The organism is uncultured Sunxiuqinia sp., assembly GCF_963974515.1.
Classification (GTDB): Bacteria; Bacteroidota; Bacteroidia; order Bacteroidales; family Prolixibacteraceae; genus Sunxiuqinia.
This window is the reverse complement of record NZ_CAXBDD010000003.1, coordinates 1-57671: the sequence shown is the minus strand read 5'-3', so window position 1 is coordinate 57671 and position 57671 is coordinate 1. Positions and strand designations below refer to the sequence as shown.

General features: G+C 45.3%; 46 protein-coding genes (1 of these 46 running past the window's edge). 17 read left to right on the top strand and 29 right to left on the bottom strand.

The features are described 5' to 3' along the window. Together AAC033_RS01585 and AAC033_RS01580 are read left to right on the top strand one after the other, a co-directional pair. Positions 1-458: the end of a YgiQ family radical SAM protein gene (locus tag AAC033_RS01585; RefSeq protein WP_339734655.1), read on the top strand. The gene continues 1414 nt to the left of window position 1, outside the view; only the last 458 of its 1872 coding nucleotides appear in the window; its start codon lies off the left edge, out of view; the stop codon is at positions 456-458. 24 nt (positions 459-482) lie between these two features. Beyond that, entirely contained in the window at positions 483-1229 is a 747-nt protein-coding gene (locus tag AAC033_RS01580; protein ID WP_339734653.1) for a DUF4197 domain-containing protein, read from the top strand. A 354-nt stretch (positions 1230-1583) separates the two neighbouring features. Here AAC033_RS01580 and AAC033_RS01575 read toward each other — a convergent pair whose 3' ends face one another. Continuing rightward, complete coding sequence (locus AAC033_RS01575; protein ID WP_339734651.1) at positions 1584-2528, bottom strand: TIGR01212 family radical SAM protein; 945 nt, start codon at positions 2526-2528, stop codon at positions 1584-1586. 237 nt (positions 2529-2765) lie between these two features. Here AAC033_RS01575 and AAC033_RS01570 point away from each other — a divergent pair, with 237 nt between their 5' ends. The 8 genes from AAC033_RS01570 (at position 2766) to AAC033_RS01535 (ending at position 13750) form a co-directional block, all read left to right on the top strand. Next, the gene (locus AAC033_RS01570) at positions 2766-4298 is read left to right on the top strand and encodes a DUF4301 family protein (protein WP_339734649.1); all 1533 of its coding nucleotides are present in this window, start codon (positions 2766-2768) and stop codon (positions 4296-4298) included. Between the two features lie 49 nt (positions 4299-4347). Then, positions 4348-5766, top strand: coding sequence for a tetratricopeptide repeat protein (locus tag AAC033_RS01565; RefSeq protein ID WP_339734647.1), 1419 nt, complete (start codon positions 4348-4350; stop codon positions 5764-5766). Positions 5767-5768: 2 nt separating this feature from the next. Beyond that, positions 5769-6527 (top strand): phosphosulfolactate synthase, encoded by a 759-nt coding sequence (locus AAC033_RS01560; RefSeq protein WP_339734645.1) that lies wholly within the window; start codon positions 5769-5771, stop codon positions 6525-6527. A gap of 331 nt (positions 6528-6858) precedes the next feature. Next, positions 6859-9120, top strand: a complete 2262-nt coding sequence (locus AAC033_RS01555; protein ID WP_339734643.1) for an aconitate hydratase — start codon at positions 6859-6861, stop codon at positions 9118-9120. A 20-nt stretch (positions 9121-9140) separates the two neighbouring features. Beyond that, positions 9141-10373 (top strand): isocitrate dehydrogenase (NADP(+)), encoded by a 1233-nt coding sequence (locus AAC033_RS01550; protein WP_339734641.1) that lies wholly within the window; start codon positions 9141-9143, stop codon positions 10371-10373. Between the two features lie 2 nt (positions 10374-10375). After that, entirely contained in the window at positions 10376-11644 is a 1269-nt protein-coding gene (gene icd, locus AAC033_RS01545; RefSeq protein ID WP_339734639.1) for an NADP-dependent isocitrate dehydrogenase, read from the top strand. Positions 11645-11678: 34 nt separating this feature from the next. Beyond that, positions 11679-13001, top strand: coding sequence for a citrate (Si)-synthase (locus AAC033_RS01540; RefSeq protein ID WP_339734637.1), 1323 nt, complete (start codon positions 11679-11681; stop codon positions 12999-13001). A gap of 557 nt (positions 13002-13558) precedes the next feature. Then, on the top strand, positions 13559-13750 hold the full coding sequence (locus tag AAC033_RS01535; protein WP_339734635.1) for a hypothetical protein: 192 nt from the start codon (positions 13559-13561) through the stop codon (positions 13748-13750). Between the two features lie 401 nt (positions 13751-14151). On the opposite strand, the gene AAC033_RS01530 is transcribed toward AAC033_RS01535, so the two are convergent. Further along, positions 14152-14847, bottom strand: a complete 696-nt coding sequence (locus AAC033_RS01530) for a Crp/Fnr family transcriptional regulator (protein ID WP_339734633.1) — start codon at positions 14845-14847, stop codon at positions 14152-14154. Positions 14848-15005: 158 nt separating this feature from the next. Here AAC033_RS01530 and trxA point away from each other — a divergent pair, with 158 nt between their 5' ends. Continuing rightward, positions 15006-15428: a thioredoxin gene (trxA, locus tag AAC033_RS01525; RefSeq protein WP_339734631.1), complete on the top strand. Its 423-nt coding sequence runs from the start codon at positions 15006-15008 to the stop codon at positions 15426-15428. Between the two features lie 130 nt (positions 15429-15558). Further along, positions 15559-17841: an FAD-dependent oxidoreductase gene (locus AAC033_RS01520; RefSeq protein ID WP_339734629.1), complete on the top strand. Its 2283-nt coding sequence runs from the start codon at positions 15559-15561 to the stop codon at positions 17839-17841. A gap of 76 nt (positions 17842-17917) precedes the next feature. Here the strand turns inward: AAC033_RS01520 and AAC033_RS01515 are convergent, their stop codons facing one another. The 16 genes from AAC033_RS01515 to AAC033_RS01440 form a co-directional block, all read right to left on the bottom strand. After that, complete coding sequence (locus AAC033_RS01515; protein ID WP_339734627.1) at positions 17918-21148, bottom strand: ABC transporter permease; 3231 nt, start codon at positions 21146-21148, stop codon at positions 17918-17920. Continuing rightward, positions 21145-21825, bottom strand: a complete 681-nt coding sequence (locus AAC033_RS01510; protein ID WP_339734625.1) for an ABC transporter ATP-binding protein — start codon at positions 21823-21825, stop codon at positions 21145-21147. The genes AAC033_RS01515 and AAC033_RS01510 overlap by 4 nt, the downstream gene beginning before the upstream one ends. A gap of 42 nt (positions 21826-21867) precedes the next feature. Continuing rightward, positions 21868-23172, bottom strand: a complete 1305-nt coding sequence (locus AAC033_RS01505; RefSeq protein ID WP_339734623.1) for a glycosyltransferase family 4 protein — start codon at positions 23170-23172, stop codon at positions 21868-21870. A gap of 36 nt (positions 23173-23208) precedes the next feature. Continuing rightward, the gene (locus AAC033_RS01500; protein ID WP_339734621.1) at positions 23209-24312 is read right to left on the bottom strand and encodes a PQQ-binding-like beta-propeller repeat protein; all 1104 of its coding nucleotides are present in this window, start codon (positions 24310-24312) and stop codon (positions 23209-23211) included. Positions 24313-24418: 106 nt separating this feature from the next. Then, positions 24419-25987 (bottom strand): 2Fe-2S iron-sulfur cluster-binding protein, encoded by a 1569-nt coding sequence (locus tag AAC033_RS01495; protein WP_339734619.1) that lies wholly within the window; start codon positions 25985-25987, stop codon positions 24419-24421. A gap of 246 nt (positions 25988-26233) precedes the next feature. Next, the gene (locus AAC033_RS01490; RefSeq protein ID WP_339734617.1) at positions 26234-28588 is read right to left on the bottom strand and encodes an NAD(P)H-dependent oxidoreductase subunit E; all 2355 of its coding nucleotides are present in this window, start codon (positions 28586-28588) and stop codon (positions 26234-26236) included. A gap of 5 nt (positions 28589-28593) precedes the next feature. After that, positions 28594-30450 carry a PQQ-binding-like beta-propeller repeat protein gene (locus AAC033_RS01485; RefSeq protein WP_339734615.1) on the bottom strand — a complete coding sequence of 619 codons (1857 nt, stop codon included), beginning with the start codon at positions 30448-30450 and terminating at the stop codon, positions 28594-28596. A gap of 13 nt (positions 30451-30463) precedes the next feature. Next, positions 30464-31717, bottom strand: a complete 1254-nt coding sequence (locus AAC033_RS01480) for a 4Fe-4S binding protein (protein ID WP_339734613.1) — start codon at positions 31715-31717, stop codon at positions 30464-30466. 13 nt (positions 31718-31730) lie between these two features. After that, positions 31731-32327 carry a hypothetical protein gene (locus AAC033_RS01475; RefSeq protein WP_339734611.1) on the bottom strand — a complete coding sequence of 199 codons (597 nt, stop codon included), beginning with the start codon at positions 32325-32327 and terminating at the stop codon, positions 31731-31733. 183 nt (positions 32328-32510) lie between these two features. Further along, on the bottom strand, positions 32511-33479 hold the full coding sequence (locus tag AAC033_RS01470; RefSeq protein WP_339734608.1) for a hypothetical protein: 969 nt from the start codon (positions 33477-33479) through the stop codon (positions 32511-32513). 163 nt (positions 33480-33642) lie between these two features. Continuing rightward, a complete protein-coding gene (locus AAC033_RS01465) occupies positions 33643-35064 on the bottom strand; it encodes a PQQ-binding-like beta-propeller repeat protein (protein ID WP_339734606.1) in 1422 nt (473 codons plus the stop codon). Position 35065: 1 nt separating this feature from the next. Continuing rightward, complete coding sequence (locus tag AAC033_RS01460) at positions 35066-36307, bottom strand: PQQ-binding-like beta-propeller repeat protein (protein ID WP_339734604.1); 1242 nt, start codon at positions 36305-36307, stop codon at positions 35066-35068. A gap of 59 nt (positions 36308-36366) precedes the next feature. Next, the gene (locus AAC033_RS01455) at positions 36367-37581 is read right to left on the bottom strand and encodes a PQQ-binding-like beta-propeller repeat protein (RefSeq protein ID WP_339734602.1); all 1215 of its coding nucleotides are present in this window, start codon (positions 37579-37581) and stop codon (positions 36367-36369) included. Positions 37582-38088: 507 nt separating this feature from the next. Further along, positions 38089-39435, bottom strand: a complete 1347-nt coding sequence (locus AAC033_RS01450; RefSeq protein ID WP_339734600.1) for a Gfo/Idh/MocA family oxidoreductase — start codon at positions 39433-39435, stop codon at positions 38089-38091. Positions 39436-39454: 19 nt separating this feature from the next. Next, positions 39455-40306 carry a sugar phosphate isomerase/epimerase family protein gene (locus AAC033_RS01445; RefSeq protein WP_339734598.1) on the bottom strand — a complete coding sequence of 284 codons (852 nt, stop codon included), beginning with the start codon at positions 40304-40306 and terminating at the stop codon, positions 39455-39457. A gap of 3 nt (positions 40307-40309) precedes the next feature. After that, positions 40310-41644 (bottom strand): DUF1080 domain-containing protein, encoded by a 1335-nt coding sequence (locus tag AAC033_RS01440; RefSeq protein ID WP_339734596.1) that lies wholly within the window; start codon positions 41642-41644, stop codon positions 40310-40312. 197 nt (positions 41645-41841) lie between these two features. On the opposite strand from AAC033_RS01440, the gene AAC033_RS01435 reads away from it, so the two are divergent. Then, positions 41842-42951, top strand: a complete 1110-nt coding sequence (locus tag AAC033_RS01435) for a hypothetical protein (protein WP_339734594.1) — start codon at positions 41842-41844, stop codon at positions 42949-42951. A 30-nt stretch (positions 42952-42981) separates the two neighbouring features. Here the strand turns inward: AAC033_RS01435 and AAC033_RS01430 are convergent, their stop codons facing one another. Beyond that, the gene (locus tag AAC033_RS01430; RefSeq protein WP_339734592.1) at positions 42982-43323 is read right to left on the bottom strand and encodes a PadR family transcriptional regulator; all 342 of its coding nucleotides are present in this window, start codon (positions 43321-43323) and stop codon (positions 42982-42984) included. 128 nt (positions 43324-43451) lie between these two features. Between AAC033_RS01430 and AAC033_RS01425 the strand changes: the two genes are divergently transcribed. After that, complete coding sequence (locus AAC033_RS01425) at positions 43452-44792, top strand: sodium:solute symporter family protein (RefSeq protein WP_339734590.1); 1341 nt, start codon at positions 43452-43454, stop codon at positions 44790-44792. Between the two features lie 24 nt (positions 44793-44816). Here the strand turns inward: AAC033_RS01425 and AAC033_RS01420 are convergent, their stop codons facing one another. The 3 genes from AAC033_RS01420 to AAC033_RS01410 form a co-directional block, all read right to left on the bottom strand. Then, a complete protein-coding gene (locus AAC033_RS01420) occupies positions 44817-47306 on the bottom strand; it encodes a Smr/MutS family protein (RefSeq protein ID WP_339734588.1) in 2490 nt (829 codons plus the stop codon). Positions 47307-47372: 66 nt separating this feature from the next. Continuing rightward, on the bottom strand, positions 47373-47762 hold the full coding sequence (locus AAC033_RS01415; protein WP_339734586.1) for a response regulator: 390 nt from the start codon (positions 47760-47762) through the stop codon (positions 47373-47375). Positions 47763-47810: 48 nt separating this feature from the next. Next, complete coding sequence (locus AAC033_RS01410; protein WP_339734584.1) at positions 47811-49475, bottom strand: amino acid carrier protein; 1665 nt, start codon at positions 49473-49475, stop codon at positions 47811-47813. A gap of 204 nt (positions 49476-49679) precedes the next feature. On the opposite strand from AAC033_RS01410, the gene AAC033_RS01405 reads away from it, so the two are divergent. Both AAC033_RS01405 and AAC033_RS01400 read left to right on the top strand, forming a co-directional pair. Then, positions 49680-49928 (top strand): hypothetical protein, encoded by a 249-nt coding sequence (locus AAC033_RS01405; protein ID WP_339734582.1) that lies wholly within the window; start codon positions 49680-49682, stop codon positions 49926-49928. Positions 49929-49933: 5 nt separating this feature from the next. Continuing rightward, positions 49934-50140 carry a PspC domain-containing protein gene (locus tag AAC033_RS01400; RefSeq protein WP_339734580.1) on the top strand — a complete coding sequence of 69 codons (207 nt, stop codon included), beginning with the start codon at positions 49934-49936 and terminating at the stop codon, positions 50138-50140. On the opposite strand, the gene AAC033_RS01395 is transcribed toward AAC033_RS01400, so the two are convergent. The 5 genes from AAC033_RS01395 to AAC033_RS01375 form a co-directional block, all read right to left on the bottom strand. Then, positions 50137-52272, bottom strand: coding sequence for a Tex family protein (locus AAC033_RS01395; RefSeq protein WP_339734578.1), 2136 nt, complete (start codon positions 52270-52272; stop codon positions 50137-50139). The genes AAC033_RS01400 and AAC033_RS01395 overlap by 4 nt on opposite strands. Before the next feature lie 167 nt (positions 52273-52439). Continuing rightward, positions 52440-53525: a septation protein IspZ gene (locus AAC033_RS01390; protein ID WP_339734576.1), complete on the bottom strand. Its 1086-nt coding sequence runs from the start codon at positions 53523-53525 to the stop codon at positions 52440-52442. A gap of 37 nt (positions 53526-53562) precedes the next feature. Then, positions 53563-54084, bottom strand: coding sequence for an FKBP-type peptidyl-prolyl cis-trans isomerase (locus tag AAC033_RS01385; protein WP_339734574.1), 522 nt, complete (start codon positions 54082-54084; stop codon positions 53563-53565). Between the two features lie 17 nt (positions 54085-54101). After that, a complete protein-coding gene (locus AAC033_RS01380; RefSeq protein WP_339734572.1) occupies positions 54102-54611 on the bottom strand; it encodes an FKBP-type peptidyl-prolyl cis-trans isomerase in 510 nt (169 codons plus the stop codon). 5 nt (positions 54612-54616) lie between these two features. Further along, positions 54617-55657, bottom strand: a complete 1041-nt coding sequence (locus AAC033_RS01375) for a bifunctional oligoribonuclease/PAP phosphatase NrnA (RefSeq protein ID WP_339734570.1) — start codon at positions 55655-55657, stop codon at positions 54617-54619. A 116-nt stretch (positions 55658-55773) separates the two neighbouring features. Here AAC033_RS01375 and ndk point away from each other — a divergent pair, with 116 nt between their 5' ends. Next, the gene (ndk, locus tag AAC033_RS01370; RefSeq protein WP_339734568.1) at positions 55774-56193 is read left to right on the top strand and encodes a nucleoside-diphosphate kinase; all 420 of its coding nucleotides are present in this window, start codon (positions 55774-55776) and stop codon (positions 56191-56193) included. Here the strand turns inward: ndk and AAC033_RS01365 are convergent. Together AAC033_RS01365 and AAC033_RS01360 are read right to left on the bottom strand one after the other, a co-directional pair. Further along, positions 56190-56480: a DUF721 domain-containing protein gene (locus tag AAC033_RS01365; RefSeq protein ID WP_339734566.1), complete on the bottom strand. Its 291-nt coding sequence runs from the start codon at positions 56478-56480 to the stop codon at positions 56190-56192. The two genes, ndk and AAC033_RS01365, sit on opposite strands and share 4 nt — an antisense overlap. Further along, on the bottom strand, positions 56477-57586 hold the full coding sequence (locus AAC033_RS01360; RefSeq protein WP_339734564.1) for a DNA replication/repair protein RecF: 1110 nt from the start codon (positions 57584-57586) through the stop codon (positions 56477-56479). The genes AAC033_RS01365 and AAC033_RS01360 overlap by 4 nt, the downstream gene beginning before the upstream one ends. Positions 57587-57671 lie beyond the last annotated feature (85 nt).

Below are 57671 nucleotides of genomic sequence, written 5' to 3'. Positions count from 1 at the left end.
CAGGGCGCTTAAAAGTAGCCCCAGAGCATACCTCTGACGATGTATTAAAAGTCATGCGTAAGCCTTCTTTTAGTCATTTTTACAAGCTCAATAAAGTGTTCAACGAAATCAACAAGGAGGAAGGGCTAAACCAACAACTGGTGCCTTATTTCATTTCGAGCCACCCAGGCTGCCGGAACACCGACATGGCCAACCTGGCTGCCGAAACCAAACAGCTGGATTTTAAGCTGGAACAAGTACAGGATTTTACGCCAACACCCATGACGTTGGCAACGGTCATTTACTACACCGGTTACCATCCCTATACGATGGAGAAAATTTACACAGCTAAATCGAAGAAGGAAAAACTATCACAACGCAAATTCTTTTTCTGGTATAAAAAGGAGTACAAACAGCAAATCCGGCAAGAATTAATTAAATTGAACCGCAAAGATTTATTAAAAAAGATTCTGGATTAGTCATTGCCAATTAGATCATACAATATGAATACAAAATTTAGGTTCCTCGGGTTGTTTTTCCTGCTCGTCGGTTGTGCAGAAATGCAGCAAATTGCCAAAACTATTTACGATGAGCAACAACCGCTATCCCAAAGCGAGATTATTGCCGGTCTGAAACAGGCCCTGGTTGTTGGCACCGACAGTTCAGTGGCCGAACTTTCGGGATTGAATGGCTATTTGAAAGATGAAGCCGTAAAGATTTTGCTTCCACCTGAAGCAGACATCATCACCAAGAATTTGAGCAAACTGCCGGGTGGACAGGATTTGGTTGATAAGGTCATTGCCAGCATCAACCATGCCGCGTCGGATGCCGCCAAAGAAGCAGCTCCAATCCTGGTCAATAGTATCAAAACGATGAGTATTCAGGATGCAGCTGGTATTTTAACCGGAGGTAATTATGCCGCTACGGATTATTTGCGGCGAACAAATTACGATGACCTGCTTGCCCTTTACCAACCCAAAATTGAAGGTTCACTCGACAAGAAGATTGTGGGCAATTACTCCGCGCAACAATCTTGGGACGAAATGACTGGCAAATGGAACCAGGTAGCCGGCTCGTTTGTGGGCCAGTTGGCCGACTTGGAGGCCGTAGAAACGGATCTGAGCACATACCTGACCAAGCGGGCTTTGGATGGTCTATTCCTGAAAATTGGCGAAACTGAAAAGAACATCCGCGAAGACCCGGCAGCTCGGGTGACCGACCTATTAAAACGGGTATTTGCAAGGCAGTAAGAAGTATTTCGAGGAAAATTCGACTTCTACTTTCGCAAAAGTGATCATTAGTTTTCCATTATTTCAATCTGATTTCGGCACATAAACAAAACCTTTGAAAAAAACACCCCGTTTTTTGGCAAACTTCAATCTACGTCTAACAAATAAACACCCAAGACCTACAAATGTAAAACTACTTTTACCGGAAGCAGTATTTGTGTTGACTAATAACCAATCACTTTTAAATCTCAAACAAATACTTTTGAAAAAACAAGAATGGCTTTTACATTATAAAAACCAAAGGTTACAGAAGAAGAAACAATTGCTTTTTTTTTGAGAAATTCAACATCTAAAACTCGAAATTGGAATTTGAAGCTACTCAAATAGCCTTCCCTGCCAGGTATTTCTTTCAGCCAATCGCTTTTCAAGCTTTGCCACAAACTCAAAATTTTTCAAGCCCCATCGGGGAGCGATCAACAGCGCATATGGCGCCTGACTCACAAAGCGTTCGATAATAATTCTAGGGCTTAGCAGCTCCAGGTAATCAACGACCAGATCGAGGTATTCTTCGGCCGTAAACAAATGAAAATCTTCTGGCCGCTGGTTAAATTCGATAGCCATTCGTGTTCCTTTGTGAATCTGAAGCTGGTGTAATTTCAGATTTTCAACCGGCAATTTCGATATCGTCCGGGCTTGGCTCAATAGGTCTTCCCTTGTTTCGCCCGGAAGCCCCAGAATTAAATGCGCACAAGAATGAATTCTCCGCCTGGCCGTTTCCTCCATTGCCCATTTGGCCTCTGCAAACTGATGTCCCCGGTTGATTCGCATCAAAGTTTCATTTTTGACCGATTCAACCCCATATTCAATCATCACATAATAAATCTTTGAAAGTTGAGCCAGATAATCTAGAATCTCCGCATTCACGCAGTCAGGCCTGGTTCCCAAAACGAGCCCAATAACTTTCGGATGCTTCAAAGCTTCCTCGTACCGCTCTTTCAGAATGGCTATATCAGCATAAGTATTTGAATAGGCTTGAAAATAAGCCAAAAAACGCATCGTCTGATATTTCTTCGAGTAAAAATCAATGCCCTGCTGAATCTGCTCAGAAATACTTTTTTCCAACCGGCAATAATCCGGTTTGAACGTTTGATTATTGCAATACGAGCAGCCATTCAGCGCTTTTGTCCCATCTCGGTTAGGGCAAGTAAATCCAGCGTCAACCGACACTTTCTGCACCCGTCCGCTGAACTTTCCTCTGAAATAAGTCGAAAAATCATTATAGCGATTTGCATGTCCCCATGGGTAAACCTGTTCCCTCATAAGCCAAAATATTGAGCAAAATAAGTCATTTCTGCCTGAAAAACACAAATTGGGCAGGAAATGCAATATCAACTTCATCTTTGATCTACGAAGCAATTCTTCTATTCGTCTGAAAATGAAAAATTAATCTTAAACTTGCTAACAAATGTTGAAAACTTTAGAACTCTCGGGGCTTTCAGGCGTTCCAATTCTAAGTGCTATTAGTTAATTTTAACGTAATTCAAAAATCATCCTACTATGTTTAGTGCCGAAGATTTGGTTTTCATCGAAGAAAGAGGGAGTGACCTGAACACCGTAAAAGAACAAGTCAAAAACTTTGAAAATGGATTTCCATTCCTGGAAATTATCCAAGCAGCTACTTTGGGAAAGGGAATCATCCAACTGGATGAACTACATGTCGATGAGTTTATTCACTTTTTTGAACATCAACTTGCAAAAGGAATTTCCTTGTTGAAGTTTGTCCCGGCATCGGGTGCTGCCAGTCGGATGTTTAAAAGCTTATACTCAGCAATCGATCAGCTTGAAAACGGAACACCGGAAGCCGAAGTCCTGCAAGACCAAGAGGTAAAAACGTTTTTTGACCGGCTTAAAGACTTTGCCTTTTACAATGACCTAAAAAAAACAGCTGGCAACCCGCTTGATCAGTTGTCGAAACTGGAAATACTAAAGCTGGTGTTAACTGAGTCGGGACTGAACTACGGGAACCTGCCCAAAGGCCTGCTACAGTTTCATCAATACCAGGAAAAATCGAGAACACCTTTTCAAGAACATGCTGTTGAAGGTGCGCTTTACGCAAAAGACAAAAACGGCAAGGTAAAGATCCATTTTACGGTTTCTCCCGAACATCAGGAGGCATTTCAAAGTCATTTAAAAGAGATACAGGAGGTTTACGAACGTGAGTTTGATGTCAGCTATGAAATCACATTCAGCCAGCAAAAACCAGCCACAGACACCATTGCGGTGGACCTGCAAAACGAGCCTTTCCGAAATGACGATAACAGCCTGCTTTTTCGCCCCGGCGGACATGGCGCTTTGCTCGACAACCTGAACGATCTGGATGCAGACCTGATCTTCATTAAAAACATTGATAATGTAGTGCCCGATTATTTGAAAGATGAAACCGTAAAATACAAAAAGGCGCTGGCCGGGCTGTTGCTCAACTACCAGAAACGAATTTTCAGCTACCAGCAAATTTTGGATGAGCGCCACTATACCGCTTTGGACAGCAAATTCTATTCTGAAGCTTCAAGTTTTCTCGAAAACGTACTCAATGTAAAGCCGCCTGAAAACCAATATTATTCCGAAAAGGAGGAGTTATATCACTACCTTAAACTGAAGTTTAACCGCCCCATTCGGGTCTGTGGCATAGTGAAAAATGAAGGTGAACCCGGCGGAGGTCCATTCTGGGCAAAAAATGCCGATGGCTCCATTTCCCTGCAGATTGTAGAAAGCGTGCAAGTAGACCTATCGGACGAACAACAGGCGAACATCATTCAGAAGGCCACTCACTTTAATCCTGTTGACCTAATGTGTGGAACAAAAAACTATAAAGGAGAAAGCTACAATCTTTTAAAATACAGAGATCCGAAAACAGGATTCATATCATATAAATCGAAAGACGGAAAAGAATTAAAGGCCCAGGAATTACCGGGCTTATGGAATGGCGCCATGGCTGATTGGAACACGCTGTTTGTGGAAGTTCCAATACTGACTTTCAATCCGGTAAAAGCGGTCAACGACTTATTACGAAAAGAGCACCAGCCGGATTAAGTAATTCTAAAAAGTATTATTAAATTTGCAGTTGCAATTTTTTGATTCTATGGAAGAAGACTCAAGGGACTTTTACGACAGCGAGGAGATAGGGGAAGCCGTCAAACGCTTCGAAAAAATGATGAATGCCAACCAAGTTGACTATTTTGATGTTTTTGAAGTAGAAGGCATTGTGGATTATTTTCTGGATGAAGGACAAATAAGCATGGCTAATTTAGCCATCGACAACGGAATGAAACTTCATCCCACATCCATAGCACTGCAAATTAAGAAAGCACAACTTCTTTTGGTCGACGAAAAAGTTGAAGAAACGCTTGAAATCATTCGCGTAGTCGAGCAAATTGAAGACAGTAACTCGGATGTCTACCTGATTAAAGGCTCAGCACTCATCATGCTTGAGCAAATTGATGCAGCCATTTTGGCTTATGAACAAGCCATTTTTCACAATTACGATGAAGAAGACGAGTTGCTCTACAACATCGGTCTCACGTTAGGTCAAGCCGGTGAAATTAAAAAGGCTATTTCGTTTTTGGAACGAGCCTACGATGCCAACCCGGAAAACGAACAAGTATTGTACGAACTCGCCTATTATTGCGACAAGGATAACCTGGATGAGAAAAGCATTCTGTATTACAACAAATACCTCGACATCGACCCGTTTAATCCATCAGTTTGGTACAACTTAGGCATTACTTTCAACAGGATTGGGCAGCACGATAAAGCGGTTGAGGCTTACGACTTTTCGATTGCACTGAATGGTGAGTTTGAACAGGCACTTTTCAATAAAGCCAACGCTCTGTCGAACAACAACCAGCACGAAGAAGCCATCGAATGTTATCTCGAATACCTGGAAATCGATAAGGAGAATGACGATGCCTACTGCTATTTAGGGGAGTGTTATTTGAACCTGGATCGGTACAATGAAGCTTTGGTCAACTATCGCAAAGCCATTCGCCTCAATAAAAACAATGCTACAGCCTGGTATGGTTCAGGCTTGGTTATGTGGATCGAAAACAACCTGACAGAAAGCCAATCGTTGATTAAAAAAGCCCTCAAATTGGATGATGCCAATCCTGACTTTTGGCTCATGTATGGGAAAATCAATCATGAACTTGGCCTTTACGATCAGGCGGAGTCAGCATTTGAAATGGCGACAACATTGGATCCCGACAACCGTGAAAGCTGGATTTCGTATGCTGAAATGCAATACGAACAAGGCCTGCTTCAGCAATCGATCGACATCCTGAAAAAAGCACACAAGATTATCGCTGACGACTCGAACATCAATTACAGGCTAACCGCTTATTTGCTTGAAAATAACGAAGAACGTTCGGCCACCGATTACTTTGAAATCGCACTGAAAGCTGATTTCAACAGTTACCGCGATCTTTTTGATTACTACCCCAAAGCACAACAAAACGAATCCATCAAACAACTCATAAAAGAATACCAATCAACCAAATTTTAACCATGAATTTCAACTTACCGTTTATTCCTGGACGCCCTGAAAAACCACGCTCATCAGGTCTGACAATGGTTATGGACAAAGGACTAAGCCTGCGACAGGCAGAAGATTTATGTGAAGTAGCGGCAGAGTACACGGATTTTGTCAAGCTTGGATTTGGCACCGGCCTTCTGACTCCCCGATTAAAAGATAAAATCAGCCTTTACAAGTCTGCCGGCGTCAGACCTTACTTTGGCGGTACACTTTTCGAAGCATTCGTGGCCCGGAACATGTTCGACGACTACCGTAAATTTATCACCGACAGCGGCGTTGAAACAGCCGAAGTGTCCGATGGTGTCCTTCCGATTGAGCACGATAAAAAATGCCAGTACATCGCTGACCTGGCAAAGGATTTTGAGATTTTCTCAGAAGTTGGAACCAAACTTCGGGGAAAAGAAATCAGTAATTCCGAATGGGTATCATGGATGAAAAGTGAACTGGAAGCGGGTGCCTGGAAAGTCATTGCCGAAGCCCGCGAAAGTGGCAACATGGGCATCTACCAGGAAGACGGATCAGCCAACAGCCAACTGATCATGGATATCAAAAAAGAAATCAACACAGAACATATCTTATGGGAAGCCCCGCTAAAAAGCCAGCAGGTGTGGTTTATCAAATTACTGGGAGCTAACGTCAATTTGGGCAATATTTCCGAAACGGAGGTCATTCCGCTCGAAACTCTCCGAAGAGGACTTCGTGGCGACACCTTGCTTAGTTTTCTTCCCTAAGCCAAAACATGGAATCAAACCATAGTTAACCACCAGACCAAACTGGTGGTTTTTTTATTTCTAAAAATCAACCAATTAAGCATCTCCTCAAATAGAGACTTCAGCTCCTTTCTTTCCAAGAGAACATATTTTCAGAAAATGATTCCAGCCAGATCGCTTCTTTTTATCTATTCTAAATAAAGAATACTGTTTTAAAATATGTAAATAGATACATATCTTATCACGGATTTTTTGATATCTTAAGCCCTTCAAGGGAAACCTTTAGCGGCTGTTTTTGTTAAGGAAGATGAGAATATTGAACCCGAAATACAATCGATTAAAAAACCACAATATGTTTGATTTAGATTTAATAAAGAAAACCTACGAGAATTTTGGCCCTCGTATAGACAAGGCCAGAGAAGTATTAAAGAAACCGCTTACCCTGTCTGAAAAAATTTTGTACACCCACCTGTTTGAACCTGAAAAAGTCACGGAATTTAAACGAGGGGGTGACTATGTGGATTTTGCGCCCGACCGGGTTGCCATGCAGGATGCCACCGCTCAAATGGCCTTGCTCCAGTTTATGAATTCAGGAAGAAGCAGAACTGCAGTCCCTTCAACCGTGCATTGCGACCACTTAATTCAGGCCAGTGTTGGCGGACGTACCGACTTGAAATTCGCGTTGGAAAGCAACAAAGAAGTTTTTGATTTCTTGGAGTCGGTTTCAAACAAGTATGGCATTGGCTTTTGGAAGCCGGGAGCTGGTATTATTCATCAGGTCGTTTTGGAAAACTACGCTTTCCCTGGCGGAATGATGATTGGAACTGACTCGCACACTGTGAATGCCGGCGGGCTGGGGATGGTTGCCATTGGCGTAGGTGGTGCCGACGCTGTTGACGTGATGGCCGGTATGGCTTGGGAACTAAAATTCCCTAAACTGATTGGTGTGAAACTAACCGGAAAACTTAGTGGCTGGACCGCTCCTAAAGATATTATCCTGAAAGTAGCTGGTATTTTAACGGTAAAAGGAGGCACAGGTGCCATTATTGAATATTTTGGAGAAGGCGCCGAATCACTTTCGGCAACCGGAAAAGGAACCATTTGCAACATGGGAGCCGAAGTTGGAGCAACAACGTCAACTTTCGGTTACGATGAGTCAATGGAGCGCTACTTGCGGGCAACTGAACGCTCAGAAGTAGCAGATCTGGCCAACGGAATCAAAGAGCATCTGACAGCTGACCAAGAAGTGTATGCCAATCCTGAAAAGTATTTTGATCAATTGATTGAAATTGATCTGGATAAACTGGAGCCTCATTTAAACGGGCCATTCACACCAGACCTGGCAACACCGATTTCACAGGTTGCCGCAGCGGCAAAGAAAAACGGATGGCCGACCAAAATTGAAGTTGGTTTAATTGGTTCGTGTACCAATTCATCATACGAAGATATTTCGCGGGCTGCTTCACTTGCTCAGCAAGCAGTAGATAAAAATTTGAAAACAAAGTCAGAATTTACTATTACTCCAGGCTCAGAGCAAGTTCGATACACCATTGAGCGCGATGGTTTTATCGACATTTTTAATAAAATTGGGGCGAGTGTATTCGCCAACGCCTGTGGCCCTTGTATTGGACAATGGAATCGGCCGGGAGCCGAAAAAGGCGAGAAAAATACCATTGTACACTCCTTTAACCGGAACTTCTCGAAACGTGCCGACGGAAATCCCAACACGCACGCTTTTGTAGCATCGCCCGAGTTGGTTACCGCCCTTGCCATTGCCGGCGACATCACTTTCAACCCAATGACCGACAAATTAGTGAACGAAGATGGGCAGAAAGTTGTTTTAGATCCACCAACAGGACAAGAGCTGCCCGACAAAGGATTTGCGGTTGAAGATGCCGGCTACCAAGCCCCTGCCGCTGATGGTTCATCGGTTAGTATTATTGTAGCACCGGATTCTGGTCGTCTGCAGCTGCTTTCGGCATTTGCCCCATGGGATGGAAAAAATCTGAATGGCGCCCGTTTGCTGATTAAAGCAGCCGGAAAATGCACCACTGACCATATTTCGATGGCGGGCCCCTGGTTGCGCTTCCGCGGACATCTTGACAATATTTCCAACAACATGCTTATCGGAGCTGTCAATGCCTTTAATAATGAAACCAACAAGGTCAAAAATCAGTTGAACGGCAGTTACGATGAAGTTCCTAAAGTACAGCGCGCTTACAAAGCAGCCAATATCCCAACAGTAGTCGTGGGCGATCACAACTACGGCGAAGGTTCATCGCGTGAGCATGCCGCCATGGAGCCCCGTCATTTGGGAGTCAAAGCAGTCATTGTTAAGTCATTTGCGCGAATCCACGAAACCAACCTGAAGAAGCAGGGCATGCTGGCCCTCACGTTTTTGGACGAAACAGACTACGATAAAATTCAGGAAGATGACAAATTCAATTTTATTGATTTATCAGAATTCGGACCGGCAAAACCATTGCATGTCGAGTTGGTACATGCCGATGGAACCAGGGAGATTATCCAATTGAATCATACTTACAATGCACAGCAAATTGAATGGTATAAAGCCGGCTCAGCATTAAATTTAATTAAACAACAAAATAACTAATCAAAAATTAGACACCCGAAATGGAAAAAATTAAAGTAGTAAATCCAGTTGTTGAACTGGACGGAGATGAAATGACCCGGGTTATTTGGTCATTTATTAAAGAAAAACTCATTTTCCCTTACCTCGATCTGGACATCAAGTATTATGACTTGGGAATGGAAAAACGTGACGAAACAGATGATCAGATCACCGTTGATGCTGCTCATGCCATCAAAAAGTATGGCGTGGGAATCAAATGCGCGACTATTACCCCAGATGAGTTAAGGGTAACTGAATTCAAGTTGAAAAATATGTGGCGCTCACCTAATGGAACAATCCGAAACATCTTGGGTGGAACAGTATTCCGCGAACCCATCATCATTAATAATATTCCGCGATTGGTGCCGGGATGGAAAAAACCGATTTGTATAGGGCGTCATGCTTTTGGTGACCAATACCGTGCAACCGATTTCCTAACCAAAGGAAAGGGGAAACTGACCATTACCTTTACCCCTGAAGATGGCAGCGAAGTGCAATCGTTTGATGTCTTTGATTTTGAAGGCGACGGTGTAGCCATGGCCATGTACAACACCGACGAATCCATCATCGGTTTTGCCCGCGCGTGTATGAACCAGGCGCTCAGCAAAGGCTGGCCACTCTACCTTTCAACAAAAAATACCATCTTGAAAAAATACGATGGACGCTTTAAAGATCTTTTTGAGGAAGTCTTCAATAATGAATTTAAAGAAAAATTTGAAGCCGCCGGAATTACCTACGAACACCGCTTAATTGACGATATGGTAGCTGCTGCCATGAAATGGGAAGGCGGATATGTTTGGGCGTGTAAAAATTACGATGGCGATGTGCAGTCGGACACGGTTGCACAAGGATTTGGCTCGTTAGGATTAATGACTTCAACCTTGATCACTCCAGACGGTAAAACCATGGAAGCAGAAGCTGCTCACGGAACAGTTACGCGCCACTTCCGCCAGCACCAACAGGGAAATCCCACATCAACCAACCCAATTGCCTCCATTTTTGCATGGACAAGGGGATTGGCTTTCAGAGGAAAACTGGATGACAACCAAGCCTTGATTGATTTCGCCAACACACTGGAGCAAGTTTGTATTGAAACTATTGAAAGTGGAAAAATGACTAAGGATTTGGCCCTGATTATTCACGAAAAGGATCTGAAACAAGAGCACTATTTGTCAACAGAGGAATTCCTAAATGCAATTGATACCAACCTGAAAAGCAGACTAACAGCGAACTAACTATGGGAGAAAAAATCAAACTCGAAAGTGGGATCCTAAAAATACCCGACCAACCCATCATCCCCTATATTGTGGGTGATGGAATTGGCAAGGATATTACAAAACCGTCCCAAAGAGTTTTAGACGCTGCTGTTGAAAAAGCCTATGGATCATCCCGGAAACTGATTTGGAAAGAAGTTTTGGCAGGTGAAAAAGCCTTTAAGACTACCGGTCAATATCTCCCTGACGAGACTATCGATAGCTTTAAGGATTACCTGGTTGGAATTAAGGGGCCGCTCGAGACGCCTGTAGGAGGAGGAATTCGTTCGCTCAACGTGGCTTTGCGTCAAACACTCGATTTGTATGTATGCCTGAGGCCGGTGCGATGGTTTAAGGGAGTTCCGTCTCCCATTCGTTACCCATCAATGGTTGATATGCATATCTTTCGGGAAAACACGGAAGATATTTATGCTGGAATTGAATTTATGACCGGCGAGGAAAAGACGAACAAGTTTCGGGATTTTCTGATTCATGAAATGGGTGTGACTTCAGAGATCCGATTTCCGGAAAGCTCCTCTTTTGGCGTAAAACCTATCTCGAGAGAAGGCTCTGAAAGGCTTGTAAGAGCTGCTATTCATTATGCTATTAATCGGGATCTGCCCTCAGTAACACTTGTACACAAAGGGAACATTATGAAGTTTACTGAAGGTGCTTTCAAGAACTGGAGCTATGATTTAGCGGAATCAGAATTTACCGATCAGGTGTTCACCTGGCGCCAGTATCAGCAAATTGAGCTGGAAAAAGGGCAGCTGGATGCACAAAAAGCGCTTGAACAAGCAAAGAAATCAGGAAAAGTGATTGTGCAGGATGTGATTACCGATGCCTTTCTTCAAGACAGTTTACTGCATCCATACAATCATTCTGTTATTGCAACCATGAATTTGAATGGTGATTATATTTCCGACCAGTTGGCAGCAATGGTAGGTGGAATTGGAATATCGCCCGGGGCTAATATCAATTACCAGAGTGGCTATGCCATTTTTGAGGCTACCCATGGCACAGCGCCAACCATTGCTGGCACTGGAAAAGCCAACCCGAGCTCACTTATTCTTTCGGGAGTCATGATGCTTGAGTACCTTGGGTGGAATGAAGCAGCCGAACATGTTTTCGATGCCATGGAGCATACCTTTGCCAAACGTCGGGTGACATCAGACCTGCATGCAATGATGGAAAGTTCAACCCTGTTGTCTACCACTGAGTTTGCTGATGAAATAATCCGGAATATTCACTAAATTGAAAAAAAAATCAAACTAAAATACTTTAAAAATGGAATACATTAAAAATCGGTTTTACCAAAAAGCAAGCAAGTGCGTTAACGAATACCAACGGCTTAAAAATGAACATGGTGATAAAGTAATTGCCAACGTAACCATAGGACAGGTAATGACAGGGATGAAAGGTGTGCCAAGTTTAATTACTGACACTTCGAAGCTGGATCCAACAACAGGAATTCGGTTTCGTGGATATACCATTCCTGAACTTCGTGAGAAACTGCCTCGACTGAATCCCGATGGGGAGCCACTTCCCGAAGGACTTTTTTACCTGATGTTGATCGGAGAAATTCCGGAGCGTGACGATGTGTTAAACCTCAGCAAAGACTGGGCAACACGGGCTTATGTGCCGCAACATGTGTTTGACGTAATTGATGCCATTCCAAAGAATGCCCGCCCAATGACTCAGTTCAGTGCGGCTATTCTCAGCATGGCTACAGATTCAATTTTTCAGAAGGCATACCGTACCGGAGTTCACAAGAAGCACTACTGGGACACGACTTACGAGGATGTGATGAATCTGATTGCACGTTTGCCAAGAATCGCAGCGTACATCTATCGCCGCCAGTTCTATAACGACCATCATATTGAACCGGATCCACGTCTGGATTGGGCTGGCAATCTAGCTCACATGATGGGACACGACAGCGAAGAAGTGAAGCGTTTGCTTCGCTTGTATATGGTGATCCATTCCGATCATGAAGGTGGAAACGTTTCGGCTCATGCCACACACCTGGTTGGTTCTGCGCTTAGCAACCCTTATTACGCCTATGCTGCAGGTATGCTTGGATTAGCCGGTCCACTTCATGGCTACGCCAATCAAGAAGTCATCAATTGGATTTTCGCCATGCTTCAGGAGTTGGATACCGAAACTCCATCGGAAGACGAAATTATTGCCTATACCAAACGTACACTAGCTGAAGGCCGCGTTATTCCGGGGTATGGACACGCCGTTTTGCGTCAAACTGATCCAAGGTTTACAGCACAACAGGAATTTGCCAAAAAATATGTGAAAGACGATAAACTAATCAATATCGTTAATACGCTTTCCCGAGTGGTACCGCCAATTTTGGAAGAAACCGGAAAGGTGAAAAACCCCTGGCCAAACGTAGATGCCTATTCAGGTTCTTTGCTTTACCACTATGGCATCAAAGAGCATTCCTTCTACACGGTCATGTTCGGAGTATCAAGAGCACTTGGCGTATTGGCAAGTCTGGTTATGGACCGCCTCTACGGATTACCTATTGAGCGCCCATCATCATATCCACTCAAATGGTATCATGAACAAGCCGGCGACAAAAATATTCCGGGATGTTAATCCATTCAGTGTCATAAGACTTAAAATGCTCCCTGTTCGGGAGCATTTTTTTTGTCCCACAGTACAGCTCATGTTAATTTCAATCTTGCATCAGGCACCAAAATTGTTCATAACCAACGCGACAGCGTATTGAAAACCTTCCGGTAAGTTAAGCGGCATAAACCCTATAGAACTTATCAACAATTGTTAATATCTCCGGTTAACAGCAGGTTGATTTAAAACCCTCAAAATAATTGACTTATATTGGTTTTTCAATGTACATTTGATACTATCAGGTGAGCGATAAAAGACTGCTCCGGAAATATGGAGGCGACAAAAGCTCTTAGCTGAGCCAGCGTCAAATCATCCAAACCCTCGGGTTTGCGCACCAAAGGAGCCGAAGTTTAAGCAACCAAAGACTCGTTCTTTACAAGCTTGATTAAAACGAAAACGATTTGCTTCGGCAGATGAAGTAGTTTTAAGATTGATGGCTATTTTCAGAAAAGGAATTCGTTCCGGACTGATAATAAGAGATCGTTGGAACTCCGGTTCATTAAACATCGAAATTTGAGCGAAGGATGATCGCAAGACCAGAATTCCTCAAAAGCTGTCAAAAACTTCGTCCGGGAAAACAACCTTCGGGTCTGTTGAGCGGACAGCTGGATGGCGATGCTGTAACAGGCACTGCCGGAAAGCCATGGGCTGAAAACAAGAATCCTCGATTCAATGATCAGCCGGTCAAAATAACAGTAGCCTGGCGTGAAAGATGATTTCGGTCGTCAAGTAACGGATGGGAACTATTCATACCGAGTGGTTCCCATTATTGTTTTTAGTCCCTACCCTATCCAAAAATTTCGCATCAACTCAATTTATTATGGAGAGTCATCGACTAGCTTTGTTGTTTTTCCGAAAAAATGAAAAAATTAACCGACGGAATTGAGCATGACAGCCGAAAGACAGGCCTGACTCTGCATGATTTGTAAATGATTTAACACCCCGGGTACCCCAGCAAAGTGTTTTGGAGGTGGTTACCCTTCTTTTTAAGCCTGCCAGGCTTTTGCGGCTAAGGGAGATCAATTATGATATTCTTAAGCATTTCAAAACAAGTCAGATATCAATCGTTGAACTCCGAAGGATTCCTTTTCAATACAAAAAATTTGAAGTGCCAATTTTACCCCCGCAGACTAATCTCATGCAGCTTATCAAAGTCAAGCACAATCACATCTTTGTCTTTCAATTGAATCAATCCGTCTTTTTCAAAGGATTTCAGCAACTTAACTGCACTCTCGGTCGAGATTCCGGCAAAATCTGCGATATCTTTACGCGACAGCAAGTAAAAAATTTTGGGATTCGCTGCTTTAAAGCCGTTCAGGTATAGCAAGGTAGCGGCCAGGCGGCCATTCATTTGTTTATATAGCACGTTTCGGATGGTTGAAAACAATCCTGTGCTCTGCTCACAATATCGCTGAATAAAATTGAAACCGAACAAGCCATTCTGCCGTACCACTTGGCCTATAGCTTCCTTTTCTATGAGAAAAGCCATACAATCAGTAAGCGCCACGGTAGAATAATCGAAAGTGCTTTTTGAAAATGCTGATGACAAGCCAACAAAATCGCCCTGCTGAAAAATTTTCAGGTTGTAAAGCTTATTGTTGTCGCCTTCCAGGTACTGTTTGACCAGGCCATCAATCAAAAACAATACGTACGACGCAAAAGCACCTTGTTTGGTCAGGTTGTCGCCTTTTCGAAAATGAACTTGTGTTTTGGCCGACCGGACCAGTTCCACTTCATCTGGTCCAAGTGTCTGAAAACATGGCGCTTTAATGTCGCAAATAAAATTATCGTCAGTTTCCAAAATTGTCTTCATGAGCTTACTTCGTTGCGTTGCACGGCGAAGTTAGGAATAAATCAATAAAAAAGTTGTTCTATTTCAATCCGAAAGTTGCAAAGACAGCGTCAACGATACTTGCCTGCTGCTTTCAGTCAGAATACTTTTGCATCGAACTTAATTTTAGAAAACACAAAATGGTAAAAATAATCCTCATCGTAATTGTAGTTCTGATCATCGGGTTTCTCATTCTGGCAAAAATTGCCCGCGCTAAAATGAAAAATACTCCTTTGGTAGATGATCATCAAAACATTCTCACGCTGACTGACAATAACTTTCACCTGAAGACAAAAAACAAACTGGTGTTGGTTGATTTTTGGGCTAGCTGGTGCGGCCCCTGCCGGATCATGGCGCCAATTTTAAATGATGTTTCAGCCGGTTTAACAGGTGATAATTATGTAGGAAAGGTGGACATCGAAAAATTTCAGGGTCTCGCTCAAAAATTCAAAGTTCAAAGCATTCCCACCCTCATCCTGTTCAAGAATGGGAAGGAAATCAACCGCTTTGTCGGTATCAAAAGCAAAGATTTTTTATTGAAAGAAATGGCTAAGGCCGGATAAAATGTAAGTCTTTACTTTTTATCCTAAATCAAAGCTCACAGATTTGGTTTAGCCTATTCTTAATCGCTTTGATCAAAAGACTCCAAATACAATATTGAATAACGTGTCATAAAAAAAATACAAGAAGATTATGGAAAAGATCATCATTATAGGGGGAGTTGCAGCCGGAGCAACCGCTGCTGCAAAAGCTCGCCGAATATCTCCTACAGCTGAAATTATTATGCTCGAAGCAGGCCCTGATATTTCATTCGCCAACTGTGGTTTACCGTATTACATTGGAGGCGATATCGTTAGCCGCTCAAAACTGATTCTACAAAGTCCTGAAAGTTTCAAGGAGCAGTATGAGGTTGAAGTTCATACCAATACCCTGGTAACTGCCATCGACCGCCAAGCCCACCAGGTAGAAACAACCAATGCCATCAATGGTGAAGTGAGAACGTTCGAATACACCAAACTTATTCTTGCACAAGGCGGAAAGCCGATCAATCCAACACTTCCTGGCGCTGATCTCGACCATGTTTTCACACTGTGGACACTCGAAGATATGGATAAAATATCCAACCATTTGGAAGAAAAAAAACCGCGAAGCGCAGTTGTTGTTGGCGGCGGATTCATCGGTCTTGAAATGGTGGAAGCGCTGGTAAAACGAGGGCTGAAGGTGAATGTGGTTGAAATGATGCCCCACGTCATGGGCCTGATGGAGGCCGAAACTGCCGGGTTTATTGAAAACGAATTGCTGGCTTATGGTGTGGGTGTGCACACCAGCGCCGGAGTCACTGAAATCAAAAGTAATTCGGTGAAGCTCAACAATGGAAAGCGGCTCGAAGCCGATATGGTTTTGCTGTCGATTGGCGTTCGCCCTACCCTGCAGCTGGCGATCGATACCGGGCTTGAATTGGGCGAAGCAGGTGGCTTAATGGTGAATGCTGAACTTCAAACCTCCGACCCGGATATTTACGCTGCCGGCGATATGGTAGAAATTGAGCATCGCGTAAGTGGTAAAAAAGTACGAATTCCGTTGGCCGGGCCAGCCAATCGCCAGGGACGAATCGCTGCAGAGAATGCTTTGGGTGGGCACCATCAATACAAAGGGGCCATCGGAACATCTGTTGTGCGCGTATTTGAGGCCGTGGCAGGAACCACGGGGCTCTCATTGAAACAGGCCCGCGCCGCCAAAATTGATGCCGATGCCGTTGTCGTTCACAAAGAACATCACACCTCGTATTATCCCGGAGCCGAAACAGTGACCACCTTGTTGGTTTATGATCGAAAAACAGGCGTGGTTCTTGGCGGACAAACCGCGGGTTATAAAGGGGCCGACAAACGATTGGATGTGATTGCCACAGCTACAGCAGCAAAACTGACCATCAGTGATTTGGCGGACGTCGACTTTGCTTATTCGCCTCCAATTGGTACGGCCAACGATGCCATTAACATGGCTGCCTACGCGGCCGAAAACCGCAGTTCTGGTTTCAGTCCATCTGTGACAGTTTCTGAACTCGATGACTTTGTTGCCGATAAGAACCCGGTCTATTTGGACGTTCGCGATATCTTTGCTTTCGAAAAAAGCCATATTCAAGGCGCCATCCATATTCCGTTGGAACTACTGTCACAGCAGCTGTCGGATATTCCGATCAATCGGCCGATCGTGGTTTACGACGAAACCGGCAAGAAAAGCCATCAAGCTTTGCGTACTTTGCGGGGGGCAGGATTCAACGATGTAACCAATATTTCGGGAGGACACACCTCCTTGCAACGGCAAGCCCGAACCATCGGTTTTAATCAGGTTGAGATTGATTTGTTGCCGGTTGACACAAAATCGATGGAAAAAGAAAAGGCTGAAACCGAAGAAAAAACAACAGCAAAAGTCGCCGATGATCATTCGCCCATCGTCATCGATGTGCGCACGCCAGAGGAATTTAACGAGGGAGCCTATCCCAATGCCATCAATATTCCTATGGATGAGCTCATGTATCGTTTCGAAGAATTGGGAACAAATGCGTCGCGCGAAATTGTGGTTTATTGCGCTACAGGTGCACGCTCTGCCTACGCCCAACGAATGCTGATGCAGCTTGGCTACACCAATGTAAAAAATGGCGGCGGACTATCAGCCATGATGGCCAATCGCAATCGCACACCAGGTGCCTCTGCTTCAGCAAACGAGCCGTTGGTTATTGATGTTCGCACGCCCGAAGAATTTCGGGCCGGAGCTTTTCCCAACGCCATTAATATTCCATTGGATGATTTGTATGCACGGCTCGATGAACTGGGCAGCAAATCAAGAGAAATCACCTTGTACTGCGCATCCGGTGCACGGTCGGCTTATGCACAGCGGGGACTACAACAGGCAGGATTTACAAATGTGAGTAACGGAGGTGGATTGATGCACATGATGATGATGGCACGACGGTAACACGATAACGAAATCATAGATAGAATGGGAACTTCGCTTACCGGCAGTTCCCATTTTTTTGCTTGCCAAAATTCGATTAATCATTTCTCAGCGCGTCGTACAGGTTGCCCCTCATTGCCAGACGATTCCCTGTAAAAACCCACAGCCAGGCACTGGCAAGCACCAAAACAAAAATAGCCAGACTCCAGTAAATTAGTCCAAAATAGAGAGATGAACGTAAACTTGGCAAAGCCGAAAGAATGGAAGGAATCAGCCCGATTACCAGTGACAAAAGGACGAGCTGCATGTATCCGCGAAGCACAATTCGCCTGATTTTTTGTTTTCGGAAACCGGTCGCTTGCAGCAGCGCAAACTGCGCACGGTTTTCATAGATACTTCGAAAAATAATGATTCCCAACCCAATGGTTCCAATAAGTAATCCAAGTGCCCCCAGCATCAGAAAGATGTTGAGATAGGTGTTTTCAACCTGGTAAAAAAGCAACAAACGTTCTTTGGCTGGCGTAATTTCAAATCCATAATTTCGAAAGGCCGAGCGAAGATTTTCCTCTTCGGTTTCAGGAGCCTGTACCAAAAACACTTGCGATCCGCTCACCGAAGGAAAATTCGCATAAAACAACCGATCTGCAATCAAAATATTTCCCTGGAAAACGGAATTGGCCAAGCCACCTACCAATTTTAAAACTACCTCTTCGCCCGACTCATTTTGATAGATAAGCGTATCTCCCACCGACTTCCCCAAGCCCCATTTAATCACTGTTTGGTCGGCCACGGCCGGAATCTGCCCATTGGCTAACACTTGATTCAAACACAACCAAGGATGGGCAGGATTCAGCTCATCGGTTTGGGCAACAAAGGTAAATGCCTGCTGCTCGTCCAACTTTTCGGCATTAAAACCTAAAATTCGGGGGCGATTCACGCGGTTCAGGTTCAAACAGCTCGCATCATCGCCAGCCAAAGACTGGAACTGCACAAAGTCAGCCGGCGAATCTTCCAGCCCCAGTTCAAAGCGGCCTTCAGGCGAATTTAAATCAAACAGCACCGGAAAGCTGGTTTCCGCAAAAAAAGTGTAGCCTCCAGTTCCGGAAGACGGCTGGTCCGCATTTCGTGTCAAATCTTTTCGGTTTAGCCCGGTAGAAAGCACCAAAAAGACTCCCACTGACAGGAAACTAACAATCAGCAGATTTCTTCGTCGGTCCGCTAAAACCAACTGATTCGAAAAAAAGCGAAATGATAACTTCTCCGTTATTCTATTTTCTCTTCGGATCAAAACGGAATTCAAAAGTAAAATCAGTCCGGGCATGAGGCCAAAGCCACTGATAAAAAACACGGTTGGATTGATTTCGCTTCCAATGCCCTGCGAAAGCATCAGCAAAACCGAGAGCAGGCTCAGACCCACGCCAATCCACAAAGACCATTTGCCGGAACTTGACTTGCCCGACTGGCTTTGCTGCATGGCAATAATCTGTTGCCCGGCATAGTTGCGAAGCACAAACCACACGCTAACCAAACTAATGACGCCGACAATCAGCATAGCCTGAATAATGGCCAAGGGTGTGACATGAATACTCAAAATGGAGGTTCGTACAATATCGCGCCAAATGGTATTAATGGCATCCATAATCAGGCTGTTGTAAGCCAGTCCAATAGGCACGCCAAACAGTGTTCCGACTACAACCAGCAACATCGCCTCCAGAAAAAACAGTTTCCTGATTTTTTGAGCCGAAAAGCCCATGGCGTGCAATGTACCAATCTCCGAACGACGGAAGTTCAGGTACAACTGAAACATGAGGTAGGCCAACAGCAAGGCCGCAAAGAGCACAAAAAAACTCAGGCCAATAAATAAGCCGCTAAAATCGACTCCCTGGCTAGCCGCCTGCAAGCCAGCAGCTTTGGCATCCTTCACTTGGAAGCCAACATCTTCCGGCTGAATCTCAGCTAAAACCCGACTTTCAAAGTCAGCAGCCTGTAAACCATTCGAGCGAATGGCCGTTGATGCTCCAAAGCGGTTTCCCCACAATTCTTGCGCAGTACTAAGATTGATAAACGCTTTGGGCGTGCCTTTAAAGTCCGTCCAATAGTCCTCATCCTTTTGCCGAATGCTAGACAAATCAACAGGAACACCGGTTTCCCAGTCGCTGCAATGCCCGGCATCCGACAAGCCCGGAATATCCGGCATCAGATTGACATCCGCCCATTGCCCTTCCATTTCCACGATTCCAGCCACTTGAAACCAAGTCGACTTCTCAACTAACTGGCGCAACGGCCCCACTTCAAAATAAGTAACGAAGATGGAATCACCCGGAGCAGCCTTCAAATCCTCAGCTAACCACCGGTTGATGATCATTTCATTTGCATGTAAATTCGCCTTTGTAGCTGGTAAACCTGCCACAAATGAATAGGGTGTGACCCGATCCTGAATCTTCAGTTGATTGACGAAATAGGAAAAGATTGGATAAGTTTCACCGCTGTTCAATAATCTATCAGCCACTGAGGGCTCAATAAATACCCGATCGGAAACTAACTCTGTATAGTTTAAACCGGCATTTTCTCTGACAGAAAGATTCAGATCTTCCAGTTTCCAATGAGCCGAAATTCGTTCGAATAAATTCATTTCGTCTATACCAGAATCATTCACCAACAGCACATTAGCCAGATCATCCAACTGCATTTGCCGGTTAAGAAAATCCAGCGAAACAAAAATATTTTTGGGGGCTGATTGAATTTTCTGAAGATTAAAATTACCGGTTTCTGACAGGGAAGCAATTGCCTTGACCTTCACCCGAAATGAAATGGTGGACTCGTCAGCCGAAACAAAGGGCGTATTGGCTGGGAAAGTGCTGAGCTTGTTGACCCGCAACAGCATCTCCTCTCCCACTTCTACGCCAAGAACTTCGGCTAGCTGTTCGTTTATAACGGCTTCATTATTGACTAATGCATACAAACCATTCGTCCCGGCAAATCTGTCGAAATCCGGTTTCACGCCCCACACCTGCAACTGATTGGCGCGCGCTTTGCCGCCGTCTAAAACGGCCATTCCGTTGACAAACAAGTGAGGACTAACTTCCATCTCGTCAGAAGCCATTTGGTTGGCCAATTCGGCTCTGAAAAGCCGCTCGCCGCCAGTAATAACCCAATCGGTGTTGCCCAACCGCTGCAAGGTAATTTGCTTCAGACTGTAGGTAACCGAATCGCCAATAACAAACGCCCCCAGTAAAATAGCTGTACTAAGCGCCACGCCCAACACCATGGTCAGATTCAATCTCCAAAAATACAGCAGTGATTTTATCGCGTAGCTAATTCCGTTCATGCCTCCGTAAGTTGCAATTTTCCGTTTTCGAGCTTGTAAATCTTATCCATTTTCCAAGCTAAGGCCATGGAGTGTGTCACCACAATCAAGCTGGTATTTTCTTCGCGATTGAGCTGTAAAAGCAGGTCAGCCAAATGATTGGAAGATTGCTGATCCAGTGCTCCTGTTGGTTCGTCGGCCAGCAAAATCCGTGGTCGATTAATTAAGGCGCGGGCAATGGCCGTGCGCTGGCACTCGCCACCCGAAAGTTGTCCGGGCTTTTGATTTTGTAATCCAGCGATGCCCAGCTTCTGGGTCAGTTCTTCAGCACGTTTCCGGCTGACTGAATCCACGGCTGATTGCTGTGCAACAACTGGCAGCAAGATATTTTCCAATAAATTGAGCTGCGGAAGCAAATGGTGCAACTGAAACACGAAACCGATAGACTGGTTTCGAAATTGGGCCAGTTGCTTTTCATTTTTGCTGAAAACCAGTTCGCCATCCAGAAATACGTCACCGCTATCTGGCCGGTCGAGCGCGCCCAACATATTGAGCAAGGTTGTTTTTCCGGAACCGGACGGACCAACAATAGCGACGCTTTCGCCATCTTGAACTGACAAGTTGAGTTCATCCAGAATGATTCGCCGTGTTTCCGAGCCGGTTTGAAAGCTTTTGGTGAGTGATTTGATTTCGAGCATGATTAATCAGTTTGGAGTTATGAGTTTCAAGTTAAAAGCAACTCAAACTTGATATTGTTTTTTTGCTGTTACGGACTCATAAATCCTAACCAGCTTTTCCGATTGCTTATGAATATCGAAATTTGTTTTGACACCTGCCAGTCCTTTGGTACCTAACGCTGCCAGCTTTTCTTTATCCATGATGATGCTTTTCCAGGCTTTGGCCAGTTTTTTCGGGCTGTTGGGGTGATAATTGATGCCGCCTTCCGACAAGCCAACCACTTCGGGGAAGGCGCCCAGTTCGGGCTGCACCAGTGGAATTCCCGAGGCTAAAGCTTCCAATTGGTAAAGGCCAAACGCTTCGCCATTTAGCACGGGAACCGTCAACAGCGCCACGGTATCAAAGAAGTTCTGACGCGAAGGATTTTCAAACTCTTCAACCCACAACACCTGCTCCTCCAAGCCGACCGCAGCTATTTTTTTCTTTTGCTGCTTGATGAAAGCCGTATCATCATTGGTTTTGCCTCCGGTAATCTTCAACTTCACCGGGCTGAAAGCTTCATCTTCCTTCAACAACAAAAAGGCATCGACCAAAATCCCCAGTCCATTTTCTTCGCACATGCGCGAAATAAACCCAATGACAGGCTCTTTCTCCTGGACGGGCTTCACCAGGTAGTCAGCCGCATCCACCCCAATGTGATTGATAAAAAGTTGATCCGGGCGGATGCGTATACGCATTTTCATCTCCTCAGCATAAAAATCGCTGACTGCTATAAAAGCATCCACTTCGCGACCACGTGCTTCCATGATTTGCCAAACTTCTTCGCGGTGCTTGTCGCTCATCACATCTACCCAAACATCTTCGTCCTGCAAGGAGCAAACCACCGGAATATTCATTTCCTGCTTGATTCGCCGCGCCAGTCCCAGCAACAAAGCATTCGAAAGGTGCACCACATCAGGCTTGGCCTCATCACGCAACCACTCCACCAAGCGCTCCAGTTCTTCTTTTTGCAAACCTTCTTCGCCCAACAACATCGAAACGGTCATTTCCTCCAGACCTTTAGCCCGCGTTGAACCGGCGTTTTGGGCCGCCAGATTTAACACCGATTTCGAATTCAGCATTTTATCGACAAAGGCGGGCATGTGCCGGAAAACGGGGAAGCGCTGTTTCAAATAAATGTCCACCGCTCCATAAAACACAGGCACTTCATTCAAATCGTGCGCATCTTCAAACAGGGGCAGGTAAAGCGGAACTTTAATCACCTCCTGGCCTAAATCCTGCAATGCTTTCATGTACTTGCTGTCGCGCAAGCAGTTGCCGCAGTAAAAACTGCCGCCTGAACCGGGTATAATGTGTGCTATTTTCATTGCGTTTCGAGTTTCAGTGTTCAAGTTGCCAGCTGTTCATTTCCCCATAATATAGATTCTTCCATCGTTGGCACCAATGATGATTTTGCCATCGTAAACTGCTGGCGAGCTCATCATCTGGCTACCCAATTCGTACCGCTGCAATTCCTCTCCCGTTTGTAAGTTATGCATAAAAAGCATACCATCCATGGTTGCGGTAACAACTTTGTTTCCGGCGATCACCGATGAGGAATTAATCCGGTTCGACAATCGCTTGGTCCAGACAACTGTTCCGTCTTTTCGGTTGAAACAATACAGCTGGCGGTCTTCATTTCCCAAGACAATGCAGTCGCCTGAAACGGCTGGAGAAGCAATAAAAGGCAAGCTCTTTTCCGCATCGTCGTAGGTCCAGCGTACGTTGCCATTTTCCAAATCGACAGCAAAAAAGCGCCCTTCATAGTCGCCAATGTAAGCTTCGCTGCCTACAATCGCTGGGGATGACGCCATGTAGGTTGATAATTCAATTTTGCGGGTCACCTGCCCCGTTTGGAGGTTGACCAGGTGCAAGAAGCCGTCGCATCCACCAAAAACTACGTTGTTATTGTACAGCGCCGGTGCGCCATTGATAAAATTGTCGGATTCGTATTGCCATAAACCTTGCCCATCTGCCAGCTTGACGCCGTGCAGAAAGTAGTCGTAACTCCCCACAGCCAGCACGGTGTGCCCATTGGCAGTGTGCCAGTTGGCCGAGCCGATGATCTGGTTATCGGTTTTATACTTCCAAACTACCGCACCATTGTTCTGATTCAGGCAAAACAACAAGCCGTCCAACGAACCAAAAATGACTTTCCCATCGAGCAACACCGCAGGGGCTTCAATGGCATTTCCGGCATCAAACTTCCACTTCAGTTCGCCTTTTAGGTTGAAGGCATAGAAGTAGCCATCGGTCGATCCGCAGTAAACCACGCCGTTGTTTACCACGGGCGAAGCTTTGATATCACCTTCGGTTTGAAAGGAAGCCAACAACTGTAACTGGTTTGGCAACTCATACGCAACGGCCGCTGTTAGCTGTTGGTTGCCCCGAAAGATGGGCCATTCGGACTGAGCAAACAGTACGTTCGTTGAAAATAACAGGATCAATATTAGTTGGCATTTCTTCATAGCTGCAAAATCTCCTTTAACTCTGTGTAATCCTCAGGGTTCTCTGTTTTTAATATTTTTTCTCATCTGCGACAGATCCCGAAACAAGCCCGGGATGACCGCTATGCTATATCTGTTCTTCAGTATCTGTTTTAGATAAAGCTCCTGTCGGGCATTTTTCGGCCACCAATGCGGCTGTTTTTTTGAGAGCTTTCTCCACCGATTCAGAAAACGGCACGCCCACCTTCACATCAAATCCCCTGCCGATGAATGAAAACCCAAAGCTTTCCTGGTATTGCTGAGTGATTCGCACACAAATTCCACACTTGATACATTTGGCCGATTCATAAACAATATTTTGCGGGGCAAATTCTTTTTGAGCCTTAAACCGTTCATCGTATTGAAAACGTTTTTGCTGCGCGCCGTAGATATCCGAAAGTTCGCGTAGTTTGCAGCTTTCGGGGTTTCGGCAATCGCAGTGCAAGCAGCGCTTCGCCTCGGCAACTGCTTCTTCCCCCGTAAAACCAACCGCCTTTCCACGCGTGGCTTCCAGTCGCTTTTCATCCACCGACTCTTTCAGGTACTCAATAAATTCCGATTCCTGCAACTTGCCAAACTTCGAATTGAACCGACTTGGATACCCGCTTAACTGATTGCTCCGGAACCAATCATCCAACACAAAAGCCAGCTCTTTTGCCTGCCCCACCGAGCGGACCGCCAGTTTTGAAGGGCGCAACGCATTGCCAACGGCAAATACCTTTTCGATTGAAGTAAGATAAGTTCCTTTATCTACTTCGATGCCTGTTTTTGAGAGGGTTATCCCCCACTCTCTCAATTGGTCGTTTATGGCGCCGGTTGCCAAAATTACGGCATCATTTTCCTGCTGAAGTTGTTCCAACTGTTGCTGGTCTATTTCAATATTGAAATAGGTTTTGATATTCGAATTCAGAATAGCTGAAAATTCGGCTTCCATCACTTTCACTGGCAACTCCGTTTCTTCAATCTGAAGCAGATCGCCACCAGCCTTTGCGTTCTTTTCAAAAATGGAAACCTGGTGGCCAGCCTTGTTCAGGTAGAACGCGGCAGCCAGTCCGGCGGGCCCGGCGCCAATGATGGCGACCTTTTTCCCAGATAGCTTTTTGGGTGGGACAGAAGCAACACCCTTCTCCAATTCCTGATCGGCCGCAAAACCTTTCAGCAAACAAATAGAAACCGCTTCATCGACCTGCTTGCGGCGGCAACCCGCCTCGCAGGGCGCGGGGCATATGCGTCCGAGGATCGCGGGCAAGGCAATGTCGCGTTTTACCACTTCGACCGCCTTATCGTAATTCCCGGCGGCAATCAGCCGGTTCATCAGCGGAATATTCATGTGTGCCGGGCAAACCAACTGGCAGGGCGCTTCGCAATCGCCCACATGCTCACTCAATAGCAACTCCAATGAGGCCTTGCGCGACTCACGACACTCGGCATCATCAGTAATAATATGCATACCCTCCATGGCCGGCATCGAACACGAAGCCATGAGCCTGCCGTTGCGGGTATCTTTAACCAGGCACACCATGCAGGAAGTAAAATGTCCCGTTCCCTCCAGGTGGCACATGGTTGGAATGTCAATTTGAAGCATACGGGCCGCTTCCAGAAGCGTGGTGCCTTCGGGAACTTTTAAGGGTTGGGAGTTTATTGTTAGTTTGATCATATTCGTCTGAACCTTTATTTATGAGATTAAGGGATTCCCTTGATTTTTTTTGGTTGAACTTTTTATTCTATCCAACTAAGAATACAATTTTATTTTCAGTCCAAATCTTCAAGTTATGTTAGCGCGATTATCAGCAAGTTTTACTCTTTAAAATCATTCATTAAATCGTCATGCAAACCAGTTTCGGCATCTTTTTTTTTGCTCAAACAGACCCCTAAGCAAGTTCGGGGTGACTCTCTCCGCTGGCTATTCCACGTCAACCGCATCAACCGGGCAAACTTGCCGGCAGGCATCGCATTTAATACACAGCTCGGTGTTGACTGAATGCTTTTTGTGCGGCTCAAACTTGATGGCGTCAACCGGGCATTTTTGTGCGCACTTGGTACAGCCGATACACTCATCGTTGATGGAATAGGTAATCATTGCCGTGCATTTTCCGGTCGGACAGCTGCCTTCAATATGTGCCTCATATTCCTCGTAGAAATACTGCAAGGTCGTTACAATTGGGTTGGGAGCCGATTTTCCGAGATTGCATAAACTTCCTTTCTTGGTCCATTCAGCCAAATAGTTCAGTTCTTCCAGATCCTTTTTGGTTCCTCTTCCTGAAGTGATCCGGTTCAGGATATCCAGCATGCGCTTGGTTCCAACGCGGCAAAAGGTACATTTTCCGCACGATTCATTTTGAGTGAAAGACAGAAAGTAACGGGCAATGTCTACCATACAATCGTCTTCATCCAACACCACCAAGCCGCCGGAGCCCATCATGGCACCTACTTCGAGCAAGGAATGGTAATCAATGGGCGTGTCGTAGAGCGAAGCCGGGATGCAGCCCCCCGAAGGACCGCCAACCTGCACGGCTTTAAACTTTTTGCCATTTTGAACGCCACCGCCAATTTCTTCCACAATCTGCCGGATAGTGATTCCCATGGGCACTTCAATCAATCCGCCCCGGTTTATCTTGCCAGTCAGCGAAAACACTTTAGTTCCTTTTGAATTTTCCGTGCCAATTTCACTGAAACGGGTTTCCCCATTGCGGATGATGTAGGACACCTGGGCAAAGGTTTCAGTATTATTGATCAGCGTTGGAAAGCCCCATAAACCTTTGTGCGCCGGAAATGGCGGCCGAATAGTGGGAAATCCGCGATTGCCCTCAATGGAAGCCATCAGCGCTGTTTCCTCGCCACAAACAAAGGCGCCGGCCCCTTCGTAAATCTGAATATCAAAATTAAAACCGGAATCCAGAATATTGTTGCCTACCAGGTTTTGCTCGCGGCAATTCACTAAGGCCTGCCGGATGCGGGTTACCGCCAGCGGATATTCGGCACGGATGTAAAAATAGCCGTCGGTGGCCTGCACTGCCCAGGCAGCAATCAGCATGCCTTCGATCACCCGGTAGGGATAAGATTCGAGCAACATCCGGTCCATAAATGCGCCGGGGTCGCCCTCGTCGCCATTGCAAATCAGGTATTTTTTCTCCGCGTTTTCCTTTTCCACCAGCTCCCACTTCAGTCCGGTTAAAAATCCTGCACCACCCCGGCCACGCAATCCGCTGTCTTTGACCATACGAATCACTTCATGCCGATCTGTTTGCAATATTTTTTTCAAAGCATCAAAACCACCAAAGCTTCGGTATTCGTCCATATCCAGCGGATTTATCACGCCGCGATGCTCTGTAGCAATGGGTAGCTGGCGGTCTAAAAAGCCAGACACCATTTCATCACGCACATCAATGGCGTAGCGGTCAACGCCTTCCCAAACTGTGTCTGTCTGCATCTTTTCCAGCCAGTGGAAGGTGTTGTTTTTCAAGCGGTCGAATAATCCCCTGGGCTTAAAATGCTTATGAATGATATCGGCTACCTCGTTGGGTTTGACTTTCGCATAGAGCTTGCTTTCCTTGTTTTCATCGATTACTTCAACCAGTGGAACCTGGTGGCACATGCCCACGCAGCCCACATTTTTAAGCTGGAGGTTGATGCCCGTTCCTTCAATGGTTTGTTCAATCTCTTTTTTCACTTCATCGCTGCCACTGGCCACACAGCATGAGCCCAGTCCAATGCGAATTTCGCCCTGAAACTCGCTGCCATCGGCGTTCCTGTATTTGCTTTTTTTACTTGTTTTTCCGATTTGACTTTCAAAGTCATGCAAAACAGAATCGACTTTGTCGGTGGTGACATGGCCGTACGTCACATCATCCACCTGAACAACCGGCGCCAGCGTGCAACAGCCCAGGCACGACACTTTTTCGAGGGTGTAGTTTCCTTCGGCATCGGTTTCCTCATCGCCCGTCAAGTTGAAGTGGCGCTTAAATGCATCGTACACCTGCCCCGCTCCCTTCACATGGCAGGCGGTTCCCACACACACTTTAATAAGATGCTGACCCGCCTTCTTCATGCGAAACTGCGAGTAAAAACTGGCGACACCCGTAATGTTTTCGGGGGTGATCTCCGTTGTGTGGCAGACATGGCGCAAGGCTTCTTCAGGCAGATAGTTGTATTCGTCCTGAATGGCTTGCAAAATGGGAATCAGCGCTTTCTTTGTGTTTCCTTTTGTCTGAACGATTTTGTCAACCTGGCTAATGATATGTTGGATTTCTTCTGTCATTTCTCTTAATTTCCAATGCAATACAAATGGTCGAAACCGCGTAGGTACATTTTGCCGTCGGCGAACACCGGTGAACAGACCGATTTTTCACCCAATTCAGATTCGGCAACCAATTCAAATTCCTTGGCCAACCTGATTACGTGCAGGTTGCCGCCCATATCCATCACATATACTTTTCCATCGGCATAAATTGGCGAGGCGTAAATGCCGTCGCCGTATTCCTGCTCCCAGTATTTGGAGCCATCTTTGGCATCATAGCAAGCCAGCACGCCATAGCTTGTGGCGATAATCAACAGGCCATCTTTGGCCAGCGGACTGGCCACTTCGGGAAGGTATTCACTTTCTTCCCAAATCACTTCGGCCTGGCTGCCCACCTTAATGGCGGCTAAAGTCGCATATTCGTTGGCCGCATAAACCACGCCGTCGGCATAACCAACTGAGGGCCCCACTTCACCCATCATGCAATCAACTGTCCATAGTTCCTTCCCGTTCTCCGGATCGTAACCAGCCACCAAAGGTTCGCCAGTTAACACCAATTGTACTTTCCCATTTACATTGGCCAATACCGGCGATGCCCACGAAATTCTCACATCACGCACGGTTTCCCATTGGGTTGAGCCATCAGTGGTTGACAGCGCCAAGACTTTAGCGCCACGATTAGTGTCGTACTGAATCAGCAGTTTGTCTTTGTGAATAATTAATGACGAGGAATGCCCATAGTGATTATCCGGCACGCCCAGGTTTTTGGCCCAGAGCCGTTTTCCAGAGAAGTCTAGTGACATCACGTCTCCCGTACCAAACAAGGCAAAAACCGCAGCACCATTGGTTGCCATGGTTGGTGCTGCTAAACCGGTATCTTCCGTAACTTTCGGCAACTTCGCAGGTGAACCCGCAATTTGATCGGCGTTGGCTTCCCACAGCAGATCGCCGGTATTTTTATTGTAACAGTAAACCACGCGGGCATCATTATCAGCCCCTGTAACAAACAATTGATCGCCCCACACAATGGGCGAATTGTATCCATGTTTTGGAACTTTCACTTTCCAAAGCACCTTGTCGCCCGAAGCTACATCAAATTTTTCAGGCACCTTGGTTTGATAAGCTATCCCATTTCCGTCAGGTCCCCTGAAAAAAGGATAATTGGCCCGCAGCTGCTCCCGGGTTGGCACGGTCGCCTTTGTGGCAGCGGAAGCGGCTTTTTGTTCCGGTTCAGTCGAGGCGGCAACTTCCGGCTCTCCAGTTGCTGTTTCAGTTTGAACCGATTCTTCATGAGCTGGAGATTCCGCTTCGACGACCGGTTCTATTTGATTATCGGCCACTGGCTGTACCTCAATCACCTCCACACCTGATGGCATTTGGACCTCTGCCAGCACTTTCGGTTCGTAGTCATCTAAAATATTGTTGGAAAATACACCCGACAACATCGCCAAAACAAACAAGCCAGCACCGGTATAAATCATCCACTTGCGAGCGAGTTGTTTATCTAGAAAGGCGTCCTTTTCTATGCTTTCCAACTCATCCAGCTCGTTGCTGAGCGATTTCAGATAGCGAATGGCAAGCACAAAAACCACCACGCCAAAAAGCAAGAGGTAAGCGCCTGTACGAATTTGCCACTGGCTGGTGAAGTAAGCTTTTCGAATCAACAGGTCGAGCGCCCGAATATCTTCCTTTAGCGCTTCATCCTGCGGATTATCATGCAAGCGCTCAACCAAGGTTTGCAAAGCCGGGCTTTCCAGCGGGTCAACCGTTTTCAATTGCACGTAATTGGCAATTAGCATCACGCTAACAATCAAACTAAAAAGAACAGCAAACCAGGCAATGCCTTTCGCTACATTCATTTTATCTTTCAGGGTCCAGTTCATTTTATTCATTGTTTTATTTCTTCACCGGACAATAATCCATGCATCGTCCGCAGCTTAGACAATTTGTTTTATCTGGCTCGTAATCATACCGATTTCGGTGCGATGAAAGTTTTAATAAAGTCAAGCCGATAATCAGTCCCATAAATCCGCCAACCAACCATCCGCCCCAGTAAAACTGACTACGTATTTCTTTAGCTTCCGTCACCAGTTGATCCATCGATTTACCAGATTGCATAAACGCGCGGGCGTCAATGTGCTCCTGATCCTGCTTCAACTCCGGATTTTCAACCAACTGCTCGGCCAGGTAAACCGTTGAGTTGAATTTGGCCAGCGGTACGTGGATCATGGAACCGGCCAATCCGCCAATTCCAATCCACAGCGGGATGAAAAATAAATAAGTCATCAGCAGCTGCACATTCGTACGCCTGTTTCCCTGCTCTTCCACCGGTTCTTCAATGGCCCCAAAAGGACACGAATTAGCGCATAACTTACACTGAATACAATTGTTTGGGGTAATGGTCATGTGTTTTTTCGAGAAGGTAGACATCCATCCCAGCAGCACGCCGTACGGACAGAAAAAGCGACAATACGGACGGGCCACAAAAATGCCAACCAGCAGAAACAATCCTCCGAGCAACAACATTTGAAATTCAGCGTCAAAGCGGAAAATTCCGACAAAAGGGTCGTATCGACAAATCAGAAATTCGGAACTGGTCGCGGCGTATAAAACCGCCAAAGCCAAATACAAATAAGGAACAATCCCCAAGACTTTTTGCAGCCACCGGGGCAGTTCAATGGGCCGAAAAGCCACTAAGTCCTGAATGGCTCCCAGCGGACAAACCGCAGCACAAAAAGTCCTTCCGTAGAATAGGGTAACAACCAAAGGAATGACAAAGAACAGCAGGGCGGTAAACGGCAGCACATAGGTTGGGTCAAAAATAGCCAGTGTAACGTTTTGAATGGCACCAATGGAACAAATGCAACCCATTCGGAAAAAACCAAAATAAAGCAAGGCGAAAACAGAGGTCCAGAGTACACCGCGGCGCGACCGCTTTTTCACCACAAACCAAGTGGCCACGACTAAAACAGCAATCAACATGAAAACATCGAGGTACTCCAAAAACAAGACTCGTGGGGGAGCTTGAGAGGTGGCAGGCTGCACATAGCCGGTCTCAAATTCGGGTTTCGGAAAACGCTGCTGCGCCCATGCCGGCAGGCTCAGTAAAAAAGCTGCTAATGAAAATGTTATTTTTGAGATTCGGTTCATTGACTTTCTTGGTTTAAGCGGGGTTAGACTCATCGGTTCCAACCGAAAAATCACCTTTTATTTTGTATGGGTTGCTGCCTGGTACACGCTCAAAAGCATCGGCCGGACACACGCGGGCAATGGAACATTCGTTGCAGTTAACACACAAATCGTGTCGGACCTGCAAGTGCAACGAACCATTTCCAAACGACGAACAGCCTTCGACACATTTGGCACATCCAAAGCATAAATCCTCGTCAATCTCGTATTCAAAATAGGGATCTTCCACAAACTTACGCCGGATCGCCGAGGTCGGACAAAGTTGATTCTCTGCCGCAGTCGACAAGGCATTTGCATCGGGTTTGAGGTAACCACCGCACAAATCGCAGTAACCGCACAGGTCGTAGGCGTGAACGCATTTTACCGCGGAAGGCGTCATCACACAATAGTCTGCACAGCGTCCGCAATAAACACATTTAAAGGGATCGAGCTGCCAAACGTAATCGTCGGCGCTGACCCTTAGCGCAGCCGTTGTGGCCACCCCAGCCAGCGAAAAACCAAGTGTCCAGCGCATCCCGGTTTGGATAAACTCACGCCGGCTGGCCTGCTTGTGTTCTTTTTTACCGTTCATCTTGTCTGCTTTGTTTTGCTTTATCCAACTCGCATCCGGTGAAAGCAGTACACGACTTGCATACGCTGTTCTCCGAACAAGTAAAATCAACTTTGTTCCGGCTCATCAAAAACAGGGAGCCTCCTACGATCCCTGTCAAAACACTCAGGCGTAAACCGTTCTGTATAAATTCTTTTCGATTCATCATTCGTCGTTTTTCAGTTTGAATACGCGCACTTGTTTGCGGTTGAAATCGAGTAAAATCACCCGGCCTTCCTCATCCACGCAAACATCAGGCGCTTTAGCATCGTCATCAAACATATCCGGCGGCGCTACCACCCCGATGTATTTTCCGTGCTGGTCGTATACCTTTACACGAACAATTCCTTTTTCGCTCGTCACAAAGGCATTTTCCTCCATAATTGCCATGTGGGCAGGATTGCAACATCCGCTAAAACCTTCGGTTTTCACTGATGAAGCGGTCCACGAACTGCGCATTGCACCATCGGCATTAAAGTTTTCCAAGCTGTGGCGTCCGGGGTTAACTGCCCACAAATAGTCTTCTTCATTCAAAGCGACATCGAAATAAGGACTGGGAATAACAAACCCAGGAACCGCCTTATCGTCATTCCGTTCACCAATTTGCTGAAGCAGTTCTCCTTGATGCGAAAATTGATAGACGAGCCGGTTACCAGCGTCGGCCACATAAACAAATTCAGGTGAAACGGCCAGCGAAGTAATCACCGAACGCGGGCCAAAATCATTCCATCGCTGCATTTCGTTGCCGTCCTGATCAAATGCAATGACTTGATTTTTCAACGCCACCCAAAGTTGGTTTCCGGCTGCCACCGCAGTTGGTGCAGCATCTAACTTGACTTCTTTCAACATTTGCCCTTGCAGGTTAAGCTGAATCAAACTACTGTCAGCAATCATGTAAATCACACCGTCGTAGTAGTCAATTCCCTTGGGTTCGCCAACTTTTAGCTGCAATACCTTTTCTTCTTTATACAGAATTTCAGCAGGATCAACTTTCCGATATTCGCTGACATCGAAAGCATACGGATTTTCAATATTCTTTCCTCCCCTGTTTTGCACAAAGTCGCGTGCAATAATAATAGCGATGGCCAGGGCCAAAACAATCAATATCAGATTAACCAGCTTTTTGTATTTCATTTTCGATTCTTTTTTGGCGCGGATTTATATGATAGCTTATGATTTTTAAAGATTTCAAAATTTATTTCTTTTACTTTCTGTTGTGATCATTTTTCTCCGAAAATCAATATTTCATCATGAATCATAGAAGATCATAAAAATCAGCTTCTAAATTACGGGAGCTTCACTCCCCAACGTCCAAACAAACCATTGTTTTTGAGTCGCGCATGAGCAGGCGGCCATCAGCAATGGCAAGCGGCCCCCAAGCATCATGCCCATCCAAAATCTTTTTCTGTGCCAGTTGAATATACCGGTTCTTGTCCGGCTTAATCATGGTCAGTGTTCCATCATCATCCAGAATGTACATCTTCTCATCGGCGATAATATAAGGCCCCAATCCAAAACGGCTGTCTTTTCCGGAAGTCCAAACCATGGTCTGCACATCATCCGGATGCACACAAACCAACTGGTTGCGGTTGGAGCCACCATCTTTGGGAAGAATACCAAATAAATGGCCATCCCATATCACCGGAGTTTGCTGTTCGCAAGCCAACCCATCTTTTGCCTGATATTCTGTAATCACTTCAACTTCAAATTTTCCGCCCTGAGGATTGAGCCGGATCATCATTCCACCTGCCCCATAACCAGCCGTCAGAAAAATACGTCCACCATCAAGTATCACCGGTGACGGCGCTACCACCGAGTGGTTCCAGGCATTTGATTGCCACAGCACTGCGCCTTCATCTTCACCGTCGGCGGCGATGCCACAAACACCACCATCAGCGCTGTAAACGTACATGTTCCGGCCGTTGAAATTCATAGGAACAATGGAAGAATGCGACATTTTCCACTGCATCTCGTTCGGCGTTTCCCACAAGATTTCACCCGAATGAATATCCACCGCCATCATAATGGTACTTCCGCCGGGCGACAGGATCACTTTGTCGTTAACTACCAGCGGACATTGAGCGGTGTACCATTGCGGAATAGTTGTTCCGTATTCTTTCACCATGTCGATTCCCCAGATGAAATCTCCGGTTTCGCGTTCCACACACATCACATGGCAACGCGGGCCAATGGTTACCACATAGTCTTCGGTAACGGTTGGAACGGTTCGCGACATCCCATGATTTCGTTTGACATGCACCCCGTACGACCGACGCCAGATTTCCTTTCCATCAGCAAATGAAAAGCATCGCAAAGCATCTTCACGGGTTTCCTCATCGTAGTCGAGCACATAGACCCGCCCCTTGTAAATGGCAGGCCCGGCGTGCCCTTCGCCCAATTCGACTGACCACAAAATTTCTGGCTCATCGGCGCTCCACGAATCCTTTAGGTTTTGTTTTTCTGAAACGATGTTGTCAAAGTTTTCACCGCGAAACTGGGGCCAGGTGCCTTGCATTTCGGGGGCTTCATTTTCAAAAAGATTGAAATTTTCGCCAATACGAACGATTTCTTCAATCAAATTGCCAGCCTCCCGGTTGTCTTCACCGGGCAAGCTGGCTTGAATGTTGCTTGTGGGATCTTTCGTGAGCCAGAAAGCAAACGAAAGGATCCCGATCAATGCAATCAACCCAACAAATGAATTTATAAGAATTCTATTCACGCTATCCTTTCAAATTATACACCATCATAACTTCGCCGTGCCTCAAAAACAGCTTACCATCAAACAGGTATGGATGCGCCCAATGCGGGCCTGAACCTTTTTCAATCCGGAACGAGCTGATCACTTTAAAGCCTTCCGGATCGGGCTCCACTAAGGCGACGTTTCCACGCTGTTCTTCGTAGATGTAGAACAGGTTATCGGCATAAACCAAAGCCCCCTTGGTGTTCCAGGTTTCGTCGTAGACAATCTCTCCAGTTTCCCAGTTTTTGCACAACCAATTTCCTTTGCGGTTATTCTCCCAGTTCGAGCCATAAATATAGCCGTCCAGTTCAATCACTCCATGGTGGTGATTGTCGAAAATAGTATCGGTATACACTACTTCAAACCCGCTGGCATCATCATTCACCCGCAACATTTTGGCCGGATAGTCATAGCCCATCGATAGGAAAATCTCGTCGCCTTTGTACAGGGGAACGTTGGTCCAAATAAGCCCGGGCTGATCCGACCATTTTTCCTTGTTATAGTATTGATAAGTCATTTTTATCTCCCCCGTTTCCGGATTCAGCGCAATTAAATTGGTTGCCGTAACTGCCAGCACATATTGCTCACCGTTGAGCTCGTAAAGTGTTGATGAAGCATAAGACCGCTGACCACCAACGCTGGGCGTTTTCCAAATCTCCTCACCCGTCATCTTATCAAATGCCACTACGGAAGTTTGGTTTCCCCCAGGCGTGCAAATCACTTTATCCCCGACAATCAGCGGCGATTCGGAAACACCCCAAATATGCCACTCAGATTCATAATCACGGTCGACATTCACTTTCCAGTTGATATCACCAGTCTCCGTATCCAGACAAGTCAATTCGCCAATGCCGCTGATGATATAGATTCGGTCATCTTCGATGGTTGGGGTACTGCGGGTTTCGGGAAAAGATTTCTTCCAGGATTCCCCGTAGGCCACCTGCCATTTTTTATTTCCTTCAAAATCAATGCAAGTCATGTAGTCCAAAGTGTCAATCATTCCCGAAACATAGATATATTCTCCGTTTGAAATCACGGAAGAATAGCCTTTGCCAATGCCTTCCACTTCCAGCAGTAATTCGGGGCCGGTTTCGGGCCACGCTTTTAAAAGTCCGGATTCGGGAAACTTGCCATCGCGGTTTGGGCCACGAAACTGGTAAACTTGCGCATCGACAAGCAGGCTAAGACAAAGTATGAGTTGAATGATCAGTATTCGTTTCATGTCGTTCTTTTGGTTTTTGTTTAATTGTTGGTTCTGCAGTTTCCCGAAAGGACGGAAAGCTAGTTCGAAATTTTATAGGCAATCAACGACTGCCCGTGGCGTACATACAAAACACCGTTGTGAACAACCGGATGCGCCCAATGCTGCGCCGTTCCATATTCTACTTTCGCTGTCGATACCAAATCAAATTTTTCGGGAGTTGGATTGATCAATGCCAGTTCACCCCGGTCGGAATAGGCGATAAGCTTATCGCCCGCCATGATGACGACACCATTGCCGACTTCAGTTGAATGCCATTTTTCTTCACCTGTTTTCCAATCGTAGCAAAACCAGCCGCGCGCTTTATGTCCCGATGCGTAAACAAAGCCATCCGAAATAATGGCGCCACCCATTTGGTTATCCATCTTTTCGGTGCTCCACACTTTGTTTACCGATGAACCGTCGTCCGAAAGGTTCAGCTTCACGGATCCTTGGCCGTAACCGCTGAATATAAACAGTGCGCCATCCTGAAAAATAGGCGTATTTGGGTGAATATTGTACTGGTTGGGGTGCGGATAGCTCCAAAGCAATTTTCCATCCTGGGCGTCAACAGCGACTACCTCACTTCCAGTATGTGTGACCAACAATTTTCTGGCAGGCAGCTCGATTAACTTTGGCGTGCAGTAAGCCGCCGTTTCGCCTTTAGCAGCACTTTTCCACACCAAGCTGCCTGTCATGCGGTCGAGCGCAACCATGTTGTATTCTTTTCCTCCGGGAGTAAAAAACACTTTATCGCCATCAATTACAACGGTTTCGTTAAATCCCCAACGCAGGTGTTCAGAGCCAAAATCCTTAGCGAGTTCTTTGCTCCATAACTTGCTTCCCGTATTCAGGTTTAAACAGATCAATTCGCCATACCCGCTGACAATGTATGCCAGATCACCAACAATGGTAGGTGTTTGCCTGGCGCCGGGATAACTCACTTCAAACTCTTTTCCATAGGGAATTTTCTTCTCAAAAGCACCTTTTTCATTAAAAATACTCAGGTAGCCAACTTCATCTGCCATTCCGGTACAGTAGATTTTTCCGTTTGCAAAAGTTGGAGAGGAGAAGCCCTCACCCAGTTCTTCAAAATGCCACAGGACCTGAGGGCCGTCAGCAGGCCACTGAGCTATTAGTGCGGGTGCCGGATACTTGGCTTCGGAATTTTCACCGCGCCACTGTGTAGGTTTTTGTGCCAGTACATTCACGCCTATAAAAAGGCAAAAAAACAAGGTAGTCAATCGATTCTTCATGGTTTTCAAATTATGAAATCTAATGATCCCAAATTTATTAAGGAAAGACCAAACTACACAGCCGGCTATTAAATTTAACAAGGTTCTAAATAGTTACATTTGTTAACAAGTCTTATGTTCCAACAATCAACCTAATCAACTGACTAAATGAACAATAGCAACTCAAAGAAAAAAACCGATGAGCAAAGTTTTATCACTTTAAAAATTTAAAAAGTACGAATGAAATTGATATAAATCACTTTGGAGGGAAAAAACGATGCGGTTTTATCAATATCTTGAAATGAAGTAAAAAAAATAGCCCACAGAAATGTAGGCTATTTTTTTAAGTGAGCATCCACTTACCTAACCATCTTAATTGTTGTGGTTGTCATTTCTTGTCATTCATGCCCAATTAAATGGTCATTAATCGTTCCAACAACGTAATGACCATCTAATGACGACCGAATGACTTTATTAATGACATTAGGAGAAATTGAGGATATTCTTTCTATCGTTGTTACTCACCAACTATAGTTTTGGTTCCCAACCTGGTTCGTATTCCCGATCCCACAACTTCATAGCATCGCGGTCGTAAATATGCCCATTATTGGTATCGACATCAAATGATTTTCCGATACGGGAAGAGATGTTGGCATAGTGGGTCAACATTTGACTCGTCGCTCCCATGTCAATTGGTGAATTCAATTGAGTTGACCTGCCGCGGATGTTATCAAAAAAGTTTACCACGTGTCCGTCTGTCATATCCCCGCCTCCGCCAAGTGCGGTTCCGGCTTCATTGCTTGCCGCTTTGCTGTCGCGAACCAATTTGCCACCACGGTCGAACAGCTTGTATCCGCCACGATTGACAAACACCGATCCTTCAGTTCCGTAAATGATTGTTCCGCGATCGGAGCCATAGGTACTATAACCATTACGGCTTTTTCCGTCCCACACAATGATTTTATTTCCCGAAAAACGGAAGCTGGCATCCATGGTATCATACATTTCCCAGCCATCGTCAAGAAAGTGGCGCTTGGCAGCCTGCACTTCGACAAATTCAGGATACTCGACATCCAAAGCCCAACGGGCGATGTCAAGCTCGTGCGTGGCATTATTTCCGGTTTCTGCGGTTCCCCAATTCCAACCGTACCAATGCCAGTTGTAATCCCAGGTATCGTGCCGGTAATCCTCGTGCGGAGCCGGTCCCTGCCACAGGTTCCAGTCCAAACCTTCAGGAACCGGCGCCTTCCTGGGGACAGGCACTTCGCCGCGGTTGTTCGAATAAAAAGCTACTGCACGGTAAGCGTTTCCGATGACACCGTTATGAATTTGCTTGATGATTTCGATCGATTCGGGCGAGGAACGCTGCTGGTTTCCCATCTGAACCACTTTGCCGTATTTCTTTTGAAAATGAACCAGCAATTCTCCCTCACGCGGGCTGTGGCTGCAAGGCTTTTCAATATACACATGCTGGCCGGCTTCCATGGCCATCCAGGTGCCTGGTGCATGCCAATGGTCAGGCGTGGCGTTGAAGACGGCGTCAACGTCCTTATCAGCAAATACCTCACGAATATCGTTGATCAAAGCTGCCTTGCCGCTTACTTTTCCATGCAAATCTTTCCCAACTCTTTCGCGCTGCTTTTTCATCACATCGCAAATGTAAGCCAGATCAACATTGTTGTTTTTGTCTGTTACCGCATTGTAATACGCCCCCACCCGACGTCCACAACCCATAAAGGCAACCTGAAGCCGGTCGTTGGCTCCAATAATGCGTGAATAACTCTTAGCTGACATACTCATGGCCGAACCACCTATGGTAATTCCGGCAGCTCCGACAGCCGCTTTTCTCAAAAAATCTCTTCTGTTTGAACTCATTTTGTATCGTTTATTTGGTTTATTTGAAGGTTGATAGAATTCCTTTGACATAGCCCATTGATTCGGCCATGCCGGAAAATGGATCGTCGCCATCTTTCTCATATTCCAGCGCAACTATGCCATCATATCCAAGCGCGACCAGGTCTTTCAAAAAGCCGTAATGATCAATCACGCCACGGCCAATTTCACAGGTTGATCCATCATGATCAGCAGCGGTAACATCCTTGATATGAATATCGATAACCCGGTCAAAATAATCCTTTACATCCTGCGAAGGACTACGTCCAATTCGCTTGGTGTGGCCAATGTCAATACACAACCCCATTCGGGGATCCATATCTTTGATTAAAACATAGGCACTTTCGGCACTTGGATAGAGCTTGTCACCCGGGCCATGATTGTGGATGGCCAATTGAATATCGTAGGTTTTGACCTTGTTTTCAACATACGGCAGTAATTCGTGATTTGGAACACCGACAATCATCTTCATTCCGGCCTTTTTCGCGTATTCAAACGCCTGATCGACTTCCGCTTCGGTGGTCATGTAAATCACACCTCCGGCGTACAAGTTTAATCCGGCTTCAGCACAACTGGTAACCGCATCAGCTATTTCAGCGTCCGGTGCATCCAGTTTCAGATGAAAACTTTTGAAGGCGATGTAGTCGACTCCCAGCTTCCTGGTAAACGCGATAGCTTCGTCGCGGTCGAACTTCCGAAGCGAATAAGAAGCTACCCCCAATTTGAATTTTACTTCGTTTTGGGATTCTGGCTGCTCCGCTTTTTGTCCAGTAGTGCAGGAAGAAGAGCCAAACATCACAAACAAAACCAAGGCGCCCAACGCGGTCACTACTGATTTCCGGCTAGCATTCATAGCCTATAATTTTCTAATTTTGATGCTTCTAAACATCACGTGATCCTGATGGTCCTGTAGCAAAATGGGGGTTTCTTCCACCACTCCAAAATCTTTAAAATCCGCATATTTACTACGTGCAACCAAAGCATGAAAGATGTTGGAATCGATGGTGTATTCAACTACCTTCAATCCATTCAGCCAATGTTCAACCCGTAGATCAGGATGCAATACAATGCGCCCGCGGTTCCACTCGCCCACCGGTTTCACAAAACGCTGTTGTGTTTCCGATGGAATCAAATCATATAGTGATGCCATTTTCCTGTTTCCGGCAGCCCCCTGTTTGGCATCCGGGTGATTCTCATCATCCAGAATTTGGTACTCTAAACCAATGCTTGGCCCATTATTTCCCAGCTGGTACTTCACGCCGCTGTTGGCTCCTTTAGTCAGTTGAAATTCGAACTGCAAATCAAAGGCTTTAAACTTTTCCTCGGTCACAATATCTCCAGGGCGTTTGGTAACCTGATTCTGGCCCAGAATAGCCAATGCATCTTTTTCAACCACCCATCCTTTTTCGGGAAACTGATCCGAGTTGGCGCTTTTCCATCCTTGAGTGGTTTCGCCATCAAACAAAAGCTTAAAGCCTTGTTTTTTTTCAGTTTCCGACACCTGATTGGGCAGCATATTCACGACAAAAACATCCTCCATTGGAGTTAATTTCAAATCGCTTGTTTTGATGCGTACGTTCCGCCATTTAATCTGACGGCCTTCCTGATCAGCCGAATTGATTGAGTGAACCTGCAAGGAAATAAATCCTCTTGGGGTCATATCGTCAATTAAATGCGCCACCGGCTTCCCGTTTAAAAATGTCCGGATATCGTTCCCGACGCATTCGATCCGGTACAAATTCCAAGCGCCATTGCGAAACGCTTTTCCTCCTTCCGGATTGTATGTGCAGGGATAGAGCCAACCACGGCGGGCTTCATCATAAATGCCACCGCTCCAGGCCCGGTCCGACGGATCGACCTCGCATTGGTAACCATGTACCCGGCCGTTGTTGTAATCCGCTTTACTCAAACTACGGAATTGAATACCGGAGTTCATGTTGTCGTCAACTTTCAACTCCACTTCAAGAATAAAATCACCGTAATCCTTCTCGGTAGTTAAAAATGAATTGGGCGTATTGGCAACCGTCGTGCCCACTATCACCCCATTGACGACTTCATACTTTGCTTTTCCGTTTAACTGTTTCCAGCCGGTTAAGTCTTTTCCATTGAAAAGATACTCCCAGCCATCGGCATTACCGGCAAATAAAAGGGTGCTGACAAATAGTAAAAGAAATGTTAATCGAACTTTCATAACTGTATTATTGGTTTAATGATTTACAAATCGACGTGAACGGTAACGAAAGTATAAAAATAGAGATATTTCAGGTATATTTGTGTGACTAAAACGGGTTTTATAACAGTTATAACTATACTATAACAGAAAAAATGACCAGCGACAAAAACCTAATATATAAATACTTAAAAAAAATAACCTCGAGCAGGCACTTTGTGAAGTCGAAAATTGGCTGTGACCTTTTGACCTACCTGACGGAAGCATCGCTCGAAGGAAAAAATCCAAAAGAATTTACCATTGGCGTTGAGTTGTTCGGAAAAAAGTACGAGGATGCCGACAAACAGGACTCCAACATCCGGGTTTACATTCATAACGTCAGAAAAAAGCTCAAAGACTATTACGCCGCTGAAGGAAAGAAAGACCCGGTTATTTTTGTGGTTGAAAAAGGTAAGTATCATGTCCGGTTTGATTCGCCCAAAGATCACCGTAAACCCGTGCGCTATGTTTTTCTGATTCCATTTCTCGTTTCATTTGCGACGTTGCTCGTTGTTGGCTTCTTGTTTTTAAAGCATTCCTCGCAAAATAAAACACCATGGAAAGATTTACCTGTTTGGCAAGACTTTGCAGAAAATGAAAAACCAACGCTGTTGGTGTTGGGCGACTATTTTGTGTTCTCCGGCCAGTTGCCGACTGGGAGTGTTGGTATTTACCGCGACTTCAATATTAATTCGGAAGTGGAATATGAGCATCTGCTAGACAAAAATCCAGAACTGATCCACTCGCTTTCCAAATCGAACCTGACTTATTTGTCGAAGATGGCGGCATTTTGTCAGAGCCATATCTACAAAGTATTTGCGCAAACTGGTGCTCCGATTCATGTCAAGCTTTCGTCGGATTTGCAGCCGGATGATCTGAAAAACAACAACATCATTTTTGTTGGCAATTATAAGAACATGGGCCTTTTTGAGAACGTTGTACAGGACCTCGATTTCTCATTCGGAATTTTCAGCTCGGGCAGGCAATTTATCTTTGCCGATGACCAGAACGCGGAGATCTATCGTCCTGCGAATGACAACTCAAAGCAAATTGACTATGCACTCGTGATCAACACCGAAGGTTACACGGGAAACCGCTTTCTGCTTTTCCTCTCCACACAAGACATTGGCAATATTTCGGTGGTTGATCAACTAACGAATCCTGACTACCTGGCCACACTCCTGAACGAAAAACTCAAGCAACTCGATCCCGATAATTTCAAGGCGCTTTATAAAGTTCAAGGAATCAACAAAACCGATTTGTCGTTTGAATTGATAAGGGTGGAGTAAATGAGTTTGACTAGAACGCTGTCCAAGTCATCAATCCACTTTTTGGCCGTCTAAAAGTTGATCAAATATCTTGTTGATCAATTTCAGTTCCGCCAGTTGTATAACCAGTTGCTTCTTTCCTTCATCCAGAATTGTGTAATATTTGCGAGGCCGCTCCTTATCTTCAACCTTCCAATAAGACCTAATTAAACCTTCTTTCTCCAGCTTTTTCAATACCGGATAGATGCTGGCCTCTTTCCATTTAATTGAGCCATCACTGATTCGCTTAACATTTTGAACGATTTCATATCCATAGCTGTCCGACGAGCTCAACGTCAACAACACAATCGGCATGGCTGCGGCCCCAGTCCACTCTTTCGAAATACCTTTCATTCTAGATTAATTTTTACATATTGAGGTTAAATATACAAAAACAAACTCTGAAAAAACTAGAATCTTTTGGAATATCCAATCAGCTATAGCAGGTGCTTCTATTTTTCTATTTTTGTACAAATTTCAAAATGAAAGTCACGATCCTCGTCATCTATTTCATTCTTATTGTCGGGCTGGGCATTTATTCCTGGCTGAAAATAAAGGAACCCAGCGATTATTTCGTTGCCGGCAAGCGCTCCGGATTCTGGCAAATATCGGGCAGTTTACTGGCAACGGTGCTTGGCGGATCGGCTATTCTAGGCACGGTGAACCTCACGAAAGATCAAAGCTGGGCAGCCGCCTGGTATCTTCTGGCTGCCTCGTTTGGTTTGTGGCTTTTGGTACCACTGGTGGGCAAAGTCAACCGCCTGGGAAAATACACGCTCACCAACCTGCTTGGGCAATTTTATGGCGAGACGGCACGCAAGGCGGCCTCCATCATCATTCCATTGGCTTGGACGGGAATTGTTGCCGCCCAAGTGATTGCATCGGCCAAAATCCTGTTTAGCTTCTTCGCTCTGCCTTACGAACAGGGCGTCCTTCTTTCCGGAGCCGTTTTTATACTCTACACCTTGATTGGCGGTCAGATTTCCATCATCAAAACCGATTTCGTTCAGTCCTTCATTATCCTTTTCGGGGTGATTCTTACCGCTTTCTTTTTATGGGACATGCCCGAACGGGTTCCCGAGTTCAGCAAGGCTTTTCCGTTTAACGACCAATTCTCGGGCATCAACTTGTTAATTTTGGTGCTGACTTTTTCCAGTACATTCATGGTGGGGCCCGACATTTATTCGCGGGTATTTTGTGCGAAAGATGAAAAAACCGCCCGCCAAAGTGTCCGCCTGGTGGCTTCCATCTTAATCCCCTTCGCCTTCATTCTGGCGTATGTCGGGGTCTTCGCATTTAGTCACCTGCCCGAAGAAAACATGGAAGGTTCCGCTGCGCTCATTGAAGTAATCAATTTCTACCTGCCCGAATGGATCGCGGGGCTAATGGCTGCTGCTTTGCTTTCGGCTGTTTTATCGTCAGCCGACACCACACTGCTGACCTCTTCCATGATTTTGAGCGAATTGCTCAACCCGGATATCAACAATGCCAGATCCTTGAAACAAACGCGCTATTTTATTATTCTGAGTGGAATCATCAGCGTCTTGATCGCACTTAAAGTCACGTCCATTATTGGGACACTTTTGCTCGCCTTGGCCTTCTATTCCGGAGCTTTTTTAGTTCCCTTGGTGGCTGCACTCACCAACCTGAGAGTAAATCAACGCCTGAGCATTTTGGCCATGATCGCCGGAGGACTGATTGCTTTGGGCGGAAAAATTATAGCCGATTACTATGGAAGCGATGTTGGAAACTGGATGATTGTTTCTGCTTTTGCTGTGAATGCGGGGATTTTGCTGATTCCTGAGCGAAAGATAGATCCATGAAAACCCGCAATGCCTTTTCGATCTTTAGCTGAGTTCCACAATGGTGATTCCGGCACCGCCAAACTGCACATGTTCGTCGCGATAGGACTGAACGATTGGGTCGGATCCCAAGAAGCTGCGGATCATTTCGCGCAAAATGCCGTTTCCTTTTCCATGCAGGATTCGTAATTCGTGAACATCCAACATGATGGCTTCATCTAAAAAGGCCTGAATATTTGAAACGGCTTCTTCGCCCCGTTGTCCGCGAACATCAATTTCAGGTCTGAAGGTACTGCGCTTTTCAGACAGTTTTCGATGCACATTCGGCAGCGTCTTGTTGGTTCCGCGAAGTTCTTTCTTCGCCTCGTTGTTACTTATCTTCTGTAATTTTTTCCGATTCACCGAAGTCCGCAACTGTCCAAACGCAACCACCACGTTTTTATCGCCAATCTCGAGCACTTCGCCAATGCTGTTTTGGCCTTCCATCCGCACCTTATCGCCGGGCTCCAATTCGTCTTTTTTCTTTTCGGGAGCAGCCATTTTTTGTTTCTGTGGCTTATTGGGGCGGATCTGGTTTCGCTGTTTTTCCTTTTCTTTTAGCTTCTGAATTTTCTTATTGATCCATTCGTCATCGGCCTCTTCGGGTGCTTCAATTTCCTCCTTAAAATCGGAAAGCTGCTTGCGAATAGCCTTTGTTTTCTCTTTTTCAGCCTGGCTCTCGCGAATTTCGCGGATGGCGTTTTCGACCCGCTTATTGGCTTCGGCCAACACGCGGACAGCCTCTTCTTTGGCTTCGGCAATAATTTGCTTACGTTGTTTGGCCATGTCGCTCAGGTCGTGCTCATATTTTTCAGCCATTTCATCCAGGCTGCGCTCCACTTTCCGTATTCGCTGACGTTTCGATTCCCAGTACCGTTTGTCGCGCACAATATCGCGCAGGTGTTTGTCGAAATTAATGTGGTCGACACCAACCTTTTCGGTCGCTTCCTGCAGGATGGCCTCAGGCATGCCAATTTTGCGGGCAATCTCAAACGCGAATGAACTTCCCGGCTTACCAATTTGCAACTGAAAAAGCGGTTCCATCTGGTGATTGTCATACAGCATAGCGCCGTTTTCAATGCCATCAGCCGACGAGGCAAAATGCTTCAAGTTGGTGTAGTGAGTGGTGATCACCCCGAAAGTACCTTCTTTGTTTAACTGATCAAGAATGGCTTCGGCAATGGCACCTCCAATCATCGGTTCAGTGCCCGTCCCAAATTCATCAATCAGTACCAAAGTGCGATTGTTCGTAAACTTCAGAAAATGTTTCATGTTCATCAGATGCGAACTGTAGGTACTCAGATCATTTTCGATGGACTGCTCATCGCCAATGTCGATAAACAGTTGTTCGAAAACTCCGGTTCTGCTTTTCTCATCCACCGGAATTAACAATCCGCACTGCAACATGTATTGCAGCAAGCCCACGGTTTTTAGGCAAACGGACTTTCCCCCCGCGTTGGGCCCCGAAATCAACAGCAAGTGCTTTTCCTGGCTCAATTCGATATCCAACGGAATGACTTTCCGCTTTTCGCGCTCCAGGGCCAGCCGCAATAAAGGATGAACAGCCTTCTCCCAAAGCAATTGGGCTTTGTTTTCCATCGCCGGTTTAATGGCGTCCAGCTGAATGGCCAGGCGTGCTTTGGCCCGAATAAAGTCGATGGTTCCCAAAAAATCGTACAAGCTAAACAAATCGTGCAGATAGGGCCGGATATCATTCGAAAATTCAATCAGAATGCGCACAATTTCGCGTTTCTCGGCATATTCCAGTTCGCGTATTTCGTTGTTGATTTCCACCACCTCGGCGGGTTCAATGTATGCTGTTTTGCCCGTAGCTGATTCGTCATGCACAATCCCGTTGAGCCGTCGTTTCATGGCAGACGAAACCGGAATAACCGGCCGCCCGTCACGAATGGAAACGGAGGTATCTTCATCGACTAGCCCATCGCGCTGTGCCTGCCTCAAAATGCTGTGCAAACGTTTAGACACATTGCTTTGCTTGCTCAGCAATTCGCGACGGATTCGCCCCAATTCAGGCGAGGCATTGTCTTTTATTTTTCCATGCTGGCTAATGATTTGATCAATGCGTTCTTTGACATAGGGAAAAACCTGGATTGGCTGAACTAAGGCATGGAGTTTTGGATAGAGTTCTTCCTTTTGGTTTCCCAGGAAGCGAATGATGGCTGTAACGGTCTCAAGCGACCGCTTCAGATCGAACAATTCATTCACTTCCAAAAAACGCCCTTCGGTTTGAATTTTGGAAAGCGACTGGCGTAAATCGAAATAATAGTTTGTTGGGAAATTATCATTCTCAACCATCAAACGGGAAAATTCATCGGCTAAACCCAACTCCAGCTGAATAGCATGGAAGTCAGTCAAAAAGGAAATTTCGTCGATCCGGTCTTTGCCAAGTGTTCCCAGGCAGTTGCCTTTCAACAAGCTGCGTATGCGGTCGAAACCAATTTTCGATTCAAAATTTTGAGGATATATTTTTGCCATTCCAGTTTTGTACGTATCTCAATTGTCCGGCAAAAATAGAAAGATGTGAGGTCTAATAACAGAATCTCAGTTAAAATCTTTTACGATTTCCAGAAATTCATTGATTCGAAAAGGTTTTAGCATCGAGGCATTCATTCCGGAATTAAGGCAGGCTTGCGTTTCATGCTCTGTATCACTACCTGTTAGAGCAATAATGATTGCCGGATTTTCCAGCCCATTTTCCTTTTCATAAGTTCTTATTTTCTGTGTTGCCTCATAGCCATCCATGACCGGCATTCGTCCATCCATCAAAATAATGTCATACGGATTTTCGCAATACATTTTAAAGGCGTCCATACCGTTACTGGCTAAGTCAATTTTGCCAATGGTATTTCTTAAGGACATGGAGACAACCCGCTGATTAATTGAGCTGTCGTCAACAACAAGAAGGGATAATTTTGTTAGGTCGCTTTTCATAAGTGTCAAAAAGAATAAGACAAAAATAAATTAAAAAAATGGTTCAGTTTATCGATTCCCGAAAAAATCCGAATATTCTTTCCAAAAGGCCTTGACTTCCGATTTCATCTCTTTACGTAACATCAAAATACCAATTAAGTTTGGTATAGTCATCATAGCAATGGTGATTCCGGAAAAAGTCCAGACAATGGTTGTATCTGTAAATGAAGCAAAAAAGAATCCAACAACATACACAATCCGATAATAAATTTCTCCTTTTATTCCGAAAAGAAACGTAACAGCCCTTCCGCCGTAATACGACCAGGAAATGGCTGTAGAGAAGGCAAACAGCAACAAGCCGATAGCGACAATGTAGCGCCCGGAGGCTCCAAACCAACTTTTCGTAAATGCCTCCGTAGTGAGCGGTGCGCTGTGGATCAGCGATTTTCCATGGATCGTGGTTCCATCTTCAACCGGCAGGTGCCCATTAATAATATTTAGCATGCCAGTATAAGCTTTTCCATTTTTGCTAACCATGATTTCTTCAGCCACCGAGCGGGCATGCAGAATGGTCACATCGCCAACAATCTGGCCATCGGTGACCTCCAAGTCTCCGGTATATCGGGCCAACTCCGTTCTTCCCAAAAGAAAGTCAGCCAGTTCCTTCCGATCAGCCTCATTGGTTTCAATATAATTACCGGCCAGTACTTCCAGGTCAGCTGATTGAAACTGGTTGTCCATTTTTTCGTTCCACACTCCCGAGGAAAGAATAACCAGTCCGGTAAGCATACAAATAATAATGGTATCGATGAAAGGTTCGAGCAAAGCCACCAGCCCTTCGGAAACAGGCTCGTGAGCACGTGCAGCTGCGTGAGCAATTGGCGCTGACCCCTGCCCTGCCTCATTGGAAAACAGTCCGCGATTGACCCCGCGGTTGAAAGCGAAGGCAAAGCTGGCGCCCAAAAAACCACCTGCCGCCGACGAGCCGGTAAACACATCGCTGAACACAGATATTACTGAAGGACCGATGTTCTGGTAATTAAAAAGAATGACTGCGATTGCACCAACGAAATAAATGATCGCCATAATAGGGACTAACCGGGAGGTCACTTTTGCTATCCGCTTGATTCCGCCGATAATCACAAATCCAAGTAAAACTGCGAGCACTGCTCCTGTAACTACTTTATCGATCCCAAAAGTTGCATGCACCGAATTGGCGATGGAATTGATCTGGGGCAAATTTCCGGTTCCAAACGAAGAGAAGATGGTGGCAACGGCAAAGATTACCGCCAGCCATTTCATATTCAGCCGGTTTTTCATGTAGTACATGGGTCCGCCAGCCATTGTGCCGTCCGCTGTCTTTTCTCGGTATTTGTGCGAAAGCGTCACTTCAACGAATTTTGTGGTCATCCCCACCAGCGCGGTAACCAGCATCCAAAACAGCGCAGCCGGCCCGCCAAGATGAATCGCCAACGCCACTCCGGCAATATTACCGGTACCCACCGTTCCTGAAAGTGCGGTCGTTAATGCCTGAAAATGCGACGTGTCTCCTTCGTCGCCATCCCGGTCGAACTTACCACGAACAATTCGAAAAGCAGACTTTAAGTATCTGAATTGAGGAAATCCCAAGTAAATCGTAAAAAAGAGCCCCGTACCCAACAATAAAAATACAAACCACTGACTTCCTCCGATATATCCATCAATAACAGAGAGAATCTCATTCAATTTATTCATAGTGTCCGCTTAAATCAGGTAGCTAAAATAACACATCGTTTTCTTCTGTTAAAATTTAAAAGCACATTCGCCAGTTTTTCTTTCATTTCACAACTTTAAAGAAGTGATTTCCGTCAATATTTTAATCTAAAAAAACTCACAAAAAAGCTGAATAACATTCAGTTTTTTCCATAAATTTGCTTACAAATAATAAAGAAAGAAGCTATGTTACCAAAATTCCTACTTGCAGATAATTCTCAGGAAACACCCGACACCATTTTCGTAGTGCACACCGAAGAACCTAAATTCATTGTTGAAAGCGACATCGAAGATTTCTGGTCAAACCAGGAGATTCACTGGCTAAGCGAAGAGCCTGACTCCAAAGAGCTTATTAAACAACTATTGGAAGACGCTGAAGAATACCTGGAAGCTGAATTTGAAAGCCAGGAAAATCTATTTGATGAAGAAGATTAAGTGCTATGGAGACAAACGACAGCCCAAAAAAGCGCTTAACCCGGTCAAGCAATAAGATGATTGCCGGTGTTTTAGCCGGATTTGCTGAGTATTTTGATATTGATCCTTCTTTGTTGCGAGTGATTTATGTCGTCGTGTCAATCTTAAGTGCCGGATTTCCGGGACTTTTGATTTACCTAATTTGCTGGATTTTCATTCCACCGCGAAGCTAAGCCTGCTCCACATCTTTCAAACTCAGCTGGATTCGTTTTCGAGCGATGTCCACATCGGTGACTTTTACCTTCACATGTTCATGTAGTTTAACCACTTCGTTTGGGTCGCTAATAAAACGATTGGCCAGTTGCGAAATATGCACCAGCCCATCCTGCTTGACCCCTACATCAACAAAGGCGCCAAACTTGGTTATGTTGGTCACGATACCCGGCAAAACCATCCCTTCGTGCAAGTCTTCAATTTTAAAAATACCTTCAGCAAATTCAAATACTTTGATGTTTTTACGCGGGTCACGCCCCGGTTTCGCTAATTCGGCCTGAATATCTTTCAACGTGGGAAGTCCGACAAACTCTGCACGGTAGTTTTCAAGATTGATTTTCTGTTGCAGTTCTGCTGATTGCATCAGTTCAGTTATAGTACAATTTAAATCTTTGGCCATTTGCTCTGCAATGTGGTACGATTCAGGATGCACGGCCGAATTGTCGAGTGGATTCTTTGCTTCAGGAATCCGCAGAAAACCAGCAGCCTGCTCATAAGCTTTGGCACCCATACGGGGAACTTTGAGCAATTCTTTCCGTGAACCGAAGGCTCCGTTGTCCTTCCGATAATCCACCATGTTTTGCGCCAGCTGCGGCCCTAGTCCCGAAATGTAGGTCAATAGATGTTTTGAGGCGGTATTCACATTGACTCCCACCTTATTTACCGCGAGTTCAACAACAGTGTCCAAGCTGTTCTTCAATAATTTTTGATCCACATCATGCTGGTACTGCCCCACCCCGATTGACTTGGGATCAATTTTAACCAACTCGGCCAGTGGATCCATCAGGCGGCGGCCTATGGAAACGGCCCCACGCACGGTGACATCATAGCTGGGGAATTCCTCACGTGCCACTTTAGAGGCTGAATAAATGGATGCGCCATCTTCTGAAACCACAAACACTTTGATATCGCGGTCGTAGCGCAACTTTTTGATGAAGTGTTCTGTTTCGCGACTAGCCGTCCCATTTCCAATGGCGATGGCATCAATATGGTAGGCGCCTACCAGCGAAGTAATTTTACGGGCAGCCTGCTTGGTCTCTTCCTGCGGTTTGTTGGGGTAAATGGTTTCGTTGTGCAGCAGATTCCCCTGCTCATCCAAACAAACCAGCTTGCAGCCAGTGCGATAACCCGGATCGATAGCCAACACCCGTTTTTGTCCAAGAGGGGCTGCCAACAGCAGTTGCCGCAAATTTTCAGCAAAAACCTGAATTGCTTCACGATCCGCTCTCAATTTGGAAGCTTGGGCAAATTCTGTTTCAATAGCCGACGATAGCAGGCGCTTATAACTGTCTTTTACGGCTTGCTGAACTTGCTCTCCGCAAGCATTTTCAGACCGGACAAAAAAACGGTTTAAACGCTCCAAGATATCCGCTTCTTCCGGGCCAATAGAAATCCGCAAAACACCTTCGTTCTCGCCCCTTCGCATAGCTAGTAACCGGTGTGACGGGCAACGTTTTAACGGCTCCTCCCAATCAAAATAATCGCGATACTTTTCGCCCTCCTCGTCTTTTCCTTTCACAACTTTACTTTTGATTGTGGCTTTCAGTTCAAAAGCCCGACGAACCATGTTCCGCGCTTTCTCGTTTTCACTCACCCACTCGGCAATAATATCACGGGCTCCGGCAAGTGCCTCATCCGCCGATTCCACCTCCCCCGTCACAAATGCGATCGCCCGGCTTTCCACATCACGCTCCTGCTGCTTCATTAAAATTTTTGCCAGAGGCTCCAGGCCTTTTTCACGAGCAACCAAAGCTTTGGTCTTTCTTTTGGGTTTGTAAGGCAGGTAAATATCCTCCAATTCAGTCGCATCAAAGCATTGGTCAATCCGGGTCTTCAACTCACTGGAGAGCAGATCTTGTTCCTCAATAGTTTTTAGAATCGTCTCCTTTCGCTTAACCAGTTCTTCCAACCGAGCCTTTTCGTCCTTGATATCTCCGATCTGAACTTCATCAAGACTACCCGTCATTTCCTTTCGATACCGCGAAATAAAAGGAACCGTAGCACCTTCGTCCAGAAGACCAATTGTATTTTGAACCTGAAGAAATGGTAATTGAAGTTGATCAGCGATGCGCTGAATGAGTTGTGTGTTCATGTCTTGGAAAATTTGGGAAACGAAGATAATGGTTTTTGAGCGGGCTGCCTTATTCCGCAGAAATAAATATTGATAAGAACAACAGAAACCAATTCGCTTAAAATGCCTGATTGAAGTATGCGATTCAAAAGAATCTAAACACAGCAATTGGATCAGAACCTGACCGCTTAATGATCATTTAGGTTGAACAACAGATGACATTCATGCTCAAAATTTGGAGTGAAGATGCCTTTTCCCATATTTTTCACAATCTGGTTTCTCGTCCAGAAACGGCCTTCTTCTACCTCTTCGGAATGAAGCTGTATTCCTTTAAAGTCATGCGTAATAAACACAAACACCAATTCACGTTCCAACGCACTTTCCCAAACGTATTGTTTAGCCAGTTTCGCAGAAAAGTCCTTAAGTCCTATTTCTTCCCAGGCTTCGCGCTTTAAGCTAAGATGCACATCTTCGCCAAAAGCCACATGCCCGCCAACGGCCGTGTCCCACTTGCCAGGCTGTACCAACTTATTCATGGGGCGTTTTTGCAGGTAAATAGCACCCTGGCGATTCAACACGTGCAGGTGAACCACCGGGTGCAGCAGCTTCTGTCCGTTGTGGCATGCTGAACGAGGCGCTTTTCCAACCACTTGTCCCTCTTCGTTGACGAGCGGCAACATTTCTTCCTCATCCAGTGCAATTTGCACTTTTGATTGAGACTTCCTGTGTCTCAAAAATTCAATGCCGAAAACGACTCCAAAAAGGATGTAAAACAGACCCCCGCTGATAAACGCCCAGGCCTCACTCGACAAATAAAATGCAGCGTAAAATACAAGTAAGGTATGGCCCGAAAAGATAACAAACATGAGCCTCAAACTGGCTCGCATCCGATTCATTTGCCCATCATCGATGACCATATCCTTTAGGTATCGTTTGCTCATTAGGCCAACAATATTCAACCTTGAAAAAGCTGAAACAGCAAGAATCGCACAAAGTATCAATTCTATGAGCGCCGGTTTCATCTTAAAAAAGATGTCGTTATCCAAAACGATTGAAACTCCACCCAAAACCAGCAAAAGGATCGTGTCGAACAATACAAAGCGGTCGAAGCGTTTTTCCCGGATACCGATCCAAACCAACTCGACAGAACCGATCGCCAATGCTGCCATCAATCCGGCCTTGGTTCCCCAAATTTCATCCACCGCTATAAAAACAAAAAGCGGAATAAACCCGGGCAATAGTTTTTTTAGAAGTTGTACTCGTTGACTTAGCATCTGTAAAAAAACAAAACCCGCACAAGCGGGCTTTCATTTATTCGTCTTCTGAGTTGTTTTGTGTATCCGACAATTTATAATGCTTATACACTTCCACATCAAATATCAGGGTCGAAAAGCGCGGAATACCAAGAGTGGTATTGTTAGTTGCACCATAAGCCAGATTCGAAGGAATAATCAAGGTAGCTTTGCCGCCCTGGGTCATGTAGGTAATCCCTTCACTCATTCCTGTAATGACATCCGAACTCCCGACAACAAATTCGAAAGGTTCATAAGGAGAAGTCGCATCAAACAAAGTGCTGTCGATAAACATACCGGTATAATATATTTTCACCCGGTCGCCCGGCTTAATGGTGTCACCAGTACCTTTGAGCTCTTCAATATAGTACATCCCCGACGCGGTAGGCTCAACGGTAATCTCGTTGGCCTCTATAAATGCATCTAATTTAGCAAGTTCCTCTGCCCGTAATTTTTCCAGGTCAAGTCCGTCATTTCCGCACGAAACAGTTAGAAAGATCACTGATCCGATGGTCGTCAAAAAGAATAATATTTTTTTCATCTGTCTATGCTATCGTTTTATTCGTAAATCGCAACAAGTTTAATTTGAAAGGCAATGGTGGTATAAGGGGGAATTGCTCCTGAACCAGTTGCTCCATAAGCCATGCCGGAAGGGATAATAAACAAGCCTTCAGTGCCTTCATTCAATAACGACAAAGCAGCCTCAAAACCAGGAATTAAACCTTCTCCCGGAATGTACCTGAATTTCCAAAGTCCGTTGACATAATGCTTGGCCGAAGTATCAAAAACATACCCATTCTCGGGTATGAATCCAGTATATTCGATACCGATTGAATCGCCGACCTGAACATAGGCCCCCTCGCCGGTTTCAGCTATGACATAGTAAATTCCAACTGCTGCAGTATCCACATTATAATCACGTTCCTCCAGCGTATCGATATATTCGGCCAACAGTGCCGCTTCGCGTGCCGGCGTATAATCAATTTGCTCTTGCTCCACGGGATCGTCGAAGCACGAGTAAGCGGCAATTAATACAATTGCTATGAGTAAAAATTTGATCCGTTTCATTTGTTTCATCCTTTTGATTTTGTTTTAACCAACAATTCCTGATAAGCCGGCAATAGTTTGCGGTATCGATCCAGCGTTTCCGTTAATGATCCATAAACCTCTCCTCCAGCTGCGTTGCGATGTCCTCCGCCATTAAAATTTTCGGAAGCAAACTCATTGGCGGGAAATTCGCCTTTCGATCGGAACGAAGCTTTCACCATGTCATCCCGCTCTGTGAAGAGCGTACTAAAGTGAATTCCCTTGATTGACAAAGGATAATTAACAAAGCCTTCGCTATCGCCGGGGACAAAGTTAAATTTTTTCTGGGTTTCTTTCGACAAATACATCACCGCGGCATGATATTCCGGAAAAACCTCCATGCACTCGTTTAAACAGTAACCCAACAAGCGCATACGGTCGGCTGAATAATTGTCAAAAACCTTTGCGTGAATGTAATCCTGATCAATCCCAAATTTCAAAAGCTCACCCACCGTTTGAAACGTTTGCGGATCAGAGACATTGTAATCGAACGATCCGGTGTCGGTCATGATGCCGCAAAACAAAGCCTCGGCTGCTTCGCGGTCGAGATACTTTTCAAAATCCATTGCCCTGAGCACGTGATAAACCAACTCGGCAGTCGATGAACATTCCGGGTGCGAAATCAGTACATCCGGAAAGTCCTGTGGATAAGGGTGATGATCGATCAAAACACGGGGCTTCGCATAATTCTCAACCAACGATTTCAAATCGCCGGTTCGCGACATATGATTAAAATCAAGGCAGATTAACAGATCAGATTCCTGAAAAAGCTGCCTGATTTTCTTGGGTTTCTTCGAATAAAATGTCACCTGCTCATGGCCGGCCATCCAATAATAAAATTCCGGGTAATCGTTCACAGAAATCACCTCAACCAGAATTCCTGAGTTCTTCAACACGCGTGAAAGCCCCAGTGCCGACCCCACAGCATCACCATCCGGATTGACATGAGGTAAGATAAGAACCTTCTGATTTGGCTTGGAAATCAGTTCTCTAAATGATTTAATTATTTCTATATCAAGTTCTTTCAAGACGATTTTTTTTCAATTCGAGTACAAATATAAAAATAATGCATCCTGCATTTACTTTTAGTTAATTTATTTTCTAAATTCGTTTGGTGTGTTTCACTTCCAAAAAATAAATTAAAATGAATGATAACCAAACACTTACTATAATAAAGCCCGTTGCCGTTGAACACAACTTTACAGGACCAATTATTCAGAAAATCACCGATTCAGGCTTTAAGGTCCGCGCTATAAAAATGACTCAGCTCACTAAAGATCAGGCTGGTGAGTTTTACGCCGTACACAAGGACAAACCCTTTTATGAAGATTTAACAACTTTTATGAGTTCAGGCCCCATCGTAGCCATGATTCTTGAAAAAGAAAATGCTGTTAATGATTTTAGAAAGTTGATTGGAGCCACTGATCCGGCTGATGCCGAAGAAGGAACCATCCGGAAATTGTATGCGGAGTCGAAATCGCACAATGCTGTCCATGGTTCTGACAGCGATGAAAATGCACAAATTGAAAGCGACTTTTTCTTTTCTAAGCTCGAGCGGTATTAGCGAAACACAATATCTTTTACAATTGCCTCACCGGCTTGTTCGTTCAAGCGGGTTTTCAATTGCTGTTTCATCATAACTAATTCGCTACGCAAAGCCGGCGAACTGGTTTTCACAAACAAAGTGCCGTTGCTTATTCGAAGCGACTCCGTATAGCGAGCAATAGTTCGTCCCACCACTTTCTCCCACGAAGCAATCAAATCGACTTCGGTCAGTTTCTTGTGCAATTTATTTTCCTCAATGTAATCTTTGAGTACATCGCTTAGTTTTTGTGTGTTGCTTCGTCTCATTTTTTAACTTCGTTTACCGTTCCGTCAACCACCTGAAAAATTTTATAATCAGCATCAATTTCGGCAATCATCTGGTCTAAATGCTCGCGATTGGTATCGGTGATGAAAATCTGGCCAAAATGGTCGTCAGCAACTAACTTTACGATTTGTTTCACCCGATGTTTGTCCAGCTTGTCGAAAATATCATCCAGCAACAAAATTGGTGTCATCTCTGCCAATTCCTTAATAAAGTCGAACTGGGCTAGCTTTAATGCCACCAAGTATGTTTTCTTTTGTCCCTGCGAACCGATTTTCTTAATCGGGTATTCGCCGAGATTAAAAAGAATGTCGTCTTTATGAATTCCCACCGAAGTATATTGCAACATGCGGTCTTTTCCAACCGATTCCTGCAACTGCTGCTCAAAATTGCCTTCATAAAGGGTCGATTCGTGCACCATTTCAATACGCTCTTTTCCCGACGAAATCAGCTCGTAGTAATGCTGGAATATGGGTTGGAACTTTTCCAGGTACTCCATCCTCTTTTCATGAATCAACTGTCCGTAATGAGCCAACTGGTCGCTCCAAACGCTGAGGCTTTCCTCATTAAAAAAGCGTTCACTAGCAAAATGCTTCAACAGCTTATTTCGCTGCAGCAAAGCCCGGTTATACCGAATCAGGTTGTCCAGGTAAACCTGGTCGTACTGCGAAATCAAAGAATCAAGAAAGCGTCGGCGCTCATCGCTACCGCCCATAATCAGGTCATTATCTGAAGGAGTAATCAAAATCAACGGTAACAAACCAATGTGCTCCGAAAGTCTTTTGTAATCCTTCTTATTTCGTTTAAAATGTTTTTTTTGGCCGCGCTTCAATCCACAATAAATATTCTCCTCATTATCTAAACGCTGATACTTTCCCTGAATCACAAAAAAATCGTTGTCATGCCTGATATTCAATCCGTCAACCGAATTGGAAAAACTTTTGCAGAACGACAGGTAATAAATGGCATCCATCAAATTGGTTTTTCCGGCTCCATTGTTGCCGATAAAACAGTTCAGGTTGGACGAAAAGCTTAAACCCGCTTCCTCGAAATTCTTAAAATTAACCAGCGATAAATTCTGAATGTGCATGCGTGAATTTCTATTTGAGTAGCAAAACTAAGAAAATAAAGAATGAAGCTGGAATCAATCCTGATCTGATGGGGAAATATTTTAC

Coding starts and splice junctions, on each gene's coding strand:
- AAC033_RS01535 (WP_339734635.1), top strand. CDS start 13,559: ATGATCGCAAGACCAGAATTCCTCAAAAGCTGTCAAAAACTTCGTCCG.
- AAC033_RS01405 (WP_339734582.1), top strand. CDS start 49,680: ATGTTACCAAAATTCCTACTTGCAGATAATTCTCAGGAAACACCCGAC.
- AAC033_RS01505 (WP_339734623.1), bottom strand. CDS start 23,172: ATGAAAATAGCACACATTATACCCGGTTCAGGCGGCAGTTTTTACTGC.
- AAC033_RS01570 (WP_339734649.1), top strand. CDS start 2,766: ATGTTTAGTGCCGAAGATTTGGTTTTCATCGAAGAAAGAGGGAGTGAC.
- AAC033_RS01495 (WP_339734619.1), bottom strand. CDS start 25,987: ATGATCAAACTAACAATAAACTCCCAACCCTTAAAAGTTCCCGAAGGC.
- AAC033_RS01520 (WP_339734629.1), top strand. CDS start 15,559: ATGGAAAAGATCATCATTATAGGGGGAGTTGCAGCCGGAGCAACCGCT.
- AAC033_RS01540 (WP_339734637.1), top strand. CDS start 11,679: ATGGAATACATTAAAAATCGGTTTTACCAAAAAGCAAGCAAGTGCGTT.
- AAC033_RS01395 (WP_339734578.1), bottom strand. CDS start 52,272: ATGAACACACAACTCATTCAGCGCATCGCTGATCAACTTCAATTACCA.
- ndk (WP_339734568.1), top strand. CDS start 55,774: ATGAATGATAACCAAACACTTACTATAATAAAGCCCGTTGCCGTTGAA.
- trxA (WP_339734631.1), top strand. CDS start 15,006: ATGGTAAAAATAATCCTCATCGTAATTGTAGTTCTGATCATCGGGTTT.
- AAC033_RS01390 (WP_339734576.1), bottom strand. CDS start 53,525: ATGCTAAGTCAACGAGTACAACTTCTAAAAAAACTATTGCCCGGGTTT.
- AAC033_RS01400 (WP_339734580.1), top strand. CDS start 49,934: ATGGAGACAAACGACAGCCCAAAAAAGCGCTTAACCCGGTCAAGCAAT.
- AAC033_RS01380 (WP_339734572.1), bottom strand. CDS start 54,611: ATGAAACGGATCAAATTTTTACTCATAGCAATTGTATTAATTGCCGCT.
- AAC033_RS01365 (WP_339734566.1), bottom strand. CDS start 56,480: ATGAGACGAAGCAACACACAAAAACTAAGCGATGTACTCAAAGATTAC.
- AAC033_RS01490 (WP_339734617.1), bottom strand. CDS start 28,588: ATGACAGAAGAAATCCAACATATCATTAGCCAGGTTGACAAAATCGTT.
- AAC033_RS01555 (WP_339734643.1), top strand. CDS start 6,859: ATGTTTGATTTAGATTTAATAAAGAAAACCTACGAGAATTTTGGCCCT.
- AAC033_RS01385 (WP_339734574.1), bottom strand. CDS start 54,084: ATGAAAAAAATATTATTCTTTTTGACGACCATCGGATCAGTGATCTTT.
- AAC033_RS01415 (WP_339734586.1), bottom strand. CDS start 47,762: ATGAAAAGCGACCTAACAAAATTATCCCTTCTTGTTGTTGACGACAGC.
- AAC033_RS01460 (WP_339734604.1), bottom strand. CDS start 36,307: ATGAAACGAATACTGATCATTCAACTCATACTTTGTCTTAGCCTGCTT.
- AAC033_RS01475 (WP_339734611.1), bottom strand. CDS start 32,327: ATGAACGGTAAAAAAGAACACAAGCAGGCCAGCCGGCGTGAGTTTATC.
- AAC033_RS01550 (WP_339734641.1), top strand. CDS start 9,141: ATGGAAAAAATTAAAGTAGTAAATCCAGTTGTTGAACTGGACGGAGAT.
- AAC033_RS01420 (WP_339734588.1), bottom strand. CDS start 47,306: ATGGCAAAAATATATCCTCAAAATTTTGAATCGAAAATTGGTTTCGAC.
- AAC033_RS01450 (WP_339734600.1), bottom strand. CDS start 39,435: ATGAGTTCAAACAGAAGAGATTTTTTGAGAAAAGCGGCTGTCGGAGCT.
- AAC033_RS01580 (WP_339734653.1), top strand. CDS start 483: ATGAATACAAAATTTAGGTTCCTCGGGTTGTTTTTCCTGCTCGTCGGT.
- AAC033_RS01440 (WP_339734596.1), bottom strand. CDS start 41,644: ATGAAAGTTCGATTAACATTTCTTTTACTATTTGTCAGCACCCTTTTA.
- AAC033_RS01425 (WP_339734590.1), top strand. CDS start 43,452: ATGAAAGTCACGATCCTCGTCATCTATTTCATTCTTATTGTCGGGCTG.
- AAC033_RS01430 (WP_339734592.1), bottom strand. CDS start 43,323: ATGAAAGGTATTTCGAAAGAGTGGACTGGGGCCGCAGCCATGCCGATT.
- icd (WP_339734639.1), top strand. CDS start 10,376: ATGGGAGAAAAAATCAAACTCGAAAGTGGGATCCTAAAAATACCCGAC.
- AAC033_RS01455 (WP_339734602.1), bottom strand. CDS start 37,581: ATGAAGAATCGATTGACTACCTTGTTTTTTTGCCTTTTTATAGGCGTG.
- AAC033_RS01410 (WP_339734584.1), bottom strand. CDS start 49,475: ATGAATAAATTGAATGAGATTCTCTCTGTTATTGATGGATATATCGGA.
- AAC033_RS01560 (WP_339734645.1), top strand. CDS start 5,769: ATGAATTTCAACTTACCGTTTATTCCTGGACGCCCTGAAAAACCACGC.
- AAC033_RS01470 (WP_339734608.1), bottom strand. CDS start 33,479: ATGAAATACAAAAAGCTGGTTAATCTGATATTGATTGTTTTGGCCCTG.
- AAC033_RS01530 (WP_339734633.1), bottom strand. CDS start 14,847: ATGAAGACAATTTTGGAAACTGACGATAATTTTATTTGCGACATTAAA.
- AAC033_RS01500 (WP_339734621.1), bottom strand. CDS start 24,312: ATGAAGAAATGCCAACTAATATTGATCCTGTTATTTTCAACGAACGTA.
- AAC033_RS01510 (WP_339734625.1), bottom strand. CDS start 21,825: ATGCTCGAAATCAAATCACTCACCAAAAGCTTTCAAACCGGCTCGGAA.
- AAC033_RS01360 (WP_339734564.1), bottom strand. CDS start 57,586: ATGCACATTCAGAATTTATCGCTGGTTAATTTTAAGAATTTCGAGGAA.
- AAC033_RS01445 (WP_339734598.1), bottom strand. CDS start 40,306: ATGAATGCTAGCCGGAAATCAGTAGTGACCGCGTTGGGCGCCTTGGTT.
- AAC033_RS01485 (WP_339734615.1), bottom strand. CDS start 30,450: ATGAACTGGACCCTGAAAGATAAAATGAATGTAGCGAAAGGCATTGCC.
- AAC033_RS01575 (WP_339734651.1), bottom strand. CDS start 2,528: ATGAGGGAACAGGTTTACCCATGGGGACATGCAAATCGCTATAATGAT.
- AAC033_RS01480 (WP_339734613.1), bottom strand. CDS start 31,717: ATGAACCGAATCTCAAAAATAACATTTTCATTAGCAGCTTTTTTACTG.
- AAC033_RS01515 (WP_339734627.1), bottom strand. CDS start 21,148: ATGAACGGAATTAGCTACGCGATAAAATCACTGCTGTATTTTTGGAGA.
- AAC033_RS01565 (WP_339734647.1), top strand. CDS start 4,348: ATGGAAGAAGACTCAAGGGACTTTTACGACAGCGAGGAGATAGGGGAA.